Source organism: Planctomycetota bacterium (genome assembly GCA_033763975.1).
Lineage (GTDB): Bacteria > Planctomycetota > Phycisphaerae > Phycisphaerales > UBA1924 > RI-211.
The window spans coordinates 346,029-402,026 of the sequence record JANRJM010000013.1 but is presented as its reverse complement, the minus strand read 5'-3'; the positions used below and the strand labels follow the sequence as shown (position 1 = coordinate 402,026).

Annotated in this window: 51 protein-coding genes (2 of these 51 running past the window's edge); 21 read left to right on the top strand and 30 right to left on the bottom strand. The window is 72.1% G+C overall.

Going from position 1 to position 55,998, the window contains the following annotated elements; genetic code table 11:
- Both SFY69_08990 and SFY69_08985 read right to left on the bottom strand, forming a co-directional pair.
- Positions 1-236, bottom strand: the 5' portion of a protein-coding gene (locus SFY69_08990) for an enoyl-CoA hydratase/isomerase family protein (protein ID MDX2132175.1). The gene continues 493 nt to the left of window position 1, outside the view; 236 of the gene's 729 nt are visible here — the first part of the coding sequence; the start codon lies at positions 234-236; its stop codon lies off the left edge, out of view.
- On the bottom strand, positions 233-1,195 hold the full coding sequence (locus SFY69_08985) for a hydroxymethylglutaryl-CoA lyase (GenBank protein MDX2132174.1): 963 nt from the start codon (positions 1,193-1,195) through the stop codon (positions 233-235). Before SFY69_08985 ends, SFY69_08990 begins: the two co-directional genes overlap by 4 nt.
- Positions 1,196-1,613: 418 nt before the next feature.
- On the opposite strand from SFY69_08985, the gene SFY69_08980 reads away from it, so the two are divergent.
- A complete protein-coding gene (locus SFY69_08980; GenBank protein ID MDX2132173.1) occupies positions 1,614-2,543 on the top strand; it encodes an ABC transporter ATP-binding protein in 930 nt (309 codons plus the stop codon).
- Positions 2,540-3,379, top strand: coding sequence for an ABC transporter permease subunit (locus SFY69_08975; GenBank protein ID MDX2132172.1), 840 nt, complete (start codon positions 2,540-2,542; stop codon positions 3,377-3,379). The genes SFY69_08980 and SFY69_08975 overlap by 4 nt, the downstream gene beginning before the upstream one ends.
- A gap of 16 nt (positions 3,380-3,395) precedes the next feature.
- Here the strand turns inward: SFY69_08975 and SFY69_08970 are convergent, their stop codons facing one another.
- A complete protein-coding gene (locus SFY69_08970) occupies positions 3,396-3,932 on the bottom strand; it encodes a hypothetical protein (protein MDX2132171.1) in 537 nt (178 codons plus the stop codon).
- Positions 3,933-4,068: 136 nt separating this feature from the next.
- Between SFY69_08970 and SFY69_08965 the strand changes: the two genes are divergently transcribed.
- The gene (locus SFY69_08965; protein ID MDX2132170.1) at positions 4,069-4,476 is read left to right on the top strand and encodes an OsmC family protein; all 408 of its coding nucleotides are present in this window, start codon (positions 4,069-4,071) and stop codon (positions 4,474-4,476) included.
- Between the two features lie 132 nt (positions 4,477-4,608).
- On the opposite strand, the gene SFY69_08960 is transcribed toward SFY69_08965, so the two are convergent.
- Complete coding sequence (locus SFY69_08960; GenBank protein MDX2132169.1) at positions 4,609-6,375, bottom strand: glycerophosphodiester phosphodiesterase family protein; 1,767 nt, start codon at positions 6,373-6,375, stop codon at positions 4,609-4,611.
- Positions 6,376-6,579: 204 nt separating this feature from the next.
- On the opposite strand from SFY69_08960, the gene SFY69_08955 reads away from it, so the two are divergent.
- The 4 genes from SFY69_08955 (at position 6,580) to SFY69_08940 (ending at position 10,739) form a co-directional block, all read left to right on the top strand.
- The gene (locus SFY69_08955; protein ID MDX2132168.1) at positions 6,580-7,323 is read left to right on the top strand and encodes a hypothetical protein; all 744 of its coding nucleotides are present in this window, start codon (positions 6,580-6,582) and stop codon (positions 7,321-7,323) included.
- A 59-nt stretch (positions 7,324-7,382) separates the two neighbouring features.
- Positions 7,383-9,074 carry an acyl-CoA carboxylase subunit beta gene (locus tag SFY69_08950; GenBank protein ID MDX2132167.1) on the top strand — a complete coding sequence of 564 codons (1,692 nt, stop codon included), beginning with the start codon at positions 7,383-7,385 and terminating at the stop codon, positions 9,072-9,074.
- 12 nt (positions 9,075-9,086) lie between these two features.
- Positions 9,087-9,569, top strand: coding sequence for a DUF6584 family protein (locus SFY69_08945; protein ID MDX2132166.1), 483 nt, complete (start codon positions 9,087-9,089; stop codon positions 9,567-9,569).
- A gap of 357 nt (positions 9,570-9,926) precedes the next feature.
- Entirely contained in the window at positions 9,927-10,739 is an 813-nt protein-coding gene (locus tag SFY69_08940) for a class I SAM-dependent methyltransferase (protein MDX2132165.1), read from the top strand.
- Here SFY69_08940 and SFY69_08935 read toward each other — a convergent pair whose 3' ends face one another.
- The 3 genes from SFY69_08935 to SFY69_08925 form a co-directional block, all read right to left on the bottom strand.
- Positions 10,740-11,945, bottom strand: coding sequence for a glycosyltransferase family 4 protein (locus SFY69_08935; GenBank protein MDX2132164.1), 1,206 nt, complete (start codon positions 11,943-11,945; stop codon positions 10,740-10,742). It lies immediately after the preceding gene.
- A gap of 51 nt (positions 11,946-11,996) precedes the next feature.
- Positions 11,997-13,157, bottom strand: coding sequence for a glycosyltransferase (locus SFY69_08930; GenBank protein MDX2132163.1), 1,161 nt, complete (start codon positions 13,155-13,157; stop codon positions 11,997-11,999).
- 89 nt (positions 13,158-13,246) lie between these two features.
- Positions 13,247-15,154, bottom strand: coding sequence for a hypothetical protein (locus SFY69_08925; GenBank protein MDX2132162.1), 1,908 nt, complete (start codon positions 15,152-15,154; stop codon positions 13,247-13,249).
- Positions 15,155-15,510: 356 nt separating this feature from the next.
- Between SFY69_08925 and SFY69_08920 the strand changes: the two genes are divergently transcribed.
- On the top strand, positions 15,511-16,899 hold the full coding sequence (locus SFY69_08920) for an O-antigen ligase family protein (GenBank protein ID MDX2132161.1): 1,389 nt from the start codon (positions 15,511-15,513) through the stop codon (positions 16,897-16,899).
- Positions 16,900-16,908: 9 nt separating this feature from the next.
- On the opposite strand, the gene SFY69_08915 is transcribed toward SFY69_08920, so the two are convergent.
- The 4 genes from SFY69_08915 to SFY69_08900 all read right to left on the bottom strand — a co-directional run bounded on the left by SFY69_08915 (position 16,909) and on the right by SFY69_08900 (position 21,508).
- Positions 16,909-18,132: a glycosyltransferase family 4 protein gene (locus SFY69_08915; GenBank protein ID MDX2132160.1), complete on the bottom strand. Its 1,224-nt coding sequence runs from the start codon at positions 18,130-18,132 to the stop codon at positions 16,909-16,911.
- A gap of 33 nt (positions 18,133-18,165) precedes the next feature.
- On the bottom strand, positions 18,166-19,833 hold the full coding sequence (locus tag SFY69_08910; GenBank protein ID MDX2132159.1) for a glycosyltransferase: 1,668 nt from the start codon (positions 19,831-19,833) through the stop codon (positions 18,166-18,168).
- 128 nt (positions 19,834-19,961) lie between these two features.
- A complete protein-coding gene (locus SFY69_08905; protein MDX2132158.1) occupies positions 19,962-20,567 on the bottom strand; it encodes a putative colanic acid biosynthesis acetyltransferase in 606 nt (201 codons plus the stop codon).
- Positions 20,564-21,508 carry a polysaccharide deacetylase family protein gene (locus SFY69_08900; GenBank protein MDX2132157.1) on the bottom strand — a complete coding sequence of 315 codons (945 nt, stop codon included), beginning with the start codon at positions 21,506-21,508 and terminating at the stop codon, positions 20,564-20,566. The genes SFY69_08905 and SFY69_08900 overlap by 4 nt, the downstream gene beginning before the upstream one ends.
- Positions 21,509-21,890: 382 nt before the next feature.
- Here SFY69_08900 and SFY69_08895 point away from each other — a divergent pair, with 382 nt between their 5' ends.
- The gene (locus SFY69_08895) at positions 21,891-22,124 is read left to right on the top strand and encodes a hypothetical protein (protein ID MDX2132156.1); all 234 of its coding nucleotides are present in this window, start codon (positions 21,891-21,893) and stop codon (positions 22,122-22,124) included.
- Between the two features lie 2 nt (positions 22,125-22,126).
- Here the strand turns inward: SFY69_08895 and metG are convergent, their stop codons facing one another.
- Positions 22,127-23,776: a methionine--tRNA ligase gene (metG, locus tag SFY69_08890; protein MDX2132155.1), complete on the bottom strand. Its 1,650-nt coding sequence runs from the start codon at positions 23,774-23,776 to the stop codon at positions 22,127-22,129.
- Positions 23,777-23,843: 67 nt separating this feature from the next.
- Here metG and SFY69_08885 point away from each other — a divergent pair, with 67 nt between their 5' ends.
- Complete coding sequence (locus SFY69_08885; GenBank protein ID MDX2132154.1) at positions 23,844-25,616, top strand: hypothetical protein; 1,773 nt, start codon at positions 23,844-23,846, stop codon at positions 25,614-25,616.
- Positions 25,613-27,364, top strand: a complete 1,752-nt coding sequence (locus SFY69_08880) for a GAF domain-containing SpoIIE family protein phosphatase (protein ID MDX2132153.1) — start codon at positions 25,613-25,615, stop codon at positions 27,362-27,364. Before SFY69_08885 ends, SFY69_08880 begins: the two co-directional genes overlap by 4 nt.
- Before the next feature lie 178 nt (positions 27,365-27,542).
- Here SFY69_08880 and SFY69_08875 read toward each other — a convergent pair whose 3' ends face one another.
- From SFY69_08875 to gatC, 7 genes are read right to left on the bottom strand one after another with little or no spacing between them, the layout of a single operon-like run.
- Positions 27,543-28,277, bottom strand: coding sequence for a glycerol-3-phosphate acyltransferase (locus SFY69_08875; GenBank protein MDX2132152.1), 735 nt, complete (start codon positions 28,275-28,277; stop codon positions 27,543-27,545).
- A 46-nt stretch (positions 28,278-28,323) separates the two neighbouring features.
- Positions 28,324-29,019, bottom strand: coding sequence for a dTMP kinase (tmk, locus tag SFY69_08870; GenBank protein ID MDX2132151.1), 696 nt, complete (start codon positions 29,017-29,019; stop codon positions 28,324-28,326).
- A 41-nt stretch (positions 29,020-29,060) separates the two neighbouring features.
- Positions 29,061-29,789 (bottom strand): DUF4190 domain-containing protein, encoded by a 729-nt coding sequence (locus SFY69_08865; GenBank protein ID MDX2132150.1) that lies wholly within the window; start codon positions 29,787-29,789, stop codon positions 29,061-29,063.
- The gene (locus SFY69_08860) at positions 29,786-31,006 is read right to left on the bottom strand and encodes a cysteine desulfurase family protein (protein ID MDX2132149.1); all 1,221 of its coding nucleotides are present in this window, start codon (positions 31,004-31,006) and stop codon (positions 29,786-29,788) included. Before SFY69_08860 ends, SFY69_08865 begins: the two co-directional genes overlap by 4 nt.
- A gap of 4 nt (positions 31,007-31,010) precedes the next feature.
- Positions 31,011-32,216 (bottom strand): type II secretion system F family protein, encoded by a 1,206-nt coding sequence (locus SFY69_08855; protein MDX2132148.1) that lies wholly within the window; start codon positions 32,214-32,216, stop codon positions 31,011-31,013.
- Positions 32,217-32,272: 56 nt separating this feature from the next.
- Positions 32,273-33,823: an Asp-tRNA(Asn)/Glu-tRNA(Gln) amidotransferase subunit GatA gene (gene gatA / locus SFY69_08850; protein MDX2132147.1), complete on the bottom strand. Its 1,551-nt coding sequence runs from the start codon at positions 33,821-33,823 to the stop codon at positions 32,273-32,275.
- Entirely contained in the window at positions 33,820-34,125 is a 306-nt protein-coding gene (gene gatC, locus SFY69_08845) for an Asp-tRNA(Asn)/Glu-tRNA(Gln) amidotransferase subunit GatC (protein MDX2132146.1), read from the bottom strand. The genes gatA and gatC overlap by 4 nt, the downstream gene beginning before the upstream one ends.
- Before the next feature lie 81 nt (positions 34,126-34,206).
- Between gatC and SFY69_08840 the strand changes: the two genes are divergently transcribed.
- Entirely contained in the window at positions 34,207-34,947 is a 741-nt protein-coding gene (locus SFY69_08840) for a hypothetical protein (protein ID MDX2132145.1), read from the top strand.
- Positions 34,948-35,009: 62 nt separating this feature from the next.
- Here SFY69_08840 and SFY69_08835 read toward each other — a convergent pair whose 3' ends face one another.
- The 7 genes from SFY69_08835 to rplM form a co-directional block, all read right to left on the bottom strand.
- Positions 35,010-35,873: a VTT domain-containing protein gene (locus tag SFY69_08835; GenBank protein ID MDX2132144.1), complete on the bottom strand. Its 864-nt coding sequence runs from the start codon at positions 35,871-35,873 to the stop codon at positions 35,010-35,012.
- A gap of 42 nt (positions 35,874-35,915) precedes the next feature.
- Positions 35,916-36,614 (bottom strand): pirin family protein, encoded by a 699-nt coding sequence (locus SFY69_08830; protein ID MDX2132143.1) that lies wholly within the window; start codon positions 36,612-36,614, stop codon positions 35,916-35,918.
- 155 nt (positions 36,615-36,769) lie between these two features.
- Positions 36,770-37,258 (bottom strand): MarR family transcriptional regulator, encoded by a 489-nt coding sequence (locus tag SFY69_08825; protein ID MDX2132142.1) that lies wholly within the window; start codon positions 37,256-37,258, stop codon positions 36,770-36,772.
- Between the two features lie 96 nt (positions 37,259-37,354).
- Complete coding sequence (locus SFY69_08820; GenBank protein MDX2132141.1) at positions 37,355-37,816, bottom strand: PEGA domain-containing protein; 462 nt, start codon at positions 37,814-37,816, stop codon at positions 37,355-37,357.
- Positions 37,813-38,583, bottom strand: a complete 771-nt coding sequence (gene lptB / locus SFY69_08815) for an LPS export ABC transporter ATP-binding protein (GenBank protein MDX2132140.1) — start codon at positions 38,581-38,583, stop codon at positions 37,813-37,815. Before lptB ends, SFY69_08820 begins: the two co-directional genes overlap by 4 nt.
- Positions 38,584-38,806: 223 nt before the next feature.
- Positions 38,807-39,310 (bottom strand): 30S ribosomal protein S9, encoded by a 504-nt coding sequence (gene rpsI, locus SFY69_08810; GenBank protein ID MDX2132139.1) that lies wholly within the window; start codon positions 39,308-39,310, stop codon positions 38,807-38,809.
- 47 nt (positions 39,311-39,357) lie between these two features.
- Positions 39,358-39,801 (bottom strand): 50S ribosomal protein L13, encoded by a 444-nt coding sequence (rplM, locus tag SFY69_08805; protein ID MDX2132138.1) that lies wholly within the window; start codon positions 39,799-39,801, stop codon positions 39,358-39,360.
- 292 nt (positions 39,802-40,093) lie between these two features.
- Between rplM and SFY69_08800 the strand changes: the two genes are divergently transcribed.
- Positions 40,094-41,542, top strand: a complete 1,449-nt coding sequence (locus SFY69_08800; GenBank protein ID MDX2132137.1) for a CPBP family glutamic-type intramembrane protease — start codon at positions 40,094-40,096, stop codon at positions 41,540-41,542.
- Positions 41,543-41,549: 7 nt separating this feature from the next.
- Here SFY69_08800 and SFY69_08795 read toward each other — a convergent pair whose 3' ends face one another.
- A complete protein-coding gene (locus SFY69_08795; GenBank protein ID MDX2132136.1) occupies positions 41,550-42,173 on the bottom strand; it encodes a NeuD/PglB/VioB family sugar acetyltransferase in 624 nt (207 codons plus the stop codon).
- Positions 42,174-42,237: 64 nt separating this feature from the next.
- On the opposite strand from SFY69_08795, the gene SFY69_08790 reads away from it, so the two are divergent.
- The 7 genes from SFY69_08790 (at position 42,238) to SFY69_08760 (ending at position 51,782) form a co-directional block, all read left to right on the top strand.
- On the top strand, positions 42,238-43,086 hold the full coding sequence (locus SFY69_08790) for a menaquinone biosynthesis protein (protein MDX2132135.1): 849 nt from the start codon (positions 42,238-42,240) through the stop codon (positions 43,084-43,086).
- Positions 43,071-44,321, top strand: coding sequence for a S41 family peptidase (locus SFY69_08785; protein ID MDX2132134.1), 1,251 nt, complete (start codon positions 43,071-43,073; stop codon positions 44,319-44,321). The genes SFY69_08790 and SFY69_08785 overlap by 16 nt, the downstream gene beginning before the upstream one ends.
- Before the next feature lie 72 nt (positions 44,322-44,393).
- Positions 44,394-45,398, top strand: coding sequence for a DUF533 domain-containing protein (locus SFY69_08780; protein MDX2132133.1), 1,005 nt, complete (start codon positions 44,394-44,396; stop codon positions 45,396-45,398).
- A gap of 62 nt (positions 45,399-45,460) precedes the next feature.
- Positions 45,461-46,816, top strand: a complete 1,356-nt coding sequence (locus tag SFY69_08775; protein ID MDX2132132.1) for an aminotransferase class V-fold PLP-dependent enzyme — start codon at positions 45,461-45,463, stop codon at positions 46,814-46,816.
- Positions 46,817-46,915: 99 nt separating this feature from the next.
- On the top strand, positions 46,916-49,888 hold the full coding sequence (locus tag SFY69_08770) for a hypothetical protein (protein MDX2132131.1): 2,973 nt from the start codon (positions 46,916-46,918) through the stop codon (positions 49,886-49,888).
- A 134-nt stretch (positions 49,889-50,022) separates the two neighbouring features.
- A complete protein-coding gene (locus SFY69_08765; GenBank protein MDX2132130.1) occupies positions 50,023-51,012 on the top strand; it encodes a phosphatidate cytidylyltransferase in 990 nt (329 codons plus the stop codon).
- A 14-nt stretch (positions 51,013-51,026) separates the two neighbouring features.
- Positions 51,027-51,782 carry a lysophospholipid acyltransferase family protein gene (locus SFY69_08760; GenBank protein MDX2132129.1) on the top strand — a complete coding sequence of 252 codons (756 nt, stop codon included), beginning with the start codon at positions 51,027-51,029 and terminating at the stop codon, positions 51,780-51,782.
- Here the strand turns inward: SFY69_08760 and SFY69_08755 are convergent.
- From SFY69_08755 to SFY69_08745, 3 genes are read right to left on the bottom strand one after another with little or no spacing between them, the layout of a single operon-like run.
- Positions 51,724-53,052, bottom strand: a complete 1,329-nt coding sequence (locus tag SFY69_08755; protein MDX2132128.1) for a nuclear transport factor 2 family protein — start codon at positions 53,050-53,052, stop codon at positions 51,724-51,726. The genes SFY69_08760 and SFY69_08755 overlap by 59 nt on opposite strands.
- 17 nt (positions 53,053-53,069) lie before the next feature.
- Entirely contained in the window at positions 53,070-54,185 is a 1,116-nt protein-coding gene (locus SFY69_08750; protein MDX2132127.1) for a Yip1 family protein, read from the bottom strand.
- Positions 54,182-54,790, bottom strand: a complete 609-nt coding sequence (locus tag SFY69_08745) for a hypothetical protein (protein MDX2132126.1) — start codon at positions 54,788-54,790, stop codon at positions 54,182-54,184. The genes SFY69_08750 and SFY69_08745 overlap by 4 nt, the downstream gene beginning before the upstream one ends.
- A 123-nt stretch (positions 54,791-54,913) precedes the next feature.
- Here SFY69_08745 and SFY69_08740 point away from each other — a divergent pair, with 123 nt between their 5' ends.
- Positions 54,914-55,998: the 5' portion of a hypothetical protein gene (locus SFY69_08740; protein ID MDX2132125.1), read on the top strand. 82 nt of this gene lie beyond the right edge of the window; only the first 1,085 of its 1,167 coding nucleotides appear in the window; the start codon lies at positions 54,914-54,916; its stop codon lies off the right edge, out of view.

Below are 55,998 nucleotides of genomic sequence, written 5' to 3'. Positions count from 1 at the left end.
GCGTCGAGGGTGCGCAGGAGCGCCTCGAGTTCGCCCGCGTCGTCGCGCGCGAGCGCAAGGTCGAACCCCGCGCAGAACACATCGCCCACGCCCGAGAGCACGATCGCGCCCGCCGAGGTCGAGGTCGCCAGATGCCCGCCGAGCGCGCGGAGCATCGCGGGCGTCAGGGCGTTGCGCTTCGAAGGGCGGTCGAGGCGCAGGATCGCGACGCGCCCGTCGCGGGTGACGTCGATCATGGCGGGGTCTCCGTGCGCGCTCGCGCGACGAGATCGCGCGCGACCGCCGCCGCGTGCGCGAGGGCCGCGTCGCCCACGTCCGTCGAGAACCCGCGCTCACGCAGCGTGCGCACGAGCACCTGCGTGTCGATGTTGCCCGGTGCGCGGCGATGGGGCGTGCTGGCGTACGGGCAGCCCCCCAGCCCGGCGACCGACCCGTCGAAGGAGCGCACGCCCCGATCGAGCGCGGCCCGCACGCACGCGGCGGCCTGCCCGAACGTGTCGTGCAGGTGCAGCGTGCAGTACCCCGCGCCGGCGGGCGCGCCGTGCGGCGCGAGCGCGTCCGCCGGCACGAAGTCGCCCCACGCGGGACGGACGGCGTCGAGCACTTCGGCGATGGTCTGCGGCGTGCCGGCCCCGATGGTGTCGCCCAGGTCGATCTCGTCGACCCCCAGCGCACGCAGGCGCGCCACGACGCGCGCCACCGCGTCGGGCGCGATCGGCCCCTCGAACGGGCACGCCACCACGCAGGAGACGTAGCCTCGCACGCGCACGCCGGCGGCGTGGGCGCGCGTGATCACCGGCGCGAATCGGTCCAGCGTCTCGGCGATCGACGCGTTGGTGTTCCGCCGGCTGAAGGTCTCGCTGGCGGCGGTGAAGACCGCGACCTTGCCGATGAGCGCGCGCCCGCAGCGCGCGTTCACGGCCAGCGCGGCGTCGAGCCCGCGCTCGTTGGGCACCAGCGCCGAGAACACGCAGCGGTGGGGCGGGTCGGCGGCGAGCAGGCCGAAGACCTCCTCGGCGTCGCCGAGCTGGGGCACCCACCGGGCGCTGACGAAACTGGAAACCTCGACCTCGTCGACCCCAGAGGCGACCACGGCCCGAACGAGCGAGGCTTTGTCGGTCGCGGGGATGACGCCGGGCTCGTTCTGCAGCCCGTCCCGGGGAGAAACATCGGTGATCCGCACGCGATCGGACATGAGGTGCGGGAGGGTACCCCGGCCGCAACGGCATGCGGGAGGGGGGGCGTGTTCGGTGTGGGTACGGACAACACGGGATATTGCCGCGGCCTGGAGGGGTTATGCGGATTTTTTCGCCTACGAGGTTGCCGACGGCGCGCGGGGTGTCACGTTCCACAGGGAAGGCCCGGATGCGTGGGGCCCGAAGCCGTTCGACGGGAGCCGGACCAATGAAGATCGTCAATCGCTTTCAGATGCTCATGAGCGTGATCCTGATGATCCCCGCGATGGCCGCGGAAGCCCTGACCACGGGCGACTCGCTGACGCGCGAGGACGGGCTCGAGTTCTGACCGGCGGCCACCGGCGCCGGGGACGGCCCCCAGCGCGGAATCGCGCTGCGCGCGGGTAGTGGTGTGGGCGTTCCTACGCTGCGCCCGCCATGAGTGCAGTCATTGAAATCAGCAACCTGACGCGTCGCTACGGGCGTCGGCGCGGCGTGGACGACGTGACGCTGTCCATCGGCGCGGGGACGCTGTACGGGTTTCTCGGGCCCAACGGCGCGGGAAAGACCACCACCATCCGCGTGCTGCTGGGGTTCCTGCGCGCGTCGTCCGGGCGCGCGACGGTGCTGGGGCTCGACTGCTGGCGCGATTCGGCGCGCGTGAAGCGCGAGGTGGGGGCGATTCCCGGCGACCTGCGCCTGTGGCCTTATCTGAACGGGCACTCGGCGCTCGCGCTGTTCGGCAGCGTGCGCGGGAAGGACCTGCGCGCGGCGGGCCTGGCGCTGGCGGACGAACTGGAACTGGACCTGCGCGTGCCGGTGCGGAAGATGTCGCGCGGCATGCGCCAGAAGCTGGGCCTGATCCTGGCGCTGGCCCACGACCCGCAGGTATTGATCCTGGACGAACCGACCACCGCGCTGGACCCGCTGATGCAGGACCGCCTGCGCGAGATCCTCCGCCGCAAGGCCCGGGCGGGGCGCACGGTGTTCTTCAGCAGCCACACGCTGAGCGAGGTGGAGGACCTGTGCGAGCGGGTGGCGATCGTGCGCCAGGGGCGGATCGTGGCCGACAGCACGCTGGAGGAACTGCGCCGGCAGGCGAGCCACGAGGTGCAGGTGCACTGGCGTGAGCGGGCGCCCGAGACGGTGCCGGAGTTCCTGACGCTGGATGTGCGGACGGCGCGCGAGTGGCGTGGGCGGCTGCGGGGCGAGATCGGGGTGCTGCTGGCGTACCTGGGCGCTCACCCGGGGGTGGAGGACGTGCGGATCGCGCGCCCGGACCTCGAGGACATCTTCCGCCGGTACTACGAGGACGAGGCGGGCGTCGCGGGTGCGGCGGCGCCGGACGTGGCGGAGGCGCGCTCATGAACATCGGGCCGTTCAACGTGGGGCTGGTGCGTCGGGCGCTGCGCGAGGTCTTCTGGTCGACGGTGGTGCTGGCGCTGATCTCGGGGGCGATCTCGGGGCTGCTGGCGTACGCGTTGCCGCGGGTGCAGGCGCGGTTCATGAGCCGCGGCCGGATCCCGCCGGGGGTGCGCCAGTTCCGCGACGCTATGTTCGGCTTCGACTCGACGAGTTCGTCGGTGTCGGACATCGCGTTCTCGCTGGCGTGGAGCCACCCGATCGTGATCGCGCTGCTGGCGGCTCACGCGATCATCGTGTGCACGCGGGTGCTGGCGGGGGAGGTGGAGCGCGGGACGGTGGACGTGCTGCTCGCGCTGCCCGTGTCGCGGATGCGCCTCTTCGCGAGCGAGACGCTGGCGTGGTCGATGAGCGGCGCGGTCCTGCTCGGGGCGGTGTACGCGGGCAGTTGGACGGGCGCGCGGTTCATCGAGGAGCAGTACCGCCCGGACTTCGGGCGGCTCTTCATGGTGCTGTGCAACCTCGCGCTGGTCTACGGCGTGATCGGCATGGTCGCGATGTTCGGCGCGATCGTGAGCGACCGGCGCGTCCGCGCGGTGCTCGCGACCATCATCCTCACCGTGTTCTCGGTGCTCATCAACTTCCTGTACACCCTCGATCCCTCGCTCGAGTTCACCAAGCACCTGCGATTCCTGAGCGTGCTCGACTACTACCGACCGATCCGGATGCTCATGGAGGCGGCGTGGCCCTGGCGCGACATGGGCATCCTCGCGGGCACGATCGGCGTGCTGTGGGTCGGGGCGCTCGTCGTGCTGTCGCGGCGTGACATCACCACGACGTAGCGCGGGGCGCGGGCCGTCAGGGTGCGGGCCGGTCGTCCTCGTCGTCCTCGTCGAGTGCTTCCAGCCCGGCGTCGAGCGGCTCGGGCGGCGGGTCGTTCTCGCCCCGCAGCAGGCCTTCGACGTGCTCGCCCAGCCCGCTCAGGTACTCGCAGATCGCGTCGTCCTCGGACGCGTCGAAGCGCTTCGCCACCGAGTCGGCGATCGCCAGCACCAGGTTGGTGTCGCCCCGGTCGGCGACCAGCGCGAGGTACGCGTCCTCGCCCTGCGTCACCAGGCGCCAATCAAGGTGGGCCACCTCGCGCAGGTACTCGCCCACGCCCGTGGCGACCGCCCAGACCAGTTCGTTCGCGTCGGGGCGCGCGTCCTCGGGCTGCGCACGCCACCACCGCAGCAGGCGGTCGGCGACCTGCGGGGTGTCGATGTCGGGCTCGTCCTCGCGCGGCTCCGCGTCCGCGGCCTGCGCCATCTCCATGAACGAGACCAGGTGCTGCATGAGGAACAGGCGCTCACCGGCTTCGAGCGGCGAGAACGTCGTCGAGGGCTCTTCGCTCATCCGGTGGCTCCCGTGATACCACGTGCGCATGCGGTGCGGCCCGGGCCGCGCCTCCCACCGGAGCATACCGGCGGTCGCCCGCCACGTTTCGGACGCCCGGCGGGGTGAGGGCGGACGTGCGCGATACCCTGCCCGCATGGTGACCATCGACGTGCGGTACTCGGGCGGGAAGAAGTGCGACCTCACGCACCCGCAGGGCGCGACGCTGCGGACCGACGCGCCGCGCGACATCGGGGGCGACGCGAGCGCGTTCAGCCCCACGGATCTCGTCGCCGCCGGGCTGGCGAGCTGCATCCTCACCACGATCGCGATGTGGGCGGAGCGGCACGGGATCGACATCACCGGCGCCACGGCCCGGGTGGAGAAGGGCATGAGCACGCCCCCGGCGCCACGGCGCATCGCGAGGCTGCCGGTGGTGGTGACGCTGCCCGCGAGCCTGCCGCCCGACATGCGCGAGCGCGCGGAGAAGATCGGGCACGCCTGCCCGGTGCACGCGAGCCTGCACCCGGATGTCGACGCCCCGATCGAGTACCGGTACGAGTGACGCGGGGCAGGCGAGCTCTCTGGACGAGCCCGATCAACAAGCCCGACGCGCGAGCGAGGGTTCGGTGGATATGAGAAGTGAGGGAAAGCAACCCTCGCCTGCGCTTCGGGCTCGTACGGCGCGTCGGGCCCGTTATGGGCAGGGCGCGCCGGCGACGACCTGCTCGAGCGCGGCGATGTCGTCCTGGTCGGCGTTGCCGTCGCGGTTGAAGTCCGGGTCGGCGTCGCTGCACGAGGCGTCGCCCGCGATGACCTGGGCGAGGCAGGCGATGTCGTCCTGGTCGACGTTGCCGTCGCGGGTGTAGTCGGGGTCGGCGGCGCAGCACGCGGGGCGCGACTGCATGAGCGAGTAGGCGAAGGCGGGGAAGTCGGTCTCGAAGTAGTCGACGCCCGCGGCGATGGCGCCGAGGATCTGCGCGGGCGAGTCGAGCGTGTAGGCCGAGACGAACAGGCCGTGGGCGTGCGCGAGGGCGATCTGCGTCGGGTTGATGGCGCTGCTGCCCCAGCCGTAGTCGAAGCCGACGACGCCCCGGTCGCGCAGCGCGATCATGGCGGCGGGGGTGGTGGGCACCTGGTCGCACACGATGCGGGCGCCGGGGATGGTCTGGAAGAACTCGGTGATGTTCGCGTCGTTGTACGCCCAGAGCCAGATGTCGCTCGCGGGAACGCCGGCCTGCTGCAACGCCGCGTTGATCGCCGGCCCGGCGCCCGAGACCTTGACGTCCAGGTACAGGCGCCCGCCCTTCTGCTTGGCGAGCAGCAGCGCCTGCACGAGCGTGGGCACGGGCTCGGCGTCGTACGCACGGCTGAACCACTCGCCGGCGTCGGCCTGCGCGAGCTGGGCGGCGGTGCGGGCGTTGGCGTTGCCGGTCTGGTCGGTCGTGCGGTCGAGGGTTGTGTCGTGCATGAGCACGACCTGCCCGTCGGCCGAGAGGCGCACGTCGATCTCGATGGCGTCGACGCAGAGGTCCAGGGCCTGATCAACGCTGGCGAGGGTGTTCTCGGGGGCGTGCCCGGAGTTGCCGCGGTGCGCGATCACGCCGGTGCTCGCGGCGGTGCCGGGTGTCGCGACGGGCGGCGCTCCGGGCGTGCCGAGCCCGGCGGCGGTGGGGCGGCCCAGCGCGGCGATCTGCGTCTCGGACAGGCGTTCGTCCACGTACATGAAACTGGAGACGTAGGTCACGCCGGTCTGCGTGTTGTCGTCGCCGAAGAGTATGAAGCCCTGGTCGGCGCCGGTGTTGGCGTACAGGGCGTGTCGCGAGCCGATGCCCCCGCCCGTGCCGCCGAGCGCGCCGACGAAGGCGCCGTCGATGTAGAAGTAGAACAACCCCTCGCCGAAGCCGGCCCCGGCGACGACCGCCACGCGGTGCCAGGTGTCGGGCTGGAGCTGGCCGCAGAACACCGAGCCCAGGCCGATGGCGCCCGCGGCGTTGATGAACGCGTCGCCGTCGTTGGCATTCGTGAGGTTGGTGTTGTAGAGCGAGCGGGGCGCGGCGAAGGACGAGGCGGGGATGAGCAGGTCGAAGAGCAGCGTGTAGTTCGAGACCCAGCCGTCGGCGATGTGGGCGCCGTTCGCGGGCGTGTTGTGGTCGACGAGCAGGCCCTGCGAGGCGGTGTAGGCCGGCACGCGCATCACGCCGGAATCACCCCCCGGGAGCAGCGGGATGCCGAAGGCGGTGCAGGTGCCGAACTGCGTGACGTTGATCGAGGTGCCCCGGTACGAGATCGTGCCCGGCCCGAACGTCGGCATGAGTCGGTTGCCCGGGTTGTCGAAGTTCCAGAGCGTGGGAGACTGCGCGAGCGCCGGCGCGCCGACGCCCAGGGCGGCGGCGATCGCCAGTACGCGAGACCCGGAACGGACGCGCAGGGACGGGAAGTTGGGACAAGCCGGCGTGTGCATGCGTGCATTGTGCCCGTGCGATGGGCCGATACGGGCGAACGCCGCGCAAAGTTTGTGTAAGCGCCCGTGTTCGGTGTGTGGTGGGCATGCGGAACGGGCGGGGCACACGCACGGAACGGGCGAAATCGGATTTCTCGGGCCCGCGGCGTGCTCGGCCTGGGGGGTGCATCGCAGGCGCTGCCGGCGCGGGCCGATGGAACAGGCATGAGCGGCGCGACGTGCCCGACCTGCCGGGTTTGCATCGACGTGTCGGACGTGAACATCGCCGAGGGCGTCGGGCTCTGCCGCGGGTGCGGGAAGGTGTTCCGCCTCAGCCGCCTGGTGGAGGCGTCGGAGGGCGAGTCGCTGCGCGAGGCGGCGGTGGGCGAGCCGCCGGAGGGGTGCTGGGCGACCGACGACGGGGTCGAGATCGTGGTGGGGGCGTCGACGCGCTCGGTCGGCGGGGCGATCGGCACGCTGGCGGTGAGCCTGTTCTGGAACGGGATCGTGTCGGTGTTCGTGCTGCTCGCGATCTCGGGGACGATCAAGGCCGCGGGCTTTACCCCGCCCGGCTGGTTCCCCGCGCCGATGATGAACGGGAGCGGGATGGGCCTGGGGATGACCATCTTCCTGTGGATCTTCCTGACGCCGTTCATCGTGATCGGGCTGGCGATGCTCGGGGCGTTCGTGATGTCCCTGGGTGGGCGCGTGGAGGTGCGCGTCCGCGACGCGGCGGGCGAGCTGTTCACGGGCATCGGCCCCGTGGGGTGGACGCGCCGGTTCCACGCGGCCGGCGTCACGCGCGTCGCGGTCGAGCACCGGCGCTGGAAGGACAGCGACGGCGACGCCCGCAGCAAGCAGGAGATCGTCGTCGAGGCCGACCGCACCCTCCGGTTCGGGTCGTACCTCCCCGACGAGCGACGGACGTTCGTCGCCGGCAAACTGGCCGACGTGCTGGTGGCGGCGTGAGGGGCCGCGCGGCCCGCCCGCTCGTGGGGTTCGAGGGTTCGTCGCTACCCTAGCGGCCTATGAGCACGTCCCCCGCTGCGGCCAACTCCCTGCGCGACCAGACCGAGGCACTTCTCCGCACCGAAGCGAAGATCCGCGAGGGCGGCGGGGCGAAGGCCATCGAACGCCAGCACGAGAAACGCCGCCTCACCGCGCGCGAGCGGATCGCGTTGCTCGTGGACAGACCCCACGCGGAGCGTGGGGGTACCCAGTTCCAGGAACTCGGGCTCTGGGCCGCCCACGAGATGTACAAGGAGCACGGCGGGGCGCCCGCGGCCGGCGTTGTGACCGGCATCGGCACCGTGCAGGGGCGCCGGTGCATGATCATCGCGAACGACGCGACGGTGAAGGCCGGGGCGTTCTTTCCCATGACGTGCAAGAAGATCATCCGGGCGCAGACCATCGCGATGATGGCGCGCCTGCCGCTGATCTACCTGGTGGACAGCGCGGGCGTCTTCCTGCCGCTGCAGGAGGACGTGTTCCCCGACACGGACGACTTCGGGCGGATCTTCCGCAACAACGCGGTCATCAGCGCGATGGGAATCCCGCAGATCGCGGCCATCATGGGCTACTGCGTCGCGGGGGGCGGGTACCTGCCCGTGCTGTGCGACACGCTGCTGATGACCGAAGGGAGCGGGCTGTACCTCGCCGGGCCGGCGCTGGTGAAGGCCGCGATCGGGCAGGAAGTGACCGACGAGGAACTCGGCGGCGCGACGATGCACGCGAGCATCAGCGGGACGATCGACTTCAAGGAGAAGGACGACGAGGCGTGCATCGAGCGGCTGCGGAGCCTGATGGCGAAGTACTCGATGCCTCGGTGCCTTGCCGCCGCGATGCCTTCTCCGCCATCGAGCGCCGTAACGATTGACGACGTGTTCACCGATAAGCCCGGCGCGCAGTACGACATCAAGGAAGTCATCGCATGCCTCGTGGATGCACAGCCGCCCGGCTCGGAGAGCCGGACTACCCAAGGCGACTTCGACGAATACAAGGCCGACTACGGCCAGTCGATCGTCTGCGGCTATGCCTCGATCGGCGGGCACGCGTGCGGCATCGTCGCGAATCAGAAGAAACTGGTGCAGCGGGCGGTGGCGGGCGGAAAGGCGGGCCCATCCAAGGCCGTGCAGATGCCCGGCGTGATCTACGACGACAGCGCGGACAAGAGCGCCCGGTTCATCATGGACTGCAACCAGCGGAAGATCCCGATCGTGTTCCTGCATGACACGACGGGGTTCATGGTCGGGCGCGACAGCGAGCAGGGGGGCATCATCCGCGCGGGCGCGAAGATGGTGAACGCGATGGCCAACTGCGTGGTGCCGAAGATCGTCGTGATCCTGGGGGGCTCGTACGGCGCGGGCAACTACGCGATGTGCGGGCGCGCGTTCGATCAGTTCCTGTCGTTCGCGTGGCCCAGCGCCAAGTGCGCGGTGATGGGCGCGAACCAGGCGACGGGCGTGCTGGTGCAGATCGAGGAAGCAAGCCGCAAACGCAAGGGCGAGACGATCGACGAGGCGGCGCACGAGAAGATCTACGGCGCGATCCACGCGTCGTACACCGAGCAGGCGGCGATCACCCACGGCGCGGCACGCGGGTGGGTCGACCGGATGATCGAGCCCCACAAGACGCGCGAGGAACTCATCGCGGCGTTGGACGCCGCGAATCAGGCGTGGGATTACGGTCAGCCGTTCAGGACGGGAGTGTTGCAGGTGTGAGGGAGGTGCGCGATGCGCCGGCTCATCGAGCGAGTTGAGCGGGATGTCGTCGCTGGGGATCTGGGCAGTGCGCGACGCAGGCTCATGTCGCGCGTGCGCGAAGCGGGGTACTCGGCGGAGCTGTGCGAGCGGATCGCACGGCTGTCTTGCGACATGCGGGACACACGAGAGGCCGGGCGGTGGTTCTTTCTCACGGCTTGCGATGATCCGCAGGCGTCGGCGGCGATCGCGGTGTTCGTGCAATCGTGCGCGGGTGTTCGTGAGCGAGTCCTGGGGCAGTTGCCACGCTGCTTCGCGACGCGCAAGCCATCAGGATTGCCCGAATGTGCGCAGCGTCGTCTGGCCGAGCTGACGCCCGAGCCGGGCGCGAAGCAGACGAGCGCGCGCCGGCAAAGTGGCACGGGCCTCGGAATCGGCTGCATGATACTCATGGCGCTTGTGCTCCTCGCCGCGGCGTACGGCGTGCGGTCCATTCTTCGGGACGTGCTCACGTAAGACCTGCACTCGCTGTCGCAGCAGGCCCGTCTCTGGAAGCAGCGCTCGCGTCGCGGCCCGACCGCCTGCCGCCCGTGCGGGTACGAACTCGCCGGCATTCCGTCTGTGCAGTGCCCGGAATGCGGGCGGGGGGCCTGAGCGACTTCACACCCGGGCGCACGAGATGGTCGCATGCACACGCCGCACAGTGCGCCGAGCGAGCGCGAAGGCAGCGCTACGAACGGGGCCAGAGTTTCCCCGGAACCCGAGATCTGCGGGCGTGCGGGGCAACGTTCATCCTGCGGCGGACGGAAATCCGACGTAAAGTGACCGCTTACTTTCCGAAGAAGAGTACAGGGCGGGACGACTGGAGACTGTGTGACGCACGCGACGCTGGGAAGCCGGACCGGACAACTCGCATCAGGCGCGCCCGGCGGCGGGGTGCTGCACATCTCGCGCCGCATGGCGCGGGAAGTTCGCCTGCCGTGGAAGGCGCTGCTGCGGAGCAAGGCGCGGGAGTTGTCGGTGCGGGCGCGGGGCGGGCGGATCCAGGGGCAGGGGATGATCGGGGCCGATCCCCGCGCGGTGCTCGACGGGTTTTCGCGGCTGCGCGACGAGGAGTTTCACGCGTACAACCTGCCGCAGGTGTGGGTGGAGTCGCGGCAGATCCCGCGGGCGATCTCGGGGCGCGTGCCGCGGTTCGGGGCGCGCCTGCTGGATCTGGGCTGCGGGCCGGGCACGTCGACGGAGATTCTGTGCCGCTTCGGGAACCCGTCGTGGGAGATCATCGGGTTCGAGGCGGTGTCGCGCTACGTGGAGGTGGCGCGGGCGCGGGGCGCGGCGGGGTCGTTCCGCAGCGCGCGTGGCGAGGTGATGCGTCCGTGGTTCGAGTGCCAGGACATCAGCCGCCCGCTGGTGGTGCGCGGGGAGCGCGTGGCGGACGGCAGCGCGGACTTTGCGATCTCGGGCGGGGTGGTGGGGCTGTACCTGCGTCCTGCGCAGGTCGAGTCGCTGGTGCACGAACTGGCGCGGGTGGTGCGGGCGGGGGGCTTCATCGCGCTGGACAGCGGGCCGGCGATCTCGGCGCGGGTGCTGCGGACGTTGGCGGAAGAGGCCGGGTTCACGTACGTGCGGCGATGCCGCAGCGTCTGGCTGGAGCCTCGACCGAAACTGGTGTTCCGCCGGGCGTGATCAGGCGAGCGGGTGCCGGGCGGCGGCGTAGCGGATCGCGGCCTCCATGCCGTCGACCATCTTGGGGATCGAGTAGTCGTTGGTGACGGTGTCGAGGGCGCCTTCGCTGAGGCGCCGTCGCAGCGCCGCGTCGCCCAGGAGCAGCGACAAGGTCTCGACGAGGCTGTCGGGCTCGGCGTGCCGGAAGAGCAGCCCGTTCACGTTGTCGCGGAAGGCCTCGATCTCCGGGTTCTGGCTCTGCAGGCGGTCGCCAGTGACGACGGGCAGGCTGTAGCTGAGCGCGTGGATGAGGCTGAGGCCGACATTGGCGGGGTAGCAGAAGACATCGGCGGAGAGGAACCAGGGGGCGACGTTCTCTTCGCCGAAGACGGCCCCGGCGAAGCGGACCGCGTCGTCGGCGCCGATGTCCTTGGCGAGGGCCCGCAGGCGGGGCGCGTCCGGGCCATCGCCGACGATGACGACCTTTGCGCCGGGAAATCTCGACGCGAGCGCGGGGGCGGCCCGGACGAGCACGTCGGTCTGGTTCTCGGCGAACAGGCGCGAGACGAAGAGCACCACGGGCCCGGCGCCCAGCCCGTGCTCGAAGCGGAAGCGCGCCAGGCGCGCGGGGTCGCGACGCCAGACGTCGGCGGCGGCCTGCACGGGCGAGAGGTCGATGGTGTTCAGCGCGACGAAGACCCTCTCCGGGCGGATGAGGTTCGTGTCGATCAGGTCCTGCGCCGCCGTGTAGTTGTAGAACAGCACCGAATCCGTCACGCCCGGCAGAAGCGTGCGAAGGCGCCGGCGGATGCGTGTCTCGGCCTTGGAGTACCCGTGACCCCACAGCACGACGCCCAAGTCGTTCCATCGCGCGCGGGCCAGCCCGGGCACGAGCGAGGCGTAGCGGGTGCTCCACGACAGCACGACGACGTCCGCGCACTCGCGCCGGCAGTGCGAGAACTGGGCCGCGTGGTACCGCACGAGCGTTCCCGCGACGCGCATGTCGTGCAGTTTCACGAACTCGGCGCGGAACCCCTCGGGCGCCACGTTCGTGATGCCCTTTTCGTCGCCGTAGAGCACCAGCAGGTCGAGGCCCCGGCGTGACGCGAGCTCGCGGAACACCGGCACGCGGTAGTGGCTGAGGCAGGGCTGCTGGATGACGACGCGGATGGTGCCGGTCGTCGGCGCGGGCAGCGGGGGGTTCGGGGTGGGTATGGCGGTCGTCACACGGTTCTCCCCCGCGACGGGGGCACATGGTAGAAGGCGCGGGGGGCGGCCTCAGCGGGGGCGACGGGCTCGCGCGTACGCCTCGACGCTCTGGGCGGCGATCCGGGGCCAGGTGTACTTCGATTCGACCATCGCCCGTCCGGCGGCGCCCATGCTCGCGCGCAGCGGACGATCGCGCAGCAGCATCACCATCGCGCGGGCGACGTGCTCGGGCTCGCGCGGCACGCAGAACCCGGCGCCCTCGTCGGCAACCTCCTGGAAATGGCACTGCTCGCTGATCACCGGCGGGCACGACGACGCCAGCGCTTCCACGATCGCCACGCTGAACGCCTCGTGCTTGCTCGGCAGCACGAAGCACGACGCGTCGACCATCGCCGCGAACTTGTCCTTGGCGTAGAGCGGCCCGGTCAGGTGGACCCGCTCGGCGATCCCCAGCGACTTCGCCTGCGCCTCGAGCGGCTCCTTCGCGCCCCAGTCCGGGCCGACGACCACCAGGCGCGCGTCCGGGCAGTCCTGCAGCACGCGCGCGAACGCCTCCGCCAGGATGTCGAGCCCCTTCACCGGGTGCAGGCGGCTCAGGAAGAGGGCGTAGGGCTCGCCCCGCAGTTCGGGGCGGGCCGCGTGGAAGCTGCCCGGCGCTGGCAGCGGGTCGATCTCTTCGAGGAACACCCCGTTGGGGATGGTCTCGATCGGCGCCCGCACGCCCAGCGCTCGGATGCTCGTCGCCTCGTACGCGCTCAGCGCGTGGATCATGCCGGCGCGCTCCACCATCCGCCGGTAGGCCAGCGCGAGGAAGACCTTCTTCTTGAGCGCCTTCTCCGAGAGCGCCCAGGGGTCGAGCATGCCGTGCGGCGCCAGGGCATAGGGCACGCCCGCGCGGCGCGCCTCCATCGACGCGCCCAGGCAGATCGGCTCCCACAGCGAGTGGATGTGCAGGATGTCGAACGACGGGAGCATCGAGCGCAGCACGCCCATCCCGGCGCGCGGGAGCACGCGCTCCAGACGCCCGCCCCGCGGCAGGCGCGCGTTCGTCAGGTTCCCGCCCGCGCGGGCCATGTCGACGGGCGATTCCGCGTCGCCGGGCGCGGTCTCGTACGAGCACAACGTCACCTGGTGCCCCAGCCCGGCCTGTGCGGCGGCGAGGCGCGTGACCACCATCGGAGGTCCGCCGGCCTTTGCCGAGAGCGAGCTGGTGAGCTGCAGGATCTTCATGCGGGTGTGGGCGCCCGAGCACCCGCGCCGGGGAGCTCGATGGTAGAAGCGGGCGACGGGGCGTGTCCGCCACGCCGCCCGAGATAGGTCTATCGGTTCCCGCGGGCGCGCATCAGTGCTTCCATGATGCTGATGCGGTCGGGTCGCGCCACGCTCGGCACACTGACGCGGTTGCGCCGGGTGATGTCGATGACGCTGGAGCCCGACGGGCCTGAGGGCGACGCGCCCCCGGACCCCGTGCCGCCCGAGGGCGCCGGGCCCGTCGTCGGCGGCGTGGGTGCGACCACCTGGGTGAAGCGCAGGCGGGCCGGGTTGCCGCCGCCGGTGGTGGTGCCGGACGTGCGTCCGCGCGCCGTGTTCAGGATGTCGCGCGCCGAGCGCGCGGACGGGGGAAGCGGTGCGACTGGCTGCGCCGAGCCGCCGCCCGACGAACCGGGGGCCGTGGGCGGAGGATCGTCGCCACCGGGCGGCGGGGGCGAGGGCGGATCCCCGCCGGTGGGCTGCTCGGGCGGCGCGGGAGGCGCGGGCGGCTCACCACCGCCGCCGCCGGACGGGGGCTCGGGCGGCGCGGGAGGCGGATCGCCACTACCGCCGCCGGTGGGCGGCTCGGGCGGCGGGGGAGGGGGCGGGGGCGGATCACCACCGCCGCCGCCGGTGGGCTGTTCGGGCGGGGGAGGCGGGGGCGGGGGCGGATCGCCACCACCACCGCCGGTGGGCTGTTCGGGCGGAGGAGGCGGGGGCGGATCGCCACCACCGCCGCCGGTGGGCGGCTCGGGCGGGGGAGGCGGGGGCGCGGGCGGGCCACCGCCGCCGCCGGTGGGCGGCTCGGGCGGGGGCGGGGGCGGCGGAGGCGGGTTGCGGAGGGCCTCGAGCTCGGCGTCGAGCTGATTCCACATCGGGAAGAAGCGGTCGTCGAGGTACTGCTGGACCCGATCGCGCTCTGCAGAGGTGGGCACCCATCCCCAGACGATCACGTCATTCGCGCCGTTGCGCTGGGCGGCCCGGAAGTTGTTGTCGGCGTTGAAGTCGTTGAGGAACGGCAGCCCGTGGTTGCCCGCCCCGTCGTGGTACGAGTACCAGATGTAGGGCACGACCGGCTTGTCGCCGGCGAAGCGCCGCCACTCGACCATGGCGCGGCTCCACCACGCGTTGTTGTCGGCGTACGAGTCCTGGCGGGTGCGCGGGGTCGGGTGCGGCACCGACGTGTAGTACGTGTAGAAGCAGGGAAAGTACGCGTCGACCTCCGGGTGGAGCCAGGCGAGTTCGACGTCGTGCACACGCTGCGCGTCCGCGCGGCGCTGCGTGTGCGGGCTGACGTTGCCCACCCACGTCCAGTACATCATGCCCGGCAGGTTGTAGAACCCCCAGGTGGCGTTGGGACGCAGACGCTTGCACTCGCGGATCGTCGCGGTGAACAAGGCCGAGCCCGACTCGATGTACGTGTCCGCGAAGATCTGCTCCTGCTCCTGCAAAGTGCGGCCGGCGAGCAGGGTCGGGCGGTTCTGGCGGATGTAGTCGCGCCAGTCGTCGAGGAAGTCCCGGTCGTTGGCGTCGAAGGCGCCCGTGGACGCGTCGTTGACGTGCAGCGTCCAGTAGGGCATCCACAGTTCGTAGTCGATGACGGCGTAGCCCTCCCACGACTCATCGGGGATCTTGCCGTACCCGCCGATCTGCGAGGCGATGCGGGCGACGTGCGCCTGGATGAACGCCTCGCGTCCGCCGGGGGCGAGCTCCATCATGTGGGGCCCCTGCAGCGGGAAGGAACCGAGCTGAGCGGCGTCGAAGATCACGACGTTCGTGCGCAGGTTGTTGGCGCCCGAGATGTTCGGGCGGTTCGCCTGCGTGGAGTTCACGTTCCAGTAGAGGCTGAAGGGGGCCGGGGCGTTCGCGGGCGGAGCCTGCGCGAGCGAGGGCGCGACGCCGGCCGTCAGCCCCGCCACCGCGGCGAACAGTCGGGCGCGGCTCGTGGACGTCAGGGTCAGCAGGACGCTGGGCATGGCGATCTCCTCCGGCGATGGCGGGTCCTCCGCCAGTGCCGCAGGTTGCATCGGCGCGCCCCCGCGCAACGTTGCCCCCGCCGGGCGAAAGAGGCCCATCGGGACGCACATCTGCACAACGTGCCCCGCTCGCGCCATCCCCGCCGCTCCCGCCGGTGCTGCGGGCGCAATCGATCGGACGCGGGCAAATCCGGTGGCGGTCGCCTTGCCGGATATGATGTTCTACCGGTGTTCGGTCCTGGGCGTCCTGCAGCGACGCGTGCCAGTGACCGATATCTCGGGAACACCGCCGAACATCCACCCCGCGCCGAGCGAACGGCTCGTGGGCGGGAGTGTCTCGGGGGGTCGGAGATCGCATGCTCGCGGCGTTCGGGTATCTCGTGCTGGCGGCCCTGGCCGCGTCGATGGTGCTGTGCTATCAGCGCCCGGCGTTCGCGTTCGCGCTCGTGCTGATCCTCTACCCGCTGAAGCAGCTGCAGATGACGTACCTGCCGATCTTCGCGCAGCACTCGTCGTGGTTCAACATGATCATCTTCGCGGGGGTCTGCATCGCGGTGCTGTCGAGCGTGACGCGCGGTCGGGGCGTGTTCATCGGGTACTGGAACCGCTACGCCGTGCTGCTGCTGTTCATGTACATGTTCGGGCTGTTCGCGATCCTCTACAGCCCGTCGCAGGACACGGCGATCGCCCGCGCCATCGACGGCGCGCCGTACTGGGTGATGCAGATCCTGCTGCTCCCGCTCGTGTTCAGCGACGTCCGCGACGTGCAGCGGTTCTTCATGCCGTTCCTGATCGCCGGGTGCGTGGTGATCGGGTTGTTCCTCACGAACCCGCAGGCGAAGTTCTACGCCGGACGCCTCACGCTGGAGATCGGATACTTCCAGGGCGTGGCGGACTATCGCGGGAGCCCGCTCGCGACCGCGCAGATGGGCGGGCAGTTGGCGATCGTCGCCGCCCTCATGCTCCCGTCGCGCGCGACGAGGCTGGTGAACCTGGCGCGCCTGGGCGGGGTGTTCCTGGGGCTGGGGATCGCGGTGGCGGCGGGGTCGCGCGGGCAGCTCATTCTGGCGCTGCTCGTGATGGCGCTCTTCTGGCCCTTGGCGCGCCCGGTGCGCAACGTGAAGCAGTTCTTCGTGAGCCTGATCGGCCTGGGGGCCGTCGGCGGGGTCGCGCTCATCGCCCTGCGGTTCTTCATCGCGCAGAACGTGGAGCAGAGCCGGCGGTGGGACCTGCAGGCGCAGTTCGACACGCTGGCCGACCGGGCGTTCGAGGCGTGGATCCTGATCGATGCGCTCCTGCAGCAGCCGGCGAAGTGGCTGTTCGGCCTGGGAACGAACGCGTACTCCTACGTCTCCGGGCATCCGCACAGTTATGCGCACAACCTGTTCATCGAGATGCTGGGCGAGTACGGGCTGCTGGGCATCACGGTGACGATCGTGCTGCTCGTGTGGATGTACAAGGCCGGGCGCGAGTTCTGGACCTCGCACCGCGAGGACCCCAGCGAGCGGTCGGCGGCGGCGGTGATGCTGGCGCTGGGCGCGTACCTGGTGCTGCTGTCGCTGAAGCAGGGGACGTTCGTGGGCGCGCCCGATACGTGGTACACGATGGCGATCGTCTGCCGCCTGGTGTACCGCGAGCGCGTGTTCGCCGCGTGGAACGCGCAGTTCGCGTCGCCCGAGGACGAGATCCCGCTGGTGTCGTACGAGGACCCGGGCGAGCCGGCGTCGGCCGAGGCGCGGGCCTGACGCCCTTCGTCAGACGCCCCGCACGCCCGCGCACCGCAGCGCGTCGCGCAGCCCGCGCACCGGGTCGTTCGCCTCGCGGAAGTGCGCACTGATCTGGAGAGACGCGGCCTTCATCGCCTCCAGGCGCCCCGGCTCGGTCGCGTCCATCATCGCCCTCGAGAGCGCCCGCCGGTCGTTCGGGCGGATGACAAGCGCGTTCAGCCCGTCGTGCGATGTCTCGGGCGCCGCGCCCACGACGGTCGTGGTGATGATGGCGAGCCCGGCGGCGGCGGCCTCCAGCAGCACCACGCCCCAGGGCTCCCACGTCGCCGGGTGCACGAGCACGTCGCACAACTGATAGAAGGCGTTGACGACCTCCTGGCGGTCCTGGAAGCCGGCGAACTTCACGCGCTCGCGCAGGACGCTGGGCACGCGCCCCTGGAGCTCGGCGCGGAGCGGGCCGTTGCCCAGGATCACCAGGTCCAGGTTCTCGCGCTTGCGGGCGATCGCGCAGAAGGCGTCGATGGCCTGGTCCACCGCCTTGACGGGGACGAGGCGGGCGCACACGAGGAGGCGCCGACGCCCCTCGCGCAGGTCGTGCATGCGGGCGACCTCGCGGACGAGTTCGGGGGGCGAGGCGCCGATGAGGCGGTACTCGGGCTCGATGGGCACCCGGAACATGCGCGACGAGTCGGCGCCGTACGCCGCCCAGTAGCGGGCGCCGTTCTCCCCGCACACGAGGATCGCGTCGCACGCGCGGACGACGCTTCGGACGACGGCGTTCTTGACGGCGCGTTTGATCCCCCGGGCCGTATCGGCGTGGGCGTTGCTGTCCGTCCAGAGCAGCGTGGGGATGCCCCGGGCGTGCGACCAGCGGAGGGTGCGCATCATGGCGGGGAAGCCGTACCCGCAGACCACGACGGCGTCGGGCCGCCACGCGGCCAGGTCCGCGATCACGCGTCCGCCGGTGCGGAAGTCGCTGACGTAGTAGTCGATGGATCCGACCATGCTCTCGGCGATCGCGCCCGGGAATGTGGTGACGCCGATGTCGGGCATCTCGCGGTAGACCCAGAGATTCCGCGAGATATCCCAGGTGACGAGTGTGCGGATCTCGAGCCCGGGGATCTCGCGCCGGAACCGCACGTGGGCCTGGACGCGGTAGGGGGTCAGGTTGTTGGCGACGAACGCGACGCGCAGGGGGGGTGCGTGCGTGCCGGCCTCACGCGTGGGGAGCGGTTCGAGCGTGGTGGTCATCGCGAGGGCGTTCCGGCGGGGAGGCGGTCCGGGCTAGTGGAGCTCGCGCTTCTTGAGCGGGCGCGCCGGGTTGCCCGCGTACACCATCCCCGGCTGGAGGTCCTTGTACGCGCTCGAGCGGGCGCCGAGCACGCTGAGGCGTCCGATCTTGACGTTGGGCCCGACGAACGCGTCCGCGCCGATCCAGGCGTCGGCACCGATGATGATCGGGTCGCGGATGAGCGGGAAGCGCCGGTCGGTGTAGTCGTGCGTCCCCGCGCATAGGTGCGCGTACTGGCTCACGATCGTGCGTTCGCCGATCTCGATCACCCCCAGCGAATAAAGGATGGCATAGTCGCCCACCGTCACCCCGTCGTGGATGTGCAGGTTCCAGGGCACCTCGATGTTCACCGTGGGGCGGATGCGCACGCCCGCGCCCACCCGCGCCCCGAACAGGCGCAGGATCGCGGCACGCACGCCGTACCAGTTGTGGAACGACATCCGGAACAGCGGCTTGCCCACGAGCATCCAGATCGCGCGGAAGACCTTCTGCTTGAACGTCCACGGGGTGGATTCCGGGAACAACTGCACGATGTCACCGGTCGGCGTGGTCACCTCCACCACGATATCGGCGTCCGCGCCGGGGCGGGCGTCGGGTGCACGCGGCGTCAGCCCGAAGGACGCGCCCGCCGCGTCGCCGTTCTGGGGGATGGCGACGCTCGTGCCCCCGGGGCGCTCGCGTCGGTGGCTGGTCAGCCCGTCGTCGGGGGGCGGGGCGGCGGTGCGCACGCGGGGGAGGGTGTCGCGTTCGAAGTCGGGGGATTCGGTCGCGCGGTGCCGGGCCGCCTTCTCGCGGATGAGGCGGAGCTTCAGCGTGATCATGCGCTCGTAGAGGTTGAGGAGCTGGGCGTAGGTGCGCCCGGGCTTGCCCTCGAACGCCGCCCCGAGCACCCAGAGCGTCACGATGTGCCGGATCGACGCGCGGAAGGGCAGGCGGTACGAGACTTCCTTGTATGCGCGGCGGCGGCGGATGGGGTCCTTGCTGAAGACGTCCCGCCAGTTGGCCTTCTCGCCCAGGAGTTTCGCCGCCTCGATGGCCTCGGCGGTGCTGTAGCGGTTGTGCCGGTCGATCCACTCCGACAGGCCCTTGGAAAGCCCGTAGTGGAGGTACGGGACATTGAGCACGCCGACCTCGCCCTCGGTCATCTCGCGCTGCCCGTGCCCCCAGTCGCAGAAGCGCATGCGGGTCTTGTGGAAGAGGCGCATCTGGTACGTCGGGTAGACCGCCGCCCGCTTGAGCCACTTGCCCATGAACATGAACTTCTGCGGGATGTGGTACCCCGCCGTCGCCGGCTCGCGCGCGAGCAGCTCGCGCATCGCGCCCACCAGCGCGGGCGTGAAGCGTTCGTCGGCGTCGAGGTGGAAGATCCACTCGTGCGTGCACGGGCAGTGCTCGATCGCCCAGTTGCGCTGCTTGCCGAAACTCTCGAACGGGTTGTGGTAGACCTTCGCCCCCATCGCCCGCGCGATCTCCACCGTGCGGTCCGTCGAGCCCGAGTCCACCACGTGCACGTCGTCGCACCACGCGCAGCTGCGCAGGCAGTCGGCGATGTTCACCTCTTCGTTCAGCGTCAGGATCACCACGCTCACCGGCGCGGTGAGCGAGCCCCACCCCTCCTCCGGGGCGACACTCGAGGCGGGCGTGGCGGCAGCAACACGCATGGGTACGGACCTACGGGAACCGACGGGCGACGGTTCGGACGGGCGGCGGGGCGGCCCGTGCCCCGGTCATCTCCCCCCCCGAGGCCCCCGCGACGAACACCTATCGTACAGACCGGGGTGCGACTCGACTACGCCCGGCGAGGCCGATTTCGCGGGCGGACCACGCGCGCGGGCGTCCCCGCCGCGAACACCCACTCCGGAAGGTCCCGAAACACGCCCGACCGAGCGCCCACCACCACGCCGTCCGCGATCGTGACGCCCGGGGCGACGAAGACGTCCGCGGCGACCCAGCACCACGAGCCGATCCGCACGGGCTTGGGCAGCAGGGGGAACGACTCGAGGTCCGCGTCGTGTGTCGCGCCGCACAGGAACGTGTACTGGCTCACCGTGGTGAACGCCCCGATCGTCACCCCGCCGACGCAGTAGCAGTCGACGTCGTCGCCCAGGGTCGCGCGCTCGCCCATCTCCAGCAGCCAGGGCGCCCAGACCTTGGCCGTCGGGTACACCCGGGCCGTGCGGTGCAGCTTCGCGCCGAAACACCGGAGCAGCCAGTTTCGCCAGGCGTGGCAGGGCCGGGGCGAAGGGCGGAAGAGCACCTTGTACACGACGCCCCACAGCACCCGGGCCACGCGGTTGCCCATCGAGTGCGGGCTGGCGCGCTCCGGGCCGCTCGGGGGCGCGTCGCTCGCCGGCGCGGCGTCCGGGCGTGCGCCGGTGGTATCGGCGCCGTTCATGGCCGGGTCTCCGAAGGCGTGCCGCTCGCGGGCGGCGTGTCGTGCAAGAGCCCCGCGCGGGCCAGCACGTTCGCGCAGGTGTCCCACCGGTGCCGCGCGAGCAGCCGGCGCAACTTGGCCTCGGTCGTCCGCGTGCCGACGTAGCACTTGAAGTAGCGGTGGGGGGGCATGCGGACCTTGGGGCAATCGGGCGCGAAGTCGCGCGGGTGGAGGTACACCACCGTCGGGCGCGCCGCTTCGGCCTCGGCGCGTACGCCCTGCTCGATCATGAATCCCGGCAGCAGACGCAGGTACCCACCGCCGCTGTAGCACATGCGCTTGCGCAGCGGCCCAACACCCACCGGCGCCACCGACATCGGCAACTCCGGGATCTTCCGCCCCCGGGGCGTCGTCACGACGTGCGCCCCGGGCGGGCAGGCGTACCCGCCGTGCCCCCGAGTTCCCGGGAACAGGCTCGCGTCGTACGAGAGCCCCGCGTCCAGCAGCACGTCGAACGCCCATTCTGTTCCGGGCGTGATGGAGAACGACGGCGCCCGAAAGCCGCGGACCGCGCCGACAGAGCCCGGCCCGGAACCGGCCGCCCCCGCGCGGATTGCTTCCAGCGAGTCGGCCAGGTCGCGCGCGAAGACCTCGGGCGTCAGTTCATACACCTTGCGATGCCAGAACGAGTGGGTCGCGAGTTCGTGCCCGGCATCGGCGATGCGCTTGACCAGGGCGGGGTGACGTTCCGCGATCCACCCGAGCACGAAGAAGGTCGCCTTGGCATTCCCCTCGTCGCAGATGCGCAGGATGAGATCGGTGTACCGCTCGACGAGCGAGGATTCCGCGGACAGCCGGGGCCAGTGCTCCGGGTTCTCCACCGCCTTCACCTCGACGATGTGGAACCAGTCCTCAATGTCGAAGGAGAGCGCGTGCACGAGTTGACGAGCGTCGTCGGTCATCAGCGGCTGATCTTCGCCACGACTCATCGGCCTTCGGGCACGCCCGCACCGCCCGTGGAGGCGGCCCGTTCGCACGATATTCCGGGGGGGCGGGCCGTGCGGCGCGGGGGGCCACCCGCCCCGGCAACCGCCCGCGCCGATGGTTATCGGTCATCCCCGCGGGGCGCGCTCGCGGAACTGACGGCCCGCGGGCGGGAAGTCCGATAGTTGCGGCGCTCCGAGTTCTCGCTCCTGCGCCGACGGCAAGCGGCGGGGGGCGTGCGGGGCATGACGGCCCGGCCTGCCTGATCTGGGGGACTTCATGCGTCTCAACCGTGAAATCGCCGTTCCATCGCACCCGATGTCTCTCCGGCGCGTGTGGAGTGCCGGAAGGGGCGAGGCCGTGGGCAACTTGCGTTTGCACGACGAGGCGGAGACGACCGACGCGATCCCGTTCCCGACGACGGGCGGCCCGCGCCCGCGCCTGGTCGGACGCGACGAGCCCGACATCGCCCCGCCCCCGCGCCGGCCCCACCACGCCGAGGACGCCATCGAACGCGTCGCACGCCAGTTGGACAACCTGCGCGCCCTGCTGGGCGACGACCTGGGCGGGCCCACAGGCCCCCGGGCGGCGTAGGACTAGGGCGTCGCCGGCTCGGCCCCCGGCGGCGCGTCCGCCGGGTTCGCACGCTGGAACAGATTGTCACCCTTGGCGATGCGCTGGCCCACGCGCAGCGCGTGCGGGCCACCAAACTCCAGCAGCGCCGCGAGCGTGGCCCCGGGCGGGGGCGCGCAGGTCCATGTCCGCCAGAGCGCGCCCATCTTGTCGGGCATCGCCGGGGCGAACAGCACCGACGCCACGCGCAGCGCCTCCGCGCACACGCCCAGGATCGACCCGACCTGCGCGAGGTTGGCGGGGTCTTTCGCGAGCTTGAACGGCGCGGTTGCGCCGATGAACTCGTCGACCGCGCGAACGATTCTGGCGCCCTGGGCCGCGGATCCGGCGGGATCGTCCTCGGCCAGTGCGGCCAGCGCGTCGGCGGCGGCGGCGCGACAGACGCCCGGGACATCGATCACACCCGCGAGCGGCGCGGGGTCAAACGGCGGCATCGCGCCCGCGAAGTACTTCTCGATCATGTTGCCGACGCGGCTGACGCAGTTTCCCACGCCGTTGGCGAGGTCCGCGTTGTACACCTCGACGAACTTGTCGTGCGAGAAGTCCGCGTCGGTGCCCCCTAAGGGCCCCTGCGAGAGCAGGTGCCAGCGGAGCGCGTCCAGCGAGTACCGGGCGGCGTATGCCTGCAGGCGCTCGAGGTCGATGAAGTTGCCCAGGCTCTTGGACATCTTCTGCCCGTTGCTCACCCACCAGCCGTGCCCGAAGATGCTGCGGGGCAGGGCGACCCACTCGTACGCCGGGCCCGAGGCGCGCAGCGCGAGCAGGAGCGCCGGCCAGATGACGGCGTGGAACCAGAGGATGTCTTTGCCGATCAGGTGCAGGCTCGCCGGCCAGAAGCGCCGGCGCTCGGGCGTGTCGACGACCGTGAGGTAGTTGAACAGCGCGTCGATCCAGACGTACACGCGGTGCGAGGGGTCGCCGGGGATGCGGATGCCCCACTGGGTGGCGGGATCGTCGGTCACCGGGCGCGAGACGGGCACGTCGTTCAGCCCCTGGCGGAGGCGCCCCAGGACCTCCTGGCGGCGGGCGTTGGGGCGGATGAACCGGGCGTTGTTCTCGATGAGATCGCGGAGGGCGTCCTGGTACTTCGAGAGGCGGAAGAAGTAGCAGGCCTCGGTGCGCTGGACGAGCGGACGCCCCGAGATGACGCTCTTAAAGCCCGCGTCGCGGGCGGCGGACTCGGTGACGTACTCCTCCTGGCCCTCGTCGTACCAGCCGGTGTACTCGCCCTTGTAGATGTCGCCCGAGGCGATGAGGGCCGCGACGTACTCGGGAACGCGGTCCTTGTGGCGGGGCTCGGTCGTGCGGATGAAGTCGGTGAACGAGACGCCCATGAAGGCGAAGGCCTCGCGGAAGGCCTGGGCGTTGCGATCGCACCAGGCCTGGGGCGTGTGCCCGTTGGCGGCGGCGCTGGTCACGACCTTATCGGCGTGCTCGTCGGTGCCGGTGAGCAGGAAGACCTCGGAGGGGCCAGTCGGGGGGGTCGATTCGCCCCGCAGCAGGCGCTGGTACCGGGCGAGAACATCCGCAATGGTCGTGGTGTAGCAATGACCGATGTGGGCTCGGTCGTTGACGTAGTAAATCGGGGTCGTGAGGTAGTACGGGTTCGGCACGGGGGCGAGTATAGGGGGTGAAGCCCCCTACTCTTCCCGAACGGGGGAGCGGCACGGAGGTAACGGCATGCGACGGACGCAGTGGATCATCGCGGCGGCGGGCGGAACCCTCGTGGCGCCGGCCGCCTTGGCGCAGCACGCCCTGGGCGACGGCACGGGCCTGCAGCGCACCGGCATCCGCGAGGTGCGCCCGCTGGACATCCGCGAGGAAGTGCGCCTGCGCAACGCGATCGTGACCGGGCACGCCACCGGCGGGCGGTCGCTGCAGATCGCGCCCCCCTATTCCGACGTCGGCGAGTTCCGCGCCGCGCTCGGCTCTGATTCGCTCTTCCGGTTCCGGCGCGATTCCTACAGCGGCGGGCTGGGAATGGGCTGGCGGGGCTCGGAGTCCATCCAGTACCAGTATGCCTTCACGACCGGCAACACCCGCGACCAGGTCGGAACCGTGACGCGCCTGGGCGGCGGGCTGGATTTCGGCCCGCCCGCGCCCCCCGGGCAGCGCCTGCGCGCGCCCACGTATTCGAGCTCGCCCTTCGACGCCGAGGGGTCCGACTCGATCGCGCCGCAGATGGGCACGCTGCGATCGACCGCCGCATTCTCGTCCACGCGATCGCTCAGCCCCGCGGTTGTCGGCACGCGCCAGGTCGAGAGCCGCTACGAGCGGATCACCGCGTCGAGCCTGCTGGGCGTGCGGAACGACCCGCTCGTCGCGGACCTGACGGCCGGGCTGCTGGTGGACCCGGAAACCGCCGCCATGAACGCGCAGCGCCCCGTCGCGAACGCGAGCGCCGCCACGACCGCCCCCGATCGGCGCCAGGACCTCGCGGTGCGGACGGCGTACGACGACCTGGTCTCTCGGATGGAAGCGCGCCTGAAGCCCCTGGGGGCCGATGCGCCCGCCGACGCCACCCCGGGCGCGCCCGCGGGCTCGCAGCCCGCCGGGCCGCAATCTCCCGGTGGCCAGACACCCGGAAACCAGACCCCGGGAGGCCTGACCCCGGGAGGCCTGACGCCGGGCGGGCAGACGCCGGGCTCGCCGGTGCCGGGCCTGCAGGCGCCGGGCGGGCCGGGGGCGGGTTCGACGGGCCAGCCGACCGCGGGCGTGCAGGGCTTCCGCGAGCCGGCCTGGGTCGAGTCGCTGCGTTCGCTGCGCGGGCGGCTGAAGGATCGTGGGCTGACGCAAGGCACGGCCACGCGCGCGGACGAGCGCGACTTGGCGACCGAGCGCTCCGCGCGCGTGACGAACGTCGACCGCGCGCTGCTGGACGCCATCCGCGACATGGGGGGCACGGTCGAGTCGTACCTGCTCGACGCGCCGAACCCGGGCGACCTGTACGCCGACCACGTGGCGACGGGGCAGCGGCTCATCGGGCAGGGGCAGTACTTCGACGCGGAAGAGCACTTCGCGCGGGCGCTGGCGATGCGCCCGGGCGACGTCGTGTCGATGCTCGGGCGTCTGCACGCGCAGATCGGCGCGGGGCTGTACCTCTCGGCCGCGGTGAACCTGCGCGTGCTCTTCGAGGAACGCCCGGAACTGGTGGGCGTGCGGTACGCCGGCGAGACGATGCCGAACCCGCAGCGTCTGCGGACGGTGGCGGCGGAACTGGTCGAGGCGCTCGACAAGTCGCGCGACAACAAGGGCGTGCCGAGCCCCGAGGCGGCGCTGCTGCTGGCGTACGTCGGCTTCCAGATCGACGACGCCGGGCTGATGATGCGCGGGCTGGACACCATCGAGCGCGAGCGTGCGGCGGAGGCGACCCTCAAGGGGCAGGCGGCCCCGGGCACGGACGCGCTCGCGGAACTGCTGCGCGGGGTGTGGGTGGGCGGGGAGGCCAAGTGAACGCGGGCCCGGGCGCGACATCTTCCGGGGCCGGCCCAGCGCCCGCGACCTCGACCGATCGGGCCGCGCCCGTGCCGGCGACCGACGGGGCCGGCGGGGCGCGGAGCGCGCCGTCGCGGCACGCGTCGATCGTCGAGTTCCTGACCGATGGCTCGCTCGCGCGCCTGTGCGCGGAGTTCACGCGCCTCACGGGGGTGCGGGCGGACCTGCGCGACCCGGCCGGGCGCGTGATCGTGGCGCAGAGCGAGGGATGGGCGGTGGCGGACCCGGCGGACATTCCGGCGCCGGTCGCGACGTTCCCGCTCATGCTGGGCGGGCTGCGCGTGGGGATGCTGACGCTGGGGCCGGGCGAGCCGGTGCTGGCGCCCGATGCGCGAGACCGGCTCGAGCGGGTGATGACGCTACTGGCGCAGTCGACGGGCGAGATCGTGCAGTACGAGGCCGAGCTGCGCGACCGGATCCGGGAGATCTCGGCGTTGTCGCGGATGAGTTCGCTGATGGTGCGGGCGGCGGGCCCCGAGAAGGTGCTGAAGGTCGCGCTCGATTCGGCGCTAGACGTGCTGGAGCTGGACGCGGGGTCGATCGTGCTGTTCCGCGAGGATCCCGACGGGGGCATCGCGCCGCTGGAGGAGGACGTGCTGCTGAAGGCCAGCCGCGGGCTGTCGCGCGAGTGGCTGGACAACCCGCTGCCCCTGAGCAAGGACCGCCAGTTCGATCGCGCGGTGATCGCGGGGCGGATGGTCGTGGTGGAGGACCTGCTGCTCGACGACCGGGTGTTCATCCGCGAGGAAGTGCGTCGCGAGGGGCTGCGCTCGGCGATCCAGGCGGGGCTGGTGTTCAAGGAGCGCACGCTCGGGGTCATCCGCCTGTACGCGCGCGGGGTGCGCCGGTTCGACGAGGCGGACAAGCGGCTGCTGGGGGCGTTGGCGCAGCAGGCGGCGGTCTCGCTCGAGCAGTCGCGCCTGCTGCGCTTCGAGCAGGAAGAGCAGCGCGTGCAGCGCCAGTTGCAGCTCGCCGGCGACGTGCAGCGCCGGATGCTGCCCCGGGGCGTGCCGAACAGCCCGCAGCTCGAGTTCGCCGCGAAGTACATCCCCAGTTTCGAGCTCGGGGGCGACTTCTACGACTTCATCGAGCTCTCCGGGCACGTGGGCATCGCGATCGGCGACGTCGTGGGCAAGGGGATCGCCGCGGCGCTGCTCATGGCGTCGGTCCGATCGAGCCTGCGGGCCCACGCCCGCGAGGTGTACGACCTCGACGAGGTCGTGGCGCGCGTGAACCAGGCGCTCTGCCGCGACATGCGCGACGACGAGTTCGCGAGCCTGTGGTACGGCGTGATCGACCCCTCGAACCGGCGCCTCACGTACTGTTCCGCCGGGCACGAGCCCCCGATGATCGTCCGCGTGCCCACCCACCGCCCGCCCAGCAGCGCGGACGTCGACGAACTCTCCGTTGGCGGGATGGTCGTGGGTGTCGACCCCAGCCAGCGCTACCAGCGGGCGGTGTTTGATCTGTCGCCCGGCGACGTCCTCGTCGGGTACACCGACGGCGTGTGCGACGCCGTGAACTTCGCCGGAGAACGCTTCGGCAAGGCACGCCTGCGCCAGGCGATGCTGACGGCCCTGCGCGGCGGGCGCGAGGTGACCGCGCCGAGCGTGCTCGAGCACATCCTGTGGGAGGTCCGGCAGTTCGCCGGGCTCGCCCAAGTGCCCGACGACAAGACGCTCATCGTGGTCCGCGTGCGGTCCTAGGTCGGCCGCGATTTCGATCTCGGTGCAAGGCCGGCACCCCCGCCGGACATTGCGGGTGCGGCGGCCCTGCGCGCCGTCATGGTTCCGCCCGTCTCGTGGGACCAGTCTCCCCTCACCCCGATGTGTGCTGGGCCCAGGCGTGTGCCTGGCCCCGGGGTGAGTTTTTGAGGATGAACCTTCAGGGGCGGCGGTCCGCGCGGGGCCCGTCGGGGCGAGGTCGGGGCCAGCGGGGCTCGGTGCCCGCGCGCAGGCGGGCGATGTTGCTGCGGTGTGCCCAGATGACCAGCCCGGCCAACGCCGCGGCGACGCCCAGGAACGCCAGCATGTGCACGACCTCGACGGGCGGCTCGCCCGGCGCCGGCGCGCCCAGCCAGCGCGCGGTGACCCAGCGTTCGTGGACGGCGTGGAACCACACGCCGACGAACAGCGGGATCGACGCCGCGGCGGCCATCGACGCGACGCTCATGTAGCGCGCGACGCGAAGCACGACAAAGAACGCCACCGCCCCGCCGAGCGCGGGGACGGTGAGACCCGGGAACGCGGCGAGCAGCACGCCCGCGCCGGTCGCGACGCCCTTGCCCCCCTTGAAGCCCAGCCAGGGCGAGAAGACGTGCCCGAGCACGGCGGCGACGCCGACGCTGAGCCACGCGAGCGACGCCGCCGGGGGGATGGCGAGCGTGCCGAGCGTGCCCAGCAGCAGCCCCGCGCCCAGGGTGGGCAGGAAGCCCTTGAGGAAGTCGAGGGCGAAGACGACGCCGAACCAGCGGGCGCCGAGCACTCGTCCGGCGTTGGTGGCGCCGATGTTCCCCGAGCCGTGGGCGCGCAGGTCGATGCCCTTGGCGCGGGCGACGAGCAGCCCGAAGGGGACGGACCCGGCGAGGAGCGCGCCGAGGATCAGAACGGGCACGAGCATGCGGGAGACTTCCGGGCGGCGAGCGTGGGGTGCGCCCGCGGGGTGTTCAGGCGGGCCTGGCGGCGAAGGCGCGCAGGGCGTCGAGCAGGCGTGCCCAGACCTCGTCGGGCGTGCCGGAGGCGTCGAGGACGGCGTGGCGCGCGGGGTCGCGGGCGGCCTGGGCGAGGTACCCCGCGCGCACGGCGGTGCGGAACGACGCGTCGCGATCTTCCATGCGATCGGCGAAGAGCGACGGGCCGGCGTGGGGGTGCTGGCGCCCGCCGGGCTCGACGCCCGTGCGACGGGCCGCCGTCTTCTCGTCGACATCGAAGATGATGATGAGGTCCGGCAGGGTGCGGTCGCAGGCGACGCGGGCGACGGCGTCGATCTCGGGCTCCGGCAGACCCCCCGCGCTGCCCTGGTACGCGTACGTCGATGTCACGAAGCGATCGGCGATGACGAGTTCGCCCCGTGCGATCGCCGGGCGGATGCGGGTTTCGACCAGTTGGGCGCGGCTGGCCATGTAGAGCAGCATCTCGCAGCGGAGCGTGATGCCGTCGGAGGCCTTGTCGAGCAGGATGGCCCGGATGCGTTCGCCGACGTGCGTCCCGCCGGGCTCGCGCACCTCGCAGAGGCCGACGCCGGCGGTGCGGGCCAGGTCGATGAAGCGCCGGAGCTGGGTGCTCTTGCCCGAGCCGTCGGCCCCTTCGAACGCGACGAAGCGCCCGCGGAGCGCGTGGATCCAGGCGTGGTCGGTGGTCACGGCGGGGCAGCTCGCGGGGTGAAGGGTGCGGGCGTCGCGCATCAGGGGAGCGACGCGGGGTCGACGAGCCAGGTGATCGGCCCGCCGTCGGGCGCGACGCCGATGTTGACGACCTTGCCCATCTGCCACTGGGGCGTCTGCTCGCCCTGGTTGACGACCACGATGATGAGGCCCTTGCCCTTCTCGAACTCGCCGGGCATGGGGAGCATGGTGTACCCCGAGCCCCCCTGCTGGTACTGCGAGGGGATCGACCCGGCGATGGGGCCGAGCTTTCCGAACGAGCCGAAGAGCGCCATCATGCCCGGGGTGACGCGCTGGTACTTGCCCAGCGAGCCGCCGGACTCGGCCTTGAAGTTCTCGATGTCCTCGGGCGTGATGGCGCTCGCGGTGCCCGACGAGAGCGCCTCGGACAGCCCGGTGGTGTCGTCGGACTGCGCCATCTCGACGACCTTCCCGTACGCCCCGATCATGTTCACGACCATGTTCATGCCGAACACCATGAAGATGCCCAGCACGACCGTGACGATGGAGCAGACCAGCCCGCCCACCGCGATGCCCCGCCCGCCCACGGCGCCGTTCGAGCGTCCGATCGACAGGAACGCGAACACCGCGAAGAGCAGCCCGACGACGCCCAGCGCGGGCGACACGACGGGGATGCAGCAGGCGATGAGCCCCAGCACGCCGCACACCAGCGAGAGGATCGCGGCGATGCTCGTGCGCGTGGGCTGGGCGGGCGCGACGTCGAACCCCGGCTGAGGGAAAGTGGTCATGGCCCGAGGATATCAGCCTGTCCGGGCGTTCGCGTGGCGACTGTCGCTTCTCGCGCCGGGGGCACGCCCGCCGCCAGCGTGCGCACACCCTGCGCCACGATCGTCGCTGCGTGCTCGATCTCGTCGCGGGTGGTCTCGCGCGAGAGGCTGAAGCGCACCGACCCGTGCGCGTACTCGGGGGGCACCCCCATCGCCAGCAGCACTGGCGAGGGCTCGAGCGAGCCCGAACTGCACGCCGCCCCAGCCGAGGCGTTCACCCCCCGCTCGCTCAGCAGCAGCAGGACCGCCTCGGCCTCGAGGCGCGGGAAGGCGATGTTGGTCGTGTTCCACAGGCGTCGCCCCGCGTCGGGCGGCCCGTTCACCCGCAACCCCGGCGCCCCGGCAAGCACGCGCGACTCGAACAGGTCGCGCAGCCCACGCTGGGCGGCTCGCAGTGCGGGGTCGGCCAACCATGCCCGCGCCTCATCGGCGGCGAGCCCAGCGCCGACGATGCCAGGGACGTTCTCCGTGCCGCCGCGGCGTCCGAGTTCCTGCGTGCCCAGCAGTCTCGGGCGCAGGCCCAGCCCGCTCCGCGCCCACAGCACGCCCACGCCCTTGGGCCCGTGAAACTTGTGCGCCGAGCAGGTCAGCAGGTCGCACCAGGCGCCCGACCCCTGGCCGACGTCGGCGGGCTCCTTGCCCACCCATTGCGTGGCGTCGACGTGCACGACGCAGCCGGCGCGCCGGGCCGCCTCGGCGATCTCGCGGATCGGCTGGATCGCGCCCGTCTCGTTGTTCGCCCACTGCACGCTCACGAGCCCCGCGCCCTGGGCGAGGCGCGCGACGTCCGCGGGATCGACCAGCCCGCCGGGATCCACCGGCAGCGGGCGCACCTCGACGCCCTCGGCCTTGGCGAGTTCCGACGCGAGGTCGCGCACGGCGGCGTGCTCCACGGGCGTCGTCACCAGCACGCGCTTGGGCGCGGGCAGGCGGGCCAGCGTCCCGCGGATGGCCAGGTCGATGCTCTCGGTGCCCGAGCCGGTGAACGTGACCTCCCGCGCGTGGGCCGCCAGCAACGCCGCGATCTGTTCGCGCGCGAGCTCGACCCGGGCCCGGGCGGCCTGCCCGCCCCGGTGCACGCTCGAGGGGTTGTGCCACGCCTCGCGCAGGGCGTGCAGCACGCCCTCGACCACGCCCGGGGTGGGGCGTGTCGTCGCGTTGTGGTCGAGGTCGATCATCGTGCTACCCCGCGGCCCCGGCGCTGGCCTGGATGATCGGGATCATGATCGACAGCAGCAGCGTCCCGATGATCGCGAACAGGAAGACGATGAGCAGGGGTTCGAGCGCCGCCAGCAGGCGCTGCGAACGGCGATCGAGCTCGTCGGCCGTGTCGGTCGCGAGCGTGTCGAACGCGCTCTCGAGGTCGCCCGCGCGCTCGGCGGCGATGAGCAGGCGGCGCGTCGAGAGCGGGAGCGCGTCGACCGCGTCGATGAGCTGGCGCAGCACGCCGCCCTCGATCAGGCGCGTCCGCAGCGTCTGCAGCTGCGCCTTCAGCACGGGGTAGTTGATCACGCCGATCGCCACGCCCAGCGCGTCGGCGAGGGTGATCCCGCTGCGCGTCATGGCGGCCATCACCGTGAAGAACCGGGCCGACTCCTGCGCCAGCATGACGTCGCGCATCAGCGGCACGCGGCGCGCCGCCCGCTGCACCAGCGCGCCGATGCGCTTGCGCGCGAACACCCCGCCCGTGACGAGCCCCAGCACCACGAGGGCGACCAGCGGCAGGTTGCCCCGCAGGAACAGCCCGACGTCCACCAGCACCCGCGTGATGAGCGGGATCTCCTGGTTGTTGTCGGTCAGCGACTTGGCGACCAGCGGCACGACGTACGTGATCATCCCGAACGCCACGCAGATGCTGATGCTCAGCACCACCGCGGGGTAGATGAGCAGCGTGCCGGCCTTTCCGGAGATCGCCAGTTGCCGGCGCGTCGTCAGCGCCAGTTGCTTGGCCGCCCCGCCCAGGTCGCCCGTCCGCTCCGACGCGCGATACACCGCGATCGTGACGATGTCGAAGATGCCGACGCTGCGGCAGGCGTCGGCGAACGAGCTGCCACCCGCCACGAGTTCGCGCATGCGGTCGACCTTCGGTCGCGCGCCCGGCGCCACCGCCGCCCGCACGACGTCGAGCGCTTCGACGAGCGGGACGCCCCGGTTGAGGAGCTGGGCGAGCTGCGTGTGCACCTCGCACTGGTCCTTGAGTCGCACCGAGCCGGACCCTCCCGGCGCCCAGTCGGGCAGCGTCCAGGTGCGCAGCGGCACGAGGCGCTCGCGTCGGAGTTGTTCGGCGAGGTGGCGCGCGTCGCGGGCGCGGATGAGCCCGACGCGTCGCCCGCCGTCGGGTCGGGCGGCGAGATAGGCCGTGCGGGTCTCGCGCGGAGCGGAGGACATCGCGACAAGTGTACGGGGCGCGCCCGACGCGCCCGCGGGATCGCGGGCGGCGGGCCTCAGCCGCGCATCGCGCGTTCGAGCATCGCCGCCGCGCGCAGCAGGCGGGATTCCTGGAACGCGGGCGCGATGATCTGCACACCGATGGGCAGCCCCGCGTCGGACGCGGTTGGGCCGGCGACGGAGCCCCCCGCGCCGGGCCCGGCGACGGGCACGCAGATGGCGGGCAGCCCGGCCAGGTTGACGCCGACGGTGAACACGTCCTCCAGGTACATGGCGAGCGGGTCGTTGATCTTCTCGCCCGCGCGGAACGCCGGGCCCGGGGCCGCGGGCATGAGCACGACGTCGCAGCGCTCGAACGCGCCGTTGAACTCCTCGAGCACGCGCCGGCGGACCTTGAGCGCGGTGGTGTAGTACGCGTCGGCGTACCCGGCGCTCAGCACGTGCGTGCCGAGCAGGATGCGCCGGCGGACCTCGGGCCCGAAGCCCTCGGTGCGGCTTGCGCGGTAGAGGTCCTCGAGCCCGTCGCCCGGCGACAGGGCCGCCCGCCGCCCGTAGCGCACGCCGTCGAACCGCGCGAGGTTCGACGACGCCTCGGCCGTCGCGACGATGTAGTACGCGGCGATGGCGTGGTCGATCGAGGGCAGGTCGATCTCGACGCGCGCGGCAGGGTCGGGCGCGAGGCGTTCCGCGGCCGTCGCGTACGCGAGCGCGACCTCCGCCGACACACCCGCCCCGCGCGCCTGGCGCACGACGCCCACGCGCAGGCCCGCGAGGGGCGTGTCGAGGTCGGCGAGCAGGTCGCCCACGGGTCGGGCGTCGCTGGTCGCGTCGCGCGGGTCCGGGCCGGCGATGACGGCGAGCGCGAGGGCGGCGTCGCGCACGCTGCGCGTGAGCGGGCCGACCTGGTCGAGCGAACTGGCGTACGCCACGAGCCCGAAGCGCGAGACGCGCCCGTAGGTGGGCTTGAGGCCCACGACGCCGCAGTGCGAGGCGGGCTGGCGGATCGAGCCGCCGGTGTCCGAGCCGAGCGCGAGGGGGACCACGCCCAGCGCGACCGCCGCGGCCGACCCGCCCGACGAGCCGCCCGGCACGCGCGTGGGGTCGTGCGGGTTGCGCGTGGGGCCGAAGATCGAGCGTTCGGTGGACGAGCCCATGGCGAACTCGTCGAGGTTGGCCTTCCCGACGACGATCGCGCCGGCGTCGAGCAGGCGCTGCGCGCACGTCGCGGTGAAGGGCGACTGGTAGTGCTCCAAGAAGCGCGACGCGCACGTGGTGAACCCGCCGGGGCCGAGCCCGTCGCCGGGCGTGCGCCCGTCGGGCCCTGTGCAGAGGTTGTCCTTGATCGCGACCGGAACGCCCGCGAGGGGCAGGTCCTCGCCCCGCGCGACGCGGGCGTCGACGTCGGCGGCGCACCGGAGCGCTCGCTCGCGGAGCGTCTGGACGATGGCGTTGACGCGCGGGTTCTCGCGGTCGATGGCGTCGAGCGTGGCGTTCACGACATCGACCGCGCGCCGTCGCCCGGACCGCACGTCGGCCGCGAGGCGCGTCGCGGGGTCGTGCACGCCCCCGGCGTGCACGGCGTCGTCCCTGTGTCCGGCCCCGCTCACGCCCCGCCCCCGTCGCCGAGCACCTTGGGCACGCGGACAAACTGGTCGTAGGTCTGCGGGGCCATGGCGAGCAGGACGCTCGCGGGGAGCGGCTCGTCGGGCGTGTCATCGGCGAGGCGGCTTTCCCCGCCCCCGACGTGCGTGAGGGGCTCGACGCCCGCGAGGTCGGCCTCGCGCAGGCGGTCGACGTACGCGACGATGGCGTCGAGCGACTCGCGCAGCCCGTCGCGCTCGGCCGGGTAGATGCGCAGGCGCGCCAGGGCCGCGAGGCGTTCGAGGTACTGCGGGGTGAACTCGCCCATGAGCGAGTGTACCCGGCGCGCGGGGCGCACCGCCCCGGCGCAGGGCGAACCCGCGACGGGGGAGCCCCGTAGCCTGTTCGCGTGAACACGCGGCGCGTCATCCGGGGGATCATCGCGTGGGGGCGCCGCCCCGTGGGCGCGGGCGTGGTGCTGGCGCTGCTCGCGCTCGACGTCACGTTGATGACGGCGGCGTTCCGGCACGACAGCATCGCCGGGCGCGTGATCCTTGATGGTCTCGCGGTGCGGTACCGCCCGCGCGAGAGCACCTTCGATATCACGGTGGTGGCGTGGGCCGACGGGCGCGAGGTCGTGATGTACCCCGACGGGAGCGCGGGCGAGATCGCGGAGGCCATCAGCCAGAACCCCGACCGCGTGCTGCGCGTGTGGTACGTCGTCTACACACGCCGCACCGGGTACGTCGCGCCGTGGAACGAGTTCGACGGGCGGCGGCTGTGGGTCGAGCGCGTGGGCGACACCACGCCGGCCACCCCGGCGGATATCGACCGGGCGCGGCGCATCATGTGCACGTGGCTGGGCGCGCAGGGGCATGCGGACCTCGCCGCCGACTGTGCCGCGCCCGACTACGACCGGCGCTCGCCCACCTACTGGGGCCCGGCGCACGACGTGCTGTTCGCGCTCGTGGCGTTGTGGGCCATCTCGAACATCCCGTTCGCCGTGGTGTCTGCGTGGCGGGCCCGCCGGGCCGGCACGCTCCGCCGGGGCGTGTGCCCCGCATGCCGCTACGACATCCGGGGCACGCCCGCCGACCTGGGCATGAAGCGCTGCCCGGAGTGCGGGCGCGTCTGGCGCATGCCCGAGTAGCCGGGACGGCTTACCCGGGGTCAGGCAGTCGGCATCAGGCATGAGGCATTCGGCACTAGGGGCTAGGTACTAGGCGTGCCGCCGGCCTGCTGGGCCGCCCGGTCCACGGCCCGCATCGCGATCCGCCCGATGATGAACACGACCACCAGGCCCAGCCCGATGGCGCCGTAGAACACGACCGGCGGCATGGCCTGGCTCCACGATTCGCGCGTGAACGTCTCCTGCACGCCCGCGCCGATGAACGCCGCCAGCACCGTGCGGGGCGTGATGCCCACCAGCGTCCCGATCATGTACGCGTCCGGGCGTACCCGCAGCCCCGCCATCGCCAGGTTCGTGATGGCGAACGGCGAGTTCGGCGGCAGGCGGATCAGCGACACCATCCCCGTCGTGCGCCGCAACGAGTGCGACTCGCCCAGCAGCGCCTCGCTCGCGGCCTTCCACTTGGGGTTCTCGTGCACCGCCCGCTTCACACGCTCGCCCGCGACCGTCCGCGCGACGACGTACCCGATGAGCGCGCCGCCCACGCACCCCAGCACCGCCCCGGCCGCCCCCCACGCCGCCCCGAAGATGTACCCCGCCATCCCCGACTGCGCGTACGTCGGCAGCAGCGCCAGCCCCGACAGCACCGCGAACCCGATCACGAACGTCGCCCACCCGAGCTCGCCCTGCGCCCGCAGCGCATCGCGCACGGCGTCGGCGTTCGCGAACAGCACGAGCGAGCCGAGCAACGGCAGGATCGCCGACGCGATCGCCAGCGGCCCGGCGGCCCCCAACTTCTCCATCAGCGTCCGCTCGTCGGGCATGCCCGGCGTCGGCGCCGAGGCCTGTGCCGGCGTGTCGTCAAACGTGTGGCCGGACGCGCGGGCCGAAGCGGAAGCCTCGTCAGACGTGGCCGGCGGCGTGTGCGGAGACGGAGCGTCGTTCACGCCCGGAGCGTACCCCGACGCCCGCGAGAACGCCGCGGACGCCTACGGCAGGTCGAACACCAGCACCTCGGCCGGCGCCACGGCGCGCAGCGTCACGGCGCGCTCGCCGGTCAGCCCGGCCCCGTCGCCCGCCCGCAGCGTCTGCCCGTTGAGCGTGACCTCGCCCCGCGCCACCTGCACCCAGGCGCTGCGCCGGTCGGGCAGATTGTGCGTGACCGACTCTCCCGGCGCCAGCAGCGTCGCCATGACCGTGGCGTCCTGGTAGATGGGCAGCGATCCCTCGCGTCCGTCGGGCGAGGCGACGACGCGCAGGCGTCCCTGGCGCTCGTGCTCGGGGACCGAAATCTGTCCGTAGCGGGGCGGCACGTCGCGGACGTTCGGGCGGATCCAGATCTGCAGCAGGTGCACGGGCTCGGTGTCGCTGTCGTTGAACTCGCTGTGGGTCACGCCGGTGCCGGCGGACATGCGCTGCACGTCGCCCGGGCGCATCACCCCGCCCCCGCCGCTGGAATCTTCGTGGCGCAGCGCGCCCGAGAGCACGTAGGTGATGATCTCCATCTCGCGGTGCGGATGACGCCCGAAGCCCTGCCCCGGCGCCACGACGTCCTCGTTGATGACGCGCAGCGCCGAGAACCGCATGTGCTCCGGGTCGTGATATTCACCGAAACTGAACGTGTGCTTCGTGTCAAGCCATCCGAAGTTGAACGCCCCGCGAGCCTCCGACGAACGAACGGTCACCATGACAGACCCTCCACGCGTCGCGAGCGGCGTTTTCTCCGGCCAGCCCGCTCGCGAGCTGATCATAATACTGTTTCAACGACCTGTGTGTTCACGGGCGTTGTAGCGGATTTTTGGCGGCCCGACGAAGCGGGACGGTCAGCCCGACACTTCGTTCGTCAGAGTTCGCCGTCGGATGCAGCGGGCGTTGCGTCGCCTTCGCGCCGTGCCGCCACAAGGAGGCGGTTGAGTGTTCCGAGATCTTCATCCGACATGTGACTCAACTGCTGTCGGTGCAGGTCGAGCACGGGCTGGTCGAGCCGGGCGAGCGTCTGAAGGCCTCCGGGCGTGATGGTGGCCAGCACGATGCGTCGATCGGACGCGTCGCGTGCCCGTTCGGCGAGCCCGGCGCGTTCGAGGCGGTCGATGAGCCGCGTGAGGTCGGGGACGCGCGCGACCATGCGAGCGCCGATCTGGCCGCACGAAAGTCCGCGGCCTCCGGTGCCGCGCAGGATGCGCAGGATGTTGTACGTCGACTCGCTCAGCCCGTGCGACTTGAACAGGCGTTCGAACGAGATTGAGAACTGGGCCGCGGTGCGGATGAGGTTGAGATACGCTTCCTGCTCGGGGCTTGAGAAGTCGGTCGTCTTGTGAATTGCCTTCGCCAACGGCGACCGCGTGTCAACTTCAGTCGGATGCCGTGTCACGGAGAATCCTATGCATCCCGGGGGTTTGCGCAGGACTACGTAGACATGAAGCGGGGCTCACGGCGTGCGCGGGGCGGGCTCGGCAGATCGCAATGCGCGGGCCCGATCGAGCACGCCGGCCTCGAGCTCCGCCTTGGGCAGGCGAGACTCGAGCGCGGGCTCGAGCGTGAAGTGCCAGCGGATGGTGGAGCGTGCGCCCGGCACGGCGCTCGCCGGAAGATCCAGCGGCGGGATGTCGTACACGGGGGGCGATGCCCGGGCCGCGGTGCGCAGGGGCTCGAACCCGTCCTTGGTGAGGAGCACGTCGTACGTGCCGTAGTAGAGGAACTCGGCCTCGACGGGCGTGCGTCCGACCTCGACGTCGCTCAGCACGACCGTGGCGCCCGGAGGGTCGGACGTGACGACGATCGTGCGCCGCATGCACCCGCCGGCGGCGCACACCGCCAGCACGCACGCGACGGCGCGTGCACGCGGACGCGCACGGGTACGCACGTCGACCAGGCGTCTGGCCATGCTCATGCCCGCTCCCGCTGCATGCCCACGAGGTCGTCGAACTCATCGCCCCGGAAGAGGTTTCCGAGGTAGGCGCGACGCACGAGCGGGTCGTTGATGAGCGCGCGGGGCGTGCCCTCGGCGAGCGTGCGCCCGGCGTCGATGATCACCGCGCGATCGCACACGCGCAGCGTCTGCTGCACGTTGTGGTCGGTGATGAGGAACGCGATGCCCCGGTCGGCGAGTCGGCGCACCTCGGCCTGCAGGTCCTCGACGGCGATGGGGTCCACGCCGCTGAACGGCTCGTCGAGCAGGATCAGTCGCGGCTCGGTGACGAGGGCGCGGGCGATCTCGAGCTTGCGCCGTTCGCCCCCCGAGCACGTCCGGGCCGCGTGACGCGACTTGTGCGAGAGCGCGAACTGCTCGAGCAGCGCGTCGGCCCGCGCGAGGCGGTCTCGCCGGTTGAGGGGCAGCGTCTCGAGAATGGCCAGCAGGTTCTCGCGGCATGACAGCCGCCCGAACACGCTGGGCTCCTGGCTCAAGTACCCCATCCCGAGGCGCGCCCGCTTGTACATGGGCAGGCGCGAGACGTCGCGCCCGTCGAAGTAGACCTTGGTGTCGCCCGGGTCGGGGTCGATCATGCCGATCGTCATGCGGAACGACGTGGTCTTGCCCGCGCCGTTGCGCCCCAGGATGCCCATGACCTCGGCACGATCCACGCCGAAGGACACGTCGTCGACCACCACCCGCCCGCCGTAGGTCTTGCGCAGGTGCTGGGCGTGCAGGAGGGGCATGGCGACATGGTACGGCGTGAGAGAAGCGAGACAGCGAGACAGCGAGGCAGTGAGGCAGGGAGACAGCGAGGCAGGGAGACACCGAGACAGCGAGGCAGGGAGGCAAGGCATGAAGAAAGCAAGGAGGTCGGGAGGGGGAAGTGGAGACGCGGGGAATGAAAAACGCCCCGCGGGTGCGGGGCGTTGCGTGCGACGGATTAGGGATGAGGCGGGTGGCCTCTGATCAGCGCTTGCTGAACTGGAAGCGGCGGCGGGCGCCGGCCTGGCCGTACTTCTTGCGTTCGACCTCGCGCGAGTCGCGGGTGAGGAACCCGGCGTCGCGGAGCGCCCCCTCGACGGAGGGGTCGTAATCGCGCAGGGCGCGGGCGATGCCGAGGCGGATGGCCTGCGCCTGGCCCATGAAGCCCCCGCCGTGGACGGTGGCCTGGACCTCGAACTTGCCTTCCATGTTGGCGACCTTGAAGGCGGCGTAGCAATCGGCGCGGTCGCGCTCCTCGCAGAAGAAGACCTCGGGGGTCTTCTTCTTGCCGGCGGTGCCGAGGATCTCGAACACCGGCTGGCCGGAGGCCGGCCGGATGCGGACGCGGGCGACCGCGGTCTTGCGACGCCCCGTGCCCCACCACCAACCGCGCTTGTCGGCGGGCTTGGCGACCTTGGGCGGGCGAGTGGATGCCGGTGGTTCCGTGGGCGTCAAGCCGGGCATCTGGATGGACGGAATCGTGCTCATTCGGACCGGTCCCTTTCACGCCGCGGGAAGCGGCGGGTGTTCACACTTCAGGCGTTCACCTTGAGTTCGCTGGGGCTGAGGTTGGCGAACTCGTGCTCGGCGCCGGCGGCGACGCGGAGGTTCTTCATCATGACGCGCGACAGGCGATTCTTGGGCAGCATGCGGCGGACGGCGTTCTGGATGAGCAGCTCGGGGGTGTGCTCGCGCAGGTGCCCGTACGAGCGGGCCTTGTGACCGCCGGGGTACTTGGTGTACCACATGTACACGCGCTGCTCGGCCTTGCGCCCGGTGAGGACCACCTTCGTCGCGTTCGTGACGATCACGCCCTCGCCGGTGTCGACGTGGGGGGTGTACTCGGGGCGGTGCTTGCCCATGAGGACCATGGCGATTTCGGCGGCGAGGCGGCCCAGGGGCACGCCTTCGGCGTCGACGATGCGCCAGGTCTTGGTCATTTCGCCGGTCTTGGCGAGGTAGGTTTGACGGCGGGACATCGAGAGCCTCCTCGGCGCTGCGGGGGGAAGTGCGACGGCAAGGCCGCCGACCGAACCCCGCGGGGCCGATCCAGATCGCCGCCTACCGGGCGGGGCGGGCCGCGTGCGAGTTCTCCGAACGCGCGGGCGGCAAACGTTGTCGCGGACTGTGGCGGCCATCCCTTGGCCGCTCAAACTCGGACAGGGGGGATGCTAGGCGGGCGAGATCGGCGCGACAAGCGGGTGCCGGCGGGGGTCGGAATCCGGGGGGGCGTGGCTTGCTGCGCGCGGGCGCGTGGCCGATGATGGCCCCATGGACCAGCACTCTGTTCGGACCCCGGACCCCGGCAATCGTACGTGGGCGCGGTGGGCGTGGGTGGCGTCGACGGTGCTCGTGCTGCTGGTCATCGGGCTGAACCAGGCGGAGCACTATCTATCGCCCCCGGCGCCCCAGACGCCCGCGGCGGAAGTGACGCCGCCGGGGCTCGATCCGGGGAGCATGGCGGCCCGTCTGTGGGTGAAGTTCGCCAACGCGTTGCCCATGCAGGCGTCGGATCGGGTGACGGCGATGCAGCAGGTCGACCAATCGGCCAAGACGCCCGTGGACATGTTCCGGGCGGCGGTCGCGGCGGGAGAAATCCAGGGCGAGGAGAAGGCGCTGGAGCGGCTGGACCAGTTGGATGAGCAGATCGGCGAAGGACACGAAGCGCACTTGGCGCCCGAGGGGCTGGCGGAGGACATCGAGCAGGCGCGGCGGGTCTACGCGGAGGGTGCGGCGGCGCTCGACGACACGGCGCGGCAGCGCCTGCTCGACCGGCACGGGTGGTTCGCGCGGCTGCTGCTGGTGCATGATGAGCCGGCGTCGAGCGCCGCCCGTGCGGACGTGGTCGGGGGCGGGCTGCTGCTGATCGCGGTGCTGGGCGGGTTCGGGTTGGCGGCGGTGTGCGCCATGCTGCTTGGGCTGGTGCTGTTCATCATTGCCATCGTGCGCCTGTCGAACGGGCAGGTGCGCAGGGCGTTCGTGCCGCCGGCGCCCGGGGGGAGCGTGTATCTCGAGATGCTGGCGGTGTTTGTGGGCGCGTTCCTGGTGTTCAAGGTGGGGATGGGCGTGGTGGTGTCGCTGGTGGCGGGCGCGGGCGATCCGCCGGCGTGGGCGATGACGGCGGCGCTGGCCGGGCAGTGGCTGCTGCTGCTGGTGCCGCTGTACCCGCTGCTGCGCGGGGTGACGTGGCGGGAGCACGCGACGCTGATCGGCTGGCACTCGGGACAGGGCGTGCTGCGCGAGATCGGCGCGGGCGTGGTGGGGTACCTGGCGGGCCTGCCGCTGCTGGGGGCGGCGCTGGTGGTGTCGATGGTGGTGGTGATCGTGCGGCAGTTCATCGCCGGGCCCGACGCCGAGCCGCCCAAGAACCCGATCGTGGAGATCATCGGCGGCGCGGGGACGGCCCAGTTGGTGCTGCTGTTCCTGCTCGCGACGGTGTGGGCGCCGCTGGCGGAGGAGCTCGTGTTCCGGGGGGCGCTGTACCGGCACCTGCGCTCGCGGGTGGGGGTGCTGGTGGCGGCGGCGGTGTCGGCGCTGGTGTTCGGCGTGATGCACGGGTACGACGTGCTGCTGCTGATGCCGGTGATCACCATCGGCTTCGTGTTCGCGCTGATGCGCGAATGGCGCGGCAGCCTGATCGGGCCGATCGTGGCGCACTCGCTGCACAACGCGACGATCATGACGCTCGTGCTGGTCGTGTTCGGGCAGTTGACGGACTGAGGGCGGATCACCGGGCGGGGGGCGTGACGGGGCGGGCGGGCACGCCCACGGCGATCACGCCGTCGGGCACGTCGCGCACGACGACGGCCCCGGCGCCGATCTTGCACCCCACGCCGATGCGGATGTTCGGGTTGACGCGCGCCCCCACGCCCACGAGCGTGTCGTGCCCGACGCGGACGTTCCCCGCGAGGACGGCCCCGGGCGCGACGTGCACGTTCTCGCCGATGACGCACTCGTGCTCGATGATCGCGCCGGTGTTGATGATCGCGTGGTCGAGGACCGAGGCGAGCGTGTGGACGACGGCGTGGGGCGCGATGAAGACGCCCCGCCCGAGGGACGCGGTGGGCGAGACGTACGCGGTGCGGTGCGTGATGCCGACGCTGCGCATGGCCGGCAGGCGCGTGAGCAGCGCCCGGCGCAGCGCGATGTCGCCCAGGCCGAGCATCGCGTGGGCGTCAAAGTCGGTCGTGAGGCGGGCGAAGGGCCCGAGGTGCTCGAACCCCAGGCGCGCGAGGCGGGCGTGGGGGTCGTCGTCGAAGAAACCCAGGATGGTGGCGGCGTCGCCGATGGACTCGGCGACGACCAGGGCGTGCCCGCCGCCGCCGATGAGCACGAGTTCGCGGTCGTCCATGGGCGCGAGCGTAGCAGAGGCACTGGGCACTGGGGAGGCGACAGCGGTGCTCATACCCTGCGGCATGGGTCCAGTCCGCGTCGCGTGCGTCCGGTACTTGAACACCGCCCCGCTGGTCGAGGGGCTTGACGGCGTGGACGGGCTGGAGCTCGTCCCGGCGGTGCCGTCGGGGATCGTCGACCTGCTGGCGTCCGGCGAGGCGGACATCGGGCTGGCGTCGGTGGTAGATGCGGTGCGATCGGACGTGCCGCTGCGCCTGCTGGCGAGCGGGATGATCGGGTGCGACGGGCCGACGCTGACGGTGCGGGTGTTCTCGAGCGTGCCGTGGGGCGAGGTGCGGACGCTGCACGCCGACACCGACAGCCACACGTCGGTGGTGCTGGCGCGGGTGCTGCTCGACGCGCTGTACGGGCGCCGGGTGGACGTGGCGGCGTTCGACGCGCGCGAGCGGGTGCAGCGCGGCGGCGGCGCGGCCCAGGTCGCGGAAACGCTGGATGACAGTTGGCCCGCGACGGTGCTGCTGATCGGCGACAAGGTGGCGACCGACCCGCCCCCGGCCGCGCGGTACCCGCACCAGTTGGATCTGGGCGAGGCGTGGAAGGCGTGGACGGGGCTGGGGTTTGTGTACGCGGCGTGGATGTGCCGCGCGGCGGAGGCGAACGACGAGCGGATCCGGATGGCGGCGGCGCTGCTGGATCGTCAGCGACGGCGGAACCTGGCGCGACTGGGGTGGATCGTCGCGCGACGCGCGCCCCTGGCGCGCTGGGATGAGGCTCTGGCGGCGCGGTACCTGGGCGACCTGCTGCGGTACGACCTCGACGAGCGGGCGCGCGCGGGGCTGGCGAGGTTCCTGCGCGAGGCGTACGCGCGGGGCATCATCGAGAAGGACGAGGCGTCGTGGGCGGGGGTCTGACGATGCGCGGGGCGTGGTGGCGGGCGGCGGCGTGGGTGTGCGCGCTGGTGGCGTGCGCGGTGGCGTCGACGGCCGCGCGGGCGCAGGAGATCGACGCCGCGGCGAAGAACGAGGTGCTGCACGCCCTGACCGAGCACCTCGCGCGCCAGGCGTACGTGGGGGGCGTGGACTTTCGGCGGTGGCCCGAGTATCTGGAGGCAAGCCGCGATGCGATCGACCGGGCGCCCAACGCGACGGCGTTCGCCATCCAGGTGGGGCGGGCGCTGGGCCGGTTCGGCATCAGCCACGTGGCGCTCATCCCGCCCGAGGCCGCGTCGACGATGCGACGGACCATCCGCATCGGGATCGGGGCCGAGGTGCGGCCTGCGCAGGGCGGGCTGCGCGTGCTGGGGCTGAGCCCAGAGTCCGCGGCGGGTGAGCGGGGCCTGCAGCCGGGCGATGTCATTACGCATGTGGACGGCGAGCGCGCGACCACGCCCGAGGCGCTCGAGGGCGACAGCGGCTCGGTCGCGGTGCTGCGCGTGCGCAAACTGAGCGGCGAGACGCGCGAGATCCGCGTGGAGCGCGTGCTGACCGAGCGGCGCCAGCCCGCGGAGTACCGCGAGTTGAGCGAGCGGACGGCGCTCATCCGGATCCCGACGTTCAACCAGGGCTACGACCCGTTCGAGATCGAGGAACTGGTGGCGCGCGCGTTCTGGAAGCCGGGGCTGGTGATCGATCTGCGGGGCAACGGCGGGGGGAAGGTCTCGAACCTGCTGCACCTGATGTCGCTGCTGGCGCCCGAGGGCGAGGCGTTCGGGACACCCGTGACGAACGAACTGGCGGCGCGGTTCGTCGAGGCGACGGGGGGAGACCCGTCGGACGCGCGGGCGGTGGCGGCGTGGTCGACGGACCACCTGCGCGTGCCGCCGAACGAAAGCGCGCCGTACCCGGGGCGATTGGGCGTGCTGATCGATGGCGGGTCGGCGAGCGCGTCGGAGGTGACGAGCGCGGCCTTACGCGACCTGCGCGGGGCGGTGCTCGTGGGGCGGACGAGCGCGGGGGCGCTGCTCGTGTCGCGGTACCTGCCCCTGCCGCACGGGTTCGTCGTGCAGGTCCCGGTGTCGGACTACATCACGCGGGGCGGGGAGCGCCCGGAGGGCGTGGGGGTGAAGCCCGACATCGAGGTGGAGCGGCCTGCGCGGGGCGAGGACGCGGCCGCCGCGGCGGTGATGCGGGCGCTCGAAGGCGTGTAGGCTGCAACCGGCGGCGGGAAACCTCCAACGAGGGGTTCGGGCGGCGGGTGACGCCGACGGAGGAGTTCGACGATGAGCGACGACATGGTGATGACGACGGGCGAGCGCGAGGCGGTGCTGGCGATCGCGCTGCTGGCGGCGATGGCGGACGGGAGCAAATCCGACGCCGAACGCGAGCGCGTGAAGGCGACGCTCGACGGGCTGGCGCCGTCGGAGCTCGACCTGGCGGGCGTGTACGAGCGGGCGCTGACGAAGCGGACGACCGCGGCGCGCGAGGCGTCGGCGCTGCGGACCCCGGCGGTGCGCCGGGCGGCGTACGAGATGGCGGTCGCGGTCTGCGACGCCGACGACACGACCTCGCGCGACGAGGGGACGTTCCTGGACGAGTTGGCGCGGGCGCTGGAGATTCCCGCGGCGGACGCGGGGGCGATCCGGCGTGCCGCGGAGAACGCCGCGAGCGCTGATGTGCGGACGCCCGCGGCCTTGCCCGTGCCGGTGACGCCCGTGCCGGCGGCGTCCGCGCCGGGGGCCGACCCGGTGCGGCGCGAGGTGGATTCGACGATCATGACGCACGCGGTACTGTGCGGCGCGCTGGAACTGCTGCCGCAGGGCCTGGCGAGCGCCGCGATCATCCCCATCCAGATGAAGATGGTGTACTCGATCGGGTCGAAGTACGGCTACTCGCTGGATCGCGGGCACATCACGGACTTCCTGGCGACGGTGGGCGTGGGCGCGACGTCGCAGATCGTCGAGGGGTACGCGCGCAAGATCGTCGGCGGATTTCTCGAGCGTGCGGCGAAGAGCATGCTGGGCGGGTCGGTGGGCGGGTGGGTCGGCTCGCTCGCGCCGGGGGCTTTGGGCGTGGGGATGAGCTTCGCGACGACGTACGCGCTCGGGCGTGTGGCGGCCCAGTACTACGCGGGCGGGCGGACCTTCGGGGCGATCGACCTGCGGGGGCTGTTCGGGCGCGAGTTGACGACGGCCAAGCAGGCGTACGCGTCGCACCTGCCGCAGATCCGCGAGCAGGCGTCGAAGCTCAACCCGGCGACGGTGCTGTCGTCGCTGGGCGTGGCGTAGGCCCGGCCGCGGTGGTATCGAGAGGCATTGCGGCGGGGCGGGGCATGTGAGAGGATGGCGCGATGCCGACCCCGCCCACGCTCGACGAGATCCGCTCGCAGTTCCCCGCGCTCGACGCCGGGACGGTGTACCTGGACAACGCGGGCGGGTCGCAGCTGCCCCGCTGCGTGATCGCGCAGGCGGCGCGCTGCCTGCGCGAGACGTACGCGCAGCTCGGGGGCGACTACGCCCCGTCGCTGGCGGCGTCGCAGAACCTGCGCCGGGCGCACGAGGTCGCGAAGGTCTTCGTGCACGCCTCGCCCCGGGAGTTTGCGCCCGCGGAGGAGACCAGCGGGAGCGTGATCATCGGGCATTCGAGCACGGCGTTGTGCCACCTGCTTGCGTCGTGCTACGCGTCCGCCGCGGACCGGGCGCGCCAGGCGGCGGCGGGGAGCGGGGCGTCGCGCCCGGTGCGCGACGAGGTGATCGTCGCGACCGCGGGGCACGAGGCGAACATCGGCCCGTGGCTGCGCCTGGCGGAGCGCGGCTGGAAGGTGACGCTCTGGCCGACGGAGATCGATGATGAGGGGCTGTGGCGCCCGCGCGTGGGGACGCTGGAGCGGCTGATTTCGGCGCGGACGCGGGTCGTCGCGTTCCCGCAGGTGTCGAACATCCTCGGGCAGGTGTGGGACGTGGCCGAGGTGTGCGAGGTGGTGCGCCGGCACGGCGCGCGCAGCGTGGTGGATGGCGTGGCGTTCGCGCCGCACGCCGCCCCGGACGTGCGGGCATACCGCTGCGATTGGTACGTCTACTCGTCGTACAAGGTCATGGGCCCGCACGCGGGCGTGCTGTACGGCTCGCACGAGGCGCTGGCGGAGCTCGACGGGCCCAACCACGAGTTCATCCCGCGCCACGACGTGCCCCGCGTCTACGAGGTGGGCGGGGTGGCGCACGAGGCGTGCGCGATGATCCTGGGGCTGTGGGAGTACGCGTGCTACATCGCGCGCCGGGACCCCTCGCAGGCGATCGAGCGCGAGGTCTTCGAGCGGGCGTTCGCGTACCTGGGTCGCCTCGAGCACGACCTCACCCGCCGCCTGCTCGACGGGCTCTCGACGGTGCCCCGCGTGCGCCTTGTGGGGTCGCCCGTCGCCGACGCCCGGCGGGTGAGCACGGTGAGCTTCACCGCGGCGGGCGCGACGTCGGCGTCGGTGGCGCGCTCGGCGAACCTGCGCGGGATCGGCATCCGCTTCGGCAGCTTCTACTCGCGCCGCCTGGCGATCGAGCTGGGCATCGACCCCGACGACGGCGTGGTCCGCATCAGCCCGCTGCACTACACGAGCCCGGGGGAGGTCGACCTCGCGCTCGACCATGTGCAGCGCGTGCTGTCCGCGGCGCCGGTGTCGCCGGGTGCGGCGACGAGCGTGACGACGCCGCGGTAGGCGAGGTTCGACCGCACGGCGTGGTGTTGACGCACCGACCGGGCGGGAGGTAGCGTGAGCGGGGCGAACGGGCGGACATCGCGAAGGGGGGCCGTAGGCATGCGCATGCTGGTGGCGATGGGCGTGGTGGTTGGGGCGGGGGTGGCGCTGGCGCAGTCGGATGTGCGGTGCGTGCCGCTGCCGGTGACGCCGACGGACGCGGCGCTGGACACGTCGCGGGGGGCGCTGGCGGTGGTGGACGGCGCGTCGATCACGCTGTTCCCCAAGGCGTTCCTCGATTCGGCGGCGGGCGCGACGGCGGTGGGGCCGGTGCGTCTGGACGGCAAGCCCCGGTGCGTGACGTTCGTCGCGCGTCCGGAGGGCGACGTGTTCGTCGTGGGGCTCGGCGAGCGCAGCTCCATGGTGGTGCTGGACGCGCAGACGCTGAAGGAGAAGGCGCCGGCCCTGGCGCTGCCGGGCGAGCAGGGCGTGACGGATCTGTCAACGCCCACGGCCGACGGGACCTTCTATGCGAGCGCGCGGCTTACGGACGGCAGCGCGAGCCTGGCGCGGGTGAACGGGCGCACGCTCCGCGTCGAGTCGCTGGTGCAGGCGGACAACTACCTGGGTGATTCGGCGATCGAAGCGTCCGCCGACGGCGCGTGGGTGTTCGCGTGGCGTGCCTCTGACACAACGCCGAACCCGACGGCGCTGCGCCTGGCGCCCGGCGAGGGCGAGCACGCGTGGCGGCTGAGCACGCAGCGACCGGAGCGGCGGGAGCGCGAGCCGGAGGGCGTGCCGGTGGTGGACGGCTGGGGGCAGTTCGTCGGCGCGGGAACGACCCTGTACGACGGGCAGTTGCAGGCGCCGGCGGGCGTGCTGCCGGGGCGTGCGGCGGCGGCCTTCCGCGATCGGCCGCTGGTTATCTGCGTGCAGGACGCGGTGGCGACGGCGGTTTCGGCGAACACGATGGAGACGCTCGGGCAGGCCGCGCTCCCCGCGGCGTGCGGGTGGGGAAGCGTTGAAGGGGGGCGTCGGCGTGGCTCGTCGGGGCAGGCGCGTGTGCTGGGGTTCGCGGACGCGTCGAACGATCGGGTGATTCTGGTGCAGGGGGCGAACGCGAGGGTCGTGCCGCTGGCGGCGATGAACGCGGCGAAGAAGGAGCCCGTGCTGGGCGTAGCGGTGGGCCCGACGGGATCGCTGGTGGCGGGGAAGGCGGCGACGATCGCGCTGACGCGCGCGGACGCGTCGGTGAAGGTGGAACTCACGGGCGCGCCGGAGGGCATGACGCTGTCGGGGTCGCAGATCCGCTGGACGCCCGGGCTGGACCAGGTGGGAGACCATGCGGTCACGCTGACGCTGCGCGCGGGCGCGGGTGTCCGGACACAGCAGTTCGAAGCCCGCGTGGTGCGTGACGGCGTGGACCTGCCGTTCGTGGCCAAGGCCGTGGCAATCAGCCCCGACGGCAGGCGGGCGGTGGCGTGGCGGTTCGAGCAGGACCACGGGCGGCGGGACGGGCCTTCGTCGCGCCTGTGCGTGGTGGACCTTGTCGCCCGGAAGGTGCTGGCGGAGACGTCGTTCGTGCAGGGGATCACGGCGGCGAGCGTGGACGGGACGTACGTGTACGTGGCGTTCAACGAGGGGAACGTGGTCGCGGCGCTCGACCTCGCGAACCTTGGGGAAAAGCACCGCGTGTTTCTCAAGCACGACGCGCGGACGATCACGCCGGTGGACGGGCGACTGGTGTTCGTCGAGGGCAACGGGCAGAGCACGGTGCTCGCGACGCCGGGGTTCGTCGAGGCCAAGGCCGGCGAACTCCCGCCCGGCGTGAGGCGGGAAGCCGATCACATGCGACGGTTCGGCCGGTTGGGCGAACAACTCGTGCGGCTGCCGGGCGGCTGGCTGTACGAGGGGGTGGTGTACGACGAGTCGATGAAGACGCCACGCCTGCTGACGAGCCTTGGTCGCGGCGGGGTGGTGCTGAGCGGCGAAGGACAGCGCGGCGGCCTGGGCGCGGAGTACGTGCCGGCGGCGTGGGGCCGGCGCGTCTCGGGCACGCAGATCTCGCTGCCCAACGGCGCGTCGAGCGTGGGCGGCAACTTCCAGGCGCAGGGGTCGGTGTTGCTAACCACCCGACCGGTCGTGGCATCGCTCGTGCTGGACCGGGCCGACGGATCAGGCCGCACCAAGGACCGCACGGTCCAGATCGTGCTGCGTGAACTGCTCACCGGCGCCGCGGGCCAGTCGCCGATCGTGCTGTCGAAGGAGGACCTGGGCCCCTTGAGCGGGTACGAGTCGCCTTCGTACGGCGGGTCCGTGATCGCGGCGGCGGGCGACCGGGTTGTCGCCATCGATCGGTCGCGGCTGTACGACGTGACCGTGACAGATGCGCAGTGCACCCACGCGGCCCCGCCGCTGGAGATCGTGCCCACGCAGAGCGCGTTCGTGCTCGGCAAGGACGGCGAGACACTCCTGCGGCATGAGACGCGCGGCGGGACGGCGCCGGTGGAGTTCGAGCTGCTCGGGGGCTATTCCTGGATGACGCTGGACTCGGCGAGCGGGACGATCCGCGTGGACAACCGTGCCGCGTTCGACCAGGCATCGCAGCAGGTGAAGTCGCAGATCGGCTACGCGGGGGGCATGGTCCCGATGCCCGAGGGGTCCGGGCGGATGGTCGATGAACGTCGCCGGCGGATCGACGAACTCGCCGGGCAGAACGCGGCGTTGTTCACGGCGGTGTCGGGCAAGTCGCCGGCGGGGATACCCGTCGTCGTGCAGGTGTCGCTCGCGGCGAAGGACCGTTCGTCGCAGACGGCGGGGATCGCGTACCAGGTGTTCATCGACGTGCCGGTCGAGCCGGTGCTCGCGCAGCTCGCCAAGGACCAGGAGGAGCAGCAGCGCCGGGAACTCGCGCAGCGGGCCGAATGGGAGGCGCGCGCGAAGGAGGAGCAGGCCCGGGCCGCGGCGGCGTCGGCGCCGGCGGCGGACGCGGGGCGCATCCAGGCGCTGGAGGATCGTGTGCGCGCGCTGGAGGCGAAGATCGACCTGCTGATGCAACTGCTGAAGGACAAGCCCGGCGCGACGCCTCGCTGACGCGCGATCCAAACTGATCGCCCGGCGCGGGCGTTCTTCGCCGGTACAGTGTGCGTCGGGCGGCGCGCCCGAGCTGCGGCGCGCCGCTGGGCGGGCGTGCCCCGGGGGCGTGGGGCCAGAGGAGCGGACGACGCGTGGAGCACCTGTTCTCGGCGCGCGGGGCATTCGACCACGTGGTGACGCGCTGGTGTCTGGGCGTGGTGGCGGGGGCGCTGCTGTTTACCCCCCTCGCGATCGTGACATTCCGCGGGATGGGCAAGATGTCGCCCCGCACGCGCGCGGACGTCTGGACGCGGTACCGCACGTGGCTGGTGATCGCGCCGGGCGCGCTCGTGCCGATCCTGGCGTGCGCGGCGACGGCGATGGGCCTGGTGCTGGTGCTCTCGCTGCTGTGCTTCCGCGAGTTCGCGCGGGCGACGGGGCTGTTCCGCGACCGGCTGCTCTCGGGCGCGGTGGCGTGCGCGATCGTCGCGACGGTCTTCGCGTGCGCGGACAACTGGTACGGGCTGTTCGTGGCGGTGCCGCCCCTCACGGTGGTGCTGATCGCGGGGCTGGGCGTGCTGGAGGACCGGCCCGAGGGGTACCTGCAGCGGGTCTCGCTGGCGTGCATGGCGTATCTGCTCTTCGGGGCGGGGCTGGCGCACCTGGCCTTCCTGGCGAACGACGCGGACTTCCGGCCCATCCTGTGCGCGCTCGTGCTGTGCGTGCAGGGCGGGGACATCCTGGCGTACGTCTGCGGGAAGCTGTTCGGCCGGCGCCGGGTCTTCCCGAACACCAGCCCGCGCAAGACGCTCGGCGGGCATCTGGGCGCGCTGCTGGCGGTGGCGCCGACGTTCGCCTTCCTGGCGCACCTGATCTGGCCCAACACGCCCCTGGACCGCACGGTGCTGCTGCTGGCGCTGGGGCTGCTGGTGGGGGCGGGTGCGCAGCTGGGCGACCTCGTGCTGAGCTCGATCAAGCGGGACCTGGGCGTCAAGGACCTCGCGACGAGCCTGCCCGGGCACGGCGGGTTCACCGACCGCTGCAACTCGCTTCTGCTCGTGGCGCCGGCGGCGTTCCACATGATCAACACGTTCGTCGACCTGGGCGCAGGACGCGCGGCGCGTGTCTTCACGTCGCACTAGGCTCATCGTCGTTCATGACGAAGCGCTGGACCTACTCGCCCGCGTCGGATCTCATGCTCCCGCCCGAGGAGCGCTGGCGGAGCGTGCGCCGCGAGCAGGGGCTGTTCTCGTGGCTTGGGCACCGGGCCAGCCTGGGCGTGCTGCGCGCGTACTTCGGGGTGTGCCACCGTCTGCGGGTGATCGGGGCCGAGCACCTCCCGCTCGCCCCGCCCTTCGTGGTGATCTCGAACCACGCCAGCCACCTCGACTCGCTGGCGCTCGCGTGCGTGCTGCCCCGCACGGCCCGGTCGTTCGCGTTCCCCATCGCCGCGGGCGATGCCTTCTTCAACAGCGTCCTCCTGAGTGCGCTCTCGGCCACGTTCATCAACGCGGTGCCGCTGTGGCGAAAGAAAGTGACGACGCACGCGATGGCCGATCTTCGCACGCGCCTGCTGGAAGGTCGCAGCGGGTTCATCCTGTTCCCCGAGGGCTCGCGCACGCGCGACGGGGGCGTGCAGGCCTTCCGGGCCGGGCTGGGGATGCTCGTCGCGGGCACGGGCGTGCCGGTGGTGCCGTGCTACATCGACGGGGCGTTCAGCGCGATGCCGCCGGGATCGCGCGTGCCGCGCCCGCGACGCCTCACGATCATCGTTGGCCCCGCGCTGCGGTTCGACGACGTGCCCGACGAGCGCGAGGGGTGGACGCGGATCGCCGAGCAGACGCGGGCGCGGGTCATGGCGCTGGCGGGGGCGTGCGGGGCGGATCGGCCGGAGCCTGCGCGCCCCGGATGAGCCCGACCACCTGTTCGGCGAGGGCGTTGGGCACGGGGATGCTGAGGTTGTACTGCGCGATGCGCCACCGCCGCTCGCCTCGGTCGTCGGTGCGGACGAGCACGCCCGAGCCGCGGCACGTGCCGAGCTTGGCGTTCTGCAGCATCTCGTCGAACCACGCGGTATCGCCCGAGGGCGAGACGGAGATGCGCCGGGCGGTGGCGACGTAGGTCCACGCGCTCTCGCGCTGGAAGTAGGGCAGGGCGAACGCGCGGAACTGGGGAAGCGTCCAGCGTTCGGTCGCGTCGGTGCCCAGGAAGACCGCGTCGGGCGCGAAGTGCTCGAAGTAGCGGACCTCGTCGGCCTTGGCGGCGGCGTCGTGGAAGTCGGTCAGCACGCCGTCCACGGCGCGCCGGGCGAGTTCGTGCGGGGCGATGACGCCCCGGCGCGATGGGCGCCTGGACTCGAGCGCGTCGTGCAGCGTGGGGCCGTCGAGGGCGAGCACGTGGGCCTGCCCCTCGAGCACGCGCAGGTCGCAGGACGCGCCGACCTCGCGCAGGCGTGCCGCCGCACGGCGGGCCTGGGGCAGCCAGAACTCCGCGTCGTCGGCGCCGACGAAGATCGTGACGGGCACGGTGCGCAGGCGATCAAGGCGGAGCAGGACGTCGTCGTTCGCGGGGGCCCCGGGCAGCACGGTGAGCGAGGCGAAGCGCCCGGGGTCTTCGGTCGCGGCGGTGAACGCGGCGAGCCCGCCCGCGCTCACGCCGGCGAGGTGCGCCAGGCCGTTCTCCCACCGGGTGATCGTCGCGACGTGGTCGAGCAGTTCGGCGAGCAGGCGGGGCTCGTCGGCCCAGGCGGCGCGGGCGGGAGCCGCGGGGCTGAGGAGGATCCACGAGCGACGGAACGCGTCGCCGCTCCAGTACAACTGCACGCCCCGGCGGACCATGGCCTCGTCGCCCTTGCCCGGGGGCAGCGCGACGACCATGGGCGACGGGCGGCGTTCGTCGGGCGACGTGGGCAGGCGGAGCAGAAAGCGGACGGTGCGCCCGTCGCGCGCGGTGAACTCGCGGAACTCGAGCGGGGCATCGGGCGGCGGGGGCGCGGGGTCCGACGGCGCGGGCGGTGTTGGCACGGGCGGCGCGGGGTCCGACGGCGCGGGCGACGCCGGTGGCTCAGAATCAGGCTGCGTGCGGGGCGTGATGCCCTGTGCCGCAACGATGGGCGAAAGGCACACGAGCGCGGCGAGCGGAACGAGCGGACCGATGAACGACGAGCGGCGGGCACGCGTCATGCGCGAGCGTACGCGGGCTATTGAGGATCCACCCGCGCGGGCGGCTCTGCGGTGGGCGGTTCTTCAACGGGCGCGTCACTCGCGGGCGCGTCGGGCTGGTCGGGGTCGCCGGTCTCGTCCGTCGGCGCTGGCTCCGCGGGCGGGTTGACTTGGAAGGGTATCGGCGGGGTCGGTGGCGGGGGAGGCGGCATCGCGGGCGAGTACGTCGTCGTCCCCGTCCCGCCCGGGTTTGCGGCATTGATCGTGTTCATCGCGGTGACGATGCCGTATGTCAGCCACCCGCCCCCGACGACGGCGAGCAGGATGGGGAGGGCGAGCACGGCGAGGGTGGCGCGCCCGCCGCTGATGCGGTGCCCGCGTGCGACCATGATGCACGCGGCGACAATCCACCAGATGACGAAGAGGAACCCGAAGTACATCCCCAAGCACGGGAGCGCGGTGAGAACGTTCGCCCCGCTGCTGTAGCAGAGGGCCTGGCAGGTGCGCTTGATGGGGTAGGGTGCGCCGCCGGTGATGCGGAGCGTGCCGTGGGTGCAGACGATCCAGAGCCCGAGGAACATGATGATGCCGACGATGGCCCCGAGGATGGTGGCACCCCCGCCGCCGGCGATGCCCGCGACGGCGTTCATGCTGGGACGTCCGCCGACGCCCGCGCCCATCACGAGGATGAACACGAAGAGCGGGGCGACGGAGACGAGGAGGAAAATGCTGGTGGTGACCGCGCCGAACACGAACCCGCTGGGCCCCTCCGCGGGAATCGCGTCCATGAGGCGTCCGGGCGTGACCATGGCGCGTCCGATGGTCTTGAACCACGCGCTGATGACGCCGTGGCGCCGGCGTTCGAGCCAGGGCATGTCGTCGGGGCGGGTCTGCTCCTCGCGCACGCCGGCGGTGGGGAGGAGCAGGCACTCGTCCATGGTGATGGGGCGTGCGCACGAGACGCAGGCGAACGAGTCGGGGACGAGGTGCCCGCGATCGCCCGTGCCGTAGTAGTCCTGGCCGCAGTGCGGGCAGCAGAAGCGGACGGCGTTGAGGGTGAAGTCAAAGTCGGAGGGTCGGAACGGCGTGCCGCACTCGGGGCATTCGCGCCCGCGCAGGTTCCAGAGGGGGTAGTCGCAGGACTTGCAGTTCATGCGAACCAGCGCTCGATGTCGCTCTTGATGCGCTCGCGGGAGAACCATGCGAGCAGGAATACGGGCAGGGACAGCGACCAGACCAGCGCGACGGCCACGGTGAGCATGCCGATCATGTCGACGAGCGCGGGGGGCGGGGCGCCGGGCTGGCCCTCGAGCGCCCGCATCTGCGACGTCTGGGCCAGATACGTGAGCCACACGCCCCACAGCGCCTCGGGGATCTTCAGGAGCGCGTACACGCGCAGCGTGCGGGCCGACGATCGCCGCCGGCGGACCAGCGCGGCCGATCCGACCAGGAGCAGCACCGACAGGCACAGCGCGACGAATGAATAGATCGCCGAGTGCAGCGCGTGCTCCTTGAACGCCGCCACGCCCTGCTCGCCCTGGGGCATGTATTCTGCGATGAAGTCCATCAGGAACGGCGCGATGATGCCCCACGCCGAGCCGAGGGCGCCCAGCGCGCCCAGCGCGATGCCGATGACCCCGAGCACCGTCGGCCAGACCGGCGGGCGGGGCGGGGCCCCGACCACGCCGGGGCGCACGGGGGGCGCCGCGGGGATGGGCGGCATGGCCGGGGGCGGGGGCTCGGACGGGTCGGGGGTCATGCTCAACTCGGGCGACAGTCTACACCGGACCGGTTGGGAAGCCGCGGGCCCGGCTTTCGGGTGATGGTCCCGGGTGGTCATATCGTTCCGCGCGGCGCGGCTGCGCTCTGGGAGTCATCATTCATGGGTCAACGCGTGATCGCGGCGGCGGTGTTCGCGAGTGTTCTGGCGGGCGGAGCGTCGTGGGCGCAGGACTCGACCCCGCCCGCAACGCCCCCGGCGCCCCCCACGAACCCTGCCGCTACCGAACCGGCGCCGGAGGCGCCCGCCGAGGATCCGTACAAGCCGAGCGTTGTAGAGGAGTTACGGAGCGAGGCGGCGGCGGTGCTGCCGAGCGTGCGCTGCGTGGATGTCCGGCGGTTTCTCATCGCGACGAGCTTCCTGCCCATCCCGGAAGATCGGGTGCTGCACTGGAGCCGCGAGACGCGCGCGGCGCTGACGCCCGAGGAGTTCGAACGCCTGGCGCCCGAGGCGCGTGAGACCTTCCAGCCGGTGACGTTCACGTCCAAGGACTACTACTACACGCGGTACGGCTCGCCCCTGGCGTATGCGAGGCCGCTGGAGCTCGCGTGCCAGTACTTCACGGGTCAGTCGCCCCTGCGGTCGCGTCGCGTGCTGGACTTCGGCTACGGCACGGTCGGGCACCTGCGCCTGCTGGCGAGCATCGGTGTGCACAGCGTGGGCGTCGATGTCGATCCGCGTCTGCCGGCGTTGTACAGCCGCCCGGAGGACACGGGCACGATCCCCGGGATCGTGCTGATGTCCGACACCTGCCCGGACGGGACGGTGTCGCTGGCGCACGGGCGCTGGCCGGCGGACGCGGAGGTGGCGGCGACGGTGGGCGGCGGGTTCGACCTCATCATGAGCAAGAACACGCTCAAGAACGGGTACATCAACCCGGAGCGCGAGGTCGACAAGCGGATGCTGGTGGACCTGGGCGTGCCGAACGAGGCGTTCGTCAAGGGCGTCGCCGACGCGCTGCTCCCCGGCGGGATCTTCCTGATCTACAACCTCAGCCCGGCGCAGAAGCAGAACCCCGACGAGTGGATCCCGTGGGCCGACGGGCGCTGCCCGTTCCCGCGCGAGATGCTCGCGGCGGCGGGGCTCGAGGTGCTGGTGTTCGACGCGAGCGACGACGAGGCGGCGCGGGCGCTGGGCAAGGCGCTGGGCTGGGACAAGGGACCGTCGCCGATGCACCTGGAGTCGGA

What these genes read in the sequence shown, in the direction of transcription:
- SFY69_08920 (MDX2132161.1), top strand. Translation starts at nt 15,511, where the DNA reads ATGCTCGCGGCGTTCGGGTATCTCGTGCTGGCGGCCCTGGCCGCGTCG.
- SFY69_08910 (MDX2132159.1), bottom strand. Translation starts at nt 19,833, where the DNA reads ATGCGTGTTGCTGCCGCCACGCCCGCCTCGAGTGTCGCCCCGGAGGAG.
- SFY69_08985 (MDX2132174.1), bottom strand. Translation starts at nt 1,195, where the DNA reads ATGTCCGATCGCGTGCGGATCACCGATGTTTCTCCCCGGGACGGGCTG.
- SFY69_08865 (MDX2132150.1), bottom strand. Translation starts at nt 29,789, where the DNA reads ATGACCACTTTCCCTCAGCCGGGGTTCGACGTCGCGCCCGCCCAGCCC.
- SFY69_08945 (MDX2132166.1), top strand. Translation starts at nt 9,087, where the DNA reads ATGCGCCGGCTCATCGAGCGAGTTGAGCGGGATGTCGTCGCTGGGGAT.
- SFY69_08820 (MDX2132141.1), bottom strand. Translation starts at nt 37,816, where the DNA reads ATGAGCATGGCCAGACGCCTGGTCGACGTGCGTACCCGTGCGCGTCCG.
- SFY69_08885 (MDX2132154.1), top strand. Translation starts at nt 23,844, where the DNA reads ATGCGACGGACGCAGTGGATCATCGCGGCGGCGGGCGGAACCCTCGTG.
- SFY69_08970 (MDX2132171.1), bottom strand. Translation starts at nt 3,932, where the DNA reads ATGAGCGAAGAGCCCTCGACGACGTTCTCGCCGCTCGAAGCCGGTGAG.
- SFY69_08760 (MDX2132129.1), top strand. Translation starts at nt 51,027, where the DNA reads ATGACGAAGCGCTGGACCTACTCGCCCGCGTCGGATCTCATGCTCCCG.
- SFY69_08860 (MDX2132149.1), bottom strand. Translation starts at nt 31,006, where the DNA reads ATGATCGACCTCGACCACAACGCGACGACACGCCCCACCCCGGGCGTG.
- SFY69_08960 (MDX2132169.1), bottom strand. Translation starts at nt 6,375, where the DNA reads ATGCACACGCCGGCTTGTCCCAACTTCCCGTCCCTGCGCGTCCGTTCC.
- SFY69_08925 (MDX2132162.1), bottom strand. Translation starts at nt 15,154, where the DNA reads ATGCCCAGCGTCCTGCTGACCCTGACGTCCACGAGCCGCGCCCGACTG.
- SFY69_08750 (MDX2132127.1), bottom strand. Translation starts at nt 54,185, where the DNA reads ATGAACTGCAAGTCCTGCGACTACCCCCTCTGGAACCTGCGCGGGCGC.
- SFY69_08950 (MDX2132167.1), top strand. Translation starts at nt 7,383, where the DNA reads ATGAGCACGTCCCCCGCTGCGGCCAACTCCCTGCGCGACCAGACCGAG.
- SFY69_08900 (MDX2132157.1), bottom strand. Translation starts at nt 21,508, where the DNA reads ATGACCGACGACGCTCGTCAACTCGTGCACGCGCTCTCCTTCGACATT.
- SFY69_08915 (MDX2132160.1), bottom strand. Translation starts at nt 18,132, where the DNA reads ATGACCACCACGCTCGAACCGCTCCCCACGCGTGAGGCCGGCACGCAC.
- SFY69_08905 (MDX2132158.1), bottom strand. Translation starts at nt 20,567, where the DNA reads ATGAACGGCGCCGATACCACCGGCGCACGCCCGGACGCCGCGCCGGCG.
- SFY69_08930 (MDX2132163.1), bottom strand. Translation starts at nt 13,157, where the DNA reads ATGAAGATCCTGCAGCTCACCAGCTCGCTCTCGGCAAAGGCCGGCGGA.
- SFY69_08975 (MDX2132172.1), top strand. Translation starts at nt 2,540, where the DNA reads ATGAACATCGGGCCGTTCAACGTGGGGCTGGTGCGTCGGGCGCTGCGC.
- SFY69_08875 (MDX2132152.1), bottom strand. Translation starts at nt 28,277, where the DNA reads ATGCTCGTGCCCGTTCTGATCCTCGGCGCGCTCCTCGCCGGGTCCGTC.
- SFY69_08795 (MDX2132136.1), bottom strand. Translation starts at nt 42,173, where the DNA reads ATGGACGACCGCGAACTCGTGCTCATCGGCGGCGGCGGGCACGCCCTG.
- SFY69_08980 (MDX2132173.1), top strand. Translation starts at nt 1,614, where the DNA reads ATGAGTGCAGTCATTGAAATCAGCAACCTGACGCGTCGCTACGGGCGT.
- SFY69_08800 (MDX2132137.1), top strand. Translation starts at nt 40,094, where the DNA reads ATGGACCAGCACTCTGTTCGGACCCCGGACCCCGGCAATCGTACGTGG.
- SFY69_08790 (MDX2132135.1), top strand. Translation starts at nt 42,238, where the DNA reads ATGGGTCCAGTCCGCGTCGCGTGCGTCCGGTACTTGAACACCGCCCCG.
- lptB (MDX2132140.1), bottom strand. Translation starts at nt 38,583, where the DNA reads ATGCCCCTCCTGCACGCCCAGCACCTGCGCAAGACCTACGGCGGGCGG.
- rplM (MDX2132138.1), bottom strand. Translation starts at nt 39,801, where the DNA reads ATGTCCCGCCGTCAAACCTACCTCGCCAAGACCGGCGAAATGACCAAG.
- SFY69_08855 (MDX2132148.1), bottom strand. Translation starts at nt 32,216, where the DNA reads ATGTCCTCCGCTCCGCGCGAGACCCGCACGGCCTATCTCGCCGCCCGA.
- rpsI (MDX2132139.1), bottom strand. Translation starts at nt 39,310, where the DNA reads ATGAGCACGATTCCGTCCATCCAGATGCCCGGCTTGACGCCCACGGAA.
- SFY69_08770 (MDX2132131.1), top strand. Translation starts at nt 46,916, where the DNA reads ATGCGCATGCTGGTGGCGATGGGCGTGGTGGTTGGGGCGGGGGTGGCG.
- SFY69_08955 (MDX2132168.1), top strand. Translation starts at nt 6,580, where the DNA reads ATGAGCGGCGCGACGTGCCCGACCTGCCGGGTTTGCATCGACGTGTCG.
- SFY69_08830 (MDX2132143.1), bottom strand. Translation starts at nt 36,614, where the DNA reads ATGGTGACCGTTCGTTCGTCGGAGGCTCGCGGGGCGTTCAACTTCGGA.
- gatC (MDX2132146.1), bottom strand. Translation starts at nt 34,125, where the DNA reads ATGGGCGAGTTCACCCCGCAGTACCTCGAACGCCTCGCGGCCCTGGCG.
- SFY69_08775 (MDX2132132.1), top strand. Translation starts at nt 45,461, where the DNA reads ATGCCGACCCCGCCCACGCTCGACGAGATCCGCTCGCAGTTCCCCGCG.
- SFY69_08780 (MDX2132133.1), top strand. Translation starts at nt 44,394, where the DNA reads ATGAGCGACGACATGGTGATGACGACGGGCGAGCGCGAGGCGGTGCTG.
- SFY69_08755 (MDX2132128.1), bottom strand. Translation starts at nt 53,052, where the DNA reads ATGACGCGTGCCCGCCGCTCGTCGTTCATCGGTCCGCTCGTTCCGCTC.
- SFY69_08745 (MDX2132126.1), bottom strand. Translation starts at nt 54,790, where the DNA reads ATGACCCCCGACCCGTCCGAGCCCCCGCCCCCGGCCATGCCGCCCATC.
- SFY69_08965 (MDX2132170.1), top strand. Translation starts at nt 4,069, where the DNA reads ATGGTGACCATCGACGTGCGGTACTCGGGCGGGAAGAAGTGCGACCTC.